Below are 57,671 nucleotides of genomic sequence, written 5' to 3' on the forward strand. Positions count from 1 at the left end.
CAAATTATGTAACTAGTTTACATGAAGGTCTATTTAATATCGCAGCGGCTGTTGGTGTTAATAGTCCGACTGAAATCACATCAGAACATATTATTTATAGAGAGCTTGATGGAGCTACTCAAAAAATTAAAGATTATAAACTTAAATTAATTTCATAACTAAAAAAAGAGTGCGAGATTCACGTCCCGCACTCTTCATCATCTAAAATAATTGTTCAATCAACTTCAACAATTATTCATCATTCATTTTGCTTTTCTCTTTCAAACCATTACGTTTCAATTGTTTAACTAATTTCTTCATACTTACATAATCTTTTTTCTTAGCTTTAGCAGACTCGAAACCTAAATTCTTTTTCAATTTATCTACGTCTACTTCTTTATAATCGACATCTATATGCTCGACAGCTTTTTGATCTTTGTAATCGACTTTATACGTTACACCTTTAACGCCTTTAAAAGCTTTCTCATCTTTTTTTAACATTTCTTTAGCTTGTGATTGATCAATTCCTAAATCATCATATTTAACCGTTCCAATGGTAGATTGCTTAAGTACTTCGTCATCCTTATATGTTAATGACGTAATGACATTCTTACCATTAACGTCTCCCTCATATGTCTTCGTTTGTTCCTTACTACACGCAGAAAGTGCAGCCACACTTAGAACTAACACTGCTATAAGAGAAATCACTTTTTTCATTGTTGTCGCCTTCTCTCGTCTTTTTTTCAAATAAATTATACCACCATCGATACAAATATGTTACTCATATTACTTTCCACTATTTGATTTTATTTCTTGAAAATGAACTCAAAAGCTACTGCCACATCATAAAGAATGTCACATGCATGTTATACTAAAATTGAAAACTTATTATTGGAGGAGATAGCTATGTCTGACTCAAAGGAACTACTTAAATCATTAACAGACGTTAACGGCATTGCTGGACATGAAAAAAATGTTAAATCACTAATGAAAGATTACTTAACTCCTGTAAGTGACGAGATCGTTGAAGATAATTTGGGAGGCATTTTCGGGAAAAAGCGTGCCCAAAATGGTTCAAAATCATTAATGATTTCAGGTCATCTTGATGAAATCGGATTTATCGTGACTCAAATCGATAAAGACGGCTATATTTATTTCACACCTATCGGGGGCTGGTGGAACCAAGTGATGTTATCTCAGAAAGTAACAATCACTACTGAAAATGGTAAAGAAATTAGAGGTATTATCGGTTCAAAACCTCCTCATGCGCTCTCACAGGAAGAACGTAAGAAACCAGTTGAAATTAAACATATGTATATTGATATAGGTGTAGCAAACAAAGAAGAAGCTGAAGCTGCGGGAGTAGAGCTTGGAAATATGATTACACCATATAGTGAATTTGAAACACTTGCAAATGATAAATATTTAACTGCGAAGGCGTTTGATAATCGGTATGGTTGCGCATTAGCTATTGATGTCCTCAACCGTTTAAAAGATGACAGTATTGATATCAACTTATTCGCTGGTGCCACAGTTCAAGAAGAAGTCGGTTTACGTGGTGCTAAAGTCGCAGCTAATCTTATCAAACCAGATCTTGCAATAGCAGTAGATGTCGGCGTGGCATATGATGTTCCAGGTATGAGTAGTGAGAAGAATCAAGGCAACTTAGGTGATGGCCCTCTTGTTATCATGATGGATGCAACAAGTATTGCACATGATGGTTTCCGTAAACATATTAAAGAGGTTGCAGAAGCTCATCATATTCCTGTTCAATGGGCTACAACTCCTGGAGGCGGTACTGATGCTGGTAGCATTCATGTAGCCAATGAAGGAATTCCGACAATCACTATTGGTGTAGCATTAAGATATATGCATTCTAATGTTTCAGTCATGCACACAGATGATTATGAAAATTCTGTTCAACTGATTACTGAGATCGTACGCTCGTTAAATGACGACAGCTATCAATCATTAATGTGGTAACAAAAAGACAAGGAGGCAAATCATGTTTTCTAAAAATGATGATAAAAAGACAACTATTTTTGGAGCAATGAAATGTTCTAATTGTGGCAAAGAAATCAATAAAGATGAAAATCTTACAATACAAGTTAAAGCGAAAGACTTAAAAGGTTATACCCATCTAGCAAATTGGGCTGATTCGCAATATAAATTATGTGAAAACTGCGCCCAACAATAGAATAAATGCCTAAATCTGAAACGCATATAACCCCCAGTTCCTCATTTATGGAAACTGGGGGTTTGTGATTATATCATATATGATATGGTCATCATTATTTCGTTGAATTCTTCCAACTATCGTCACTTAACATTTCACCAGGCCATGTATATGCCATCACACCACCATCGATACGAATCGTTTCACCTGTAATAAATGAACTATCATCAGAAGCAAGGAATGTCACTAGTTTACCTACTTCATCAGGCGTACCCAAACGACCTAAAGGTGTAACCCATTTTTGATTTTCACGGAATGTTTTACCCGCTTCATCTTCAGAGGTACCTGCTAAATTATCAACTAATGGTGTTTCGATTGTACCAGGTGCTATCGCGTTTGCGCGAATATTTTCACGACCATATTCAATGGCAATAGATTTTGTAAAGTTAATCACGCCACCTTTAGCAGCGTTGTAACCAGAACGATACAAGTCAGCTGCTTGACCTGAGAATGATGCCGTATTAATGATAGAGCCACCATGATCCATCATTAAAGGTAATAAGAACTTAGTTACTAAGAAAGTTCCTCTCATATCTACAGCCATAATTTTATCGAAGACCTCTACTGGATATTCATGAATACGACCCGCACCATGATCTACACCTGCATTATTAAATATCACGTCGATACGACCATATTTATCTTTAGCTTTCTCGGCAAATTGTTCTACTTGATGTTCATCGGAAATATCTACTTTATAGGCTGTAGCTTGACCACCAGCCTCATTAATTTCCTTCACTGTGTCATCTAACTTATCAGAAATGTCTAATGCTAAGACATGTGCACCTTCATTGGCTAAGACCTTTGCAGAACCTTGGCCTATACCTGTACTTGCGCCGGTTACTACTACAATTTTGTTTTCTAAACGTTTCATCGCTCGTCACTCTCCCGATTTTTTAATTCCTTCATAAAACTTTCTTCATTATTTACAATATATATCTTCCACTTTTAAATTCTTCTTAAACGCTGTTATATCAATGATATCGCTTTAGTTTATGATATTTATTTTCCGGAAAATGAACTTTAATATTATAGATAGCGTTTACATATATGTATTTATCATGTAAGCTTAGTTTTAAATTTCAGAAAATTCTTACCTAAAGATGGTATTGGTGGGTATAGATTCAATAATGAATCAAAGGGGGCAAATGACTAATGGGGGCAAATGCAAAGGAGAAAAAGTCTTTCGTAAGTAAATTTTTAAATGGAGTCGAATTTGTGGGGAATAAATTACCAGATCCTGCGGTACTCTTCTTCTTTATGTGTGTAGGACTCGCAATCATTACTTGGTTTGTATCATTATTCAACGTATCCGTAAAACATCCTGGTGATGGGAAAGTCATACATATTAAGAGCATATTAAGCCATGACGGCTTCGCTTATATCATGAATAACGCGATTAAGAACTTTTCAGAATTTCCCGCACTAGGTTTAGTATTAGGCGTGATGATTGGAATTGGCGCTGCTGAAAAGTCTGGCTACTTCGACAAATTAATGATTTCAGTCGTGAACAAAGCACCAAAAAAGTTAATTGTTCCAACGATTATATTAATTGGCATATTAGGAAGTACTGCTGGAGACGCGGCAACAATTATCTTACCACCACTTGCAGCAATGTTATTTATTAAGATTGGCTACCATCCTATCGCTGGTTTAGCCATGGCCTACGCTTCAGCAGTTGGAGGTTTTGCTGCAAATTTAGTAGTAGGTATGCAAGATGCACTCGTCTATTCTTTCACAGACCCAGCAGCACGTATTGTTTCTAAAGACATTAAGACAAACGTGGCTATGAACTGGTACTTTATCGCAGCAAGTGTTGTTGTCTTATTACCAACAATCCATTTGGTTACGACAAAACTCATTATTCCTAGATTAGGACGTTATGATGAAAGTCAGGCCCATGAAGACACAGAAGAAACATCTTCTCATATCACACCACAAGAGAATAAAGCACTCTTTTGGGCAAACATAAGCTTTGTAGTACTCATCGTTTTACTCATTATATGCGCAATACCAGAACATAGTTTCTTAAGAAATGCGAAGACTGGAAGTCTACTCGACGATGCACCGTTAATTAATGGTGTCGGATTAATTATTTTAGTTGTGTTCTTAGTACCAGGCACAATTTATGGAATATTAAGTGGAGAAATTAAAAATACTAAAGACTTAGGCAGTATGATCGCAGAATCATTAGGTTCTATGGGGTCATTTATTGTCATCGTATTCTTCGCATCACAATTACTTGCCTTTTTAGAATGGAGTAACTTAGGTGTCATTGCAGCCGTTAAAGGTGCTAAATTATTACAACATCAAAATGGAATAGTTTTAATTATAGGAATTATTTTACTAAGTGCTTTAGTCAATATGTTGGTCGGTAGCGCTTCTGCCAAATGGGGTATTCTAGCACCTATCTTTGTACCAATGCTCATCTTAGTTGGATTCCATCCAGCATTTACACAAGCAATTTATCGTGTAGGTGATTCAATTACAAACCCTATCACACCGATGATGCCATATCTACCGTTATTACTTTCATATGCACAAAAGTATGATAAAAATATGAAACTCGGTACACTACTATCAAGTTTGATGCCTTACTCTATCGCCCTCACTATTGTATGGATAGCCTTTACATTAATATGGTTCCTACTTGGTATACCAGTAGGCCCCGGAGGACCAATTAAGGTGTAAAAAAGGTGCGGAAGTGAGCGGTTAGGTTGCGAGCAATTACTAGCATCAAGCGAAAACTGTTCTTTAGTTTTTGCGCGATGCGTATAATTGTTGAGCAATCTGCTCACTGAAGCCCGTCTATCAAGGTGCGGAAGTGAGCGCTTAGGTCATGAGCAATAACTAGCAATGAGCTAAAATTGTTCCTCAAATTTTTGCGAGTTGTGTATTATTGTCGATTGACCTGCTCACTGAAGCCCGTCTATCATTCCTAGCATTTTAAACTCACTTACAATAAAAATAATCGCTAGTATATCTTCCCTCTAGATGTACTAGCTTTTTAAACTTTTAAATTCAAAATTTTATTACAGACATCCTTTTATCTGCGTAATTAAATACATATTGTCTAAAATATTATAGTTTTCCCAAATTACTATAAAACTTTAACAAAAAGTTTCTTAAAAATCTTTTCAATTTATCTATATCATGTAAAATAAAATTAAACAGGGGTAATTTCAAACTTCCCGTAAGAATCAGAGGAGGCAGAGATGGAAGAAAGAATAGGTTTAATAGACATTGGCTCAAATACGATTCGACTCGTTATTTTTGGTTTCACTACAGAAACAGGACTAAATGAAATCCTCAACATTAAGACACCTGCACGTCTTAGTCAATATTTAACAGAAGACACAAAAATGAACGATGAAGGTATTGAAGTGTTAAAAGAAGCGCTTCGTAGTTTCAAGAAAGTTGCTGACAAGTTTGATGTTCAAGAATTACATCCTATTGCGACAGCAGCAATACGTCAATCGCAAAATAGAGATGACATCATTAAGCAAATCAAAAAAGATTTGAATATTAAAATTCAAATTGTGCCTGAAGAAGATGAAGCTTTCTATGGATACTATGCCATTTCACATACGACAGATATTGAAAATGGTATTTCTGTAGATATTGGTGGCGGATCTACAGAAGTGACGCTCTTCAAAGACAAGAAACTTAAAGAGGCACATAGTTTTCCATTTGGAGTAGTAACATTAAAACGTCAATTCTTTGGCGACAAAGACCATAACGATAAACCAGCCATTAAAAGTATGGAAAAGTTTTTATCCGAACAGTTTAATCAACTTGATTGGTTAAAAGATCAAGAAATTGCACTCGTTGGTGTAGGTGGCTCTGCACGTAACGTTGCGCGAATACATCAATCAGAACATTCCTACCCTATTGGTGGCGTTCATAACTATACCATGTCACTTAAAGACATCGATGAAGTATATGATATCATCCGTAAAAGCTCACGAGATGATTTAACTAACCTTGATGGCCTAAGTCGAGATCGCGTAGATATTATCCTACCTGCCGTCTCAGTGTTTAAAACACTTTTCAAGAAAATTGATGCTACACAATTCACTTTCTCAAGAAACGGTATTCGTGAAGGCTATGTTATGAACTTGATACGTCAACGTCACCCTAATGAATTTAAAAGAGATAACGTACGTCAAGATGCATTAAGACATCTTGCGAATGAGTATAACATTGAAGAAGATAGTGCGAATCGTCGATTAAAATTAGCTCAATCTTTACTGGATCAACTATTAAAACACGGTAATTTGAAAGTTTCAGCTCAAGAAAAAGCTTTATTCGTCGAAGGTGCTTACATTTATTACCTTGGTAGCTTTATAGATTCAGATTCAAGTTCACCACATACTTATTACTTAATTGCGAATTCTATGATTAATGGATTTTCTCATAAAGACCGTGTGAAGCTAGCATTACTTGCAAGTTTTAAAAATAAATCATTACTTAAGTTCTATGTTAAAGAAACAGAATGGTTTAGTGGTAAGGAAGTTGATACCATTCAGGCTTTAGGTGGCATCATTAAATTTGTGAATGCGTTAAATATTTCACATACCAGCTTTGTAGAAGAAGTTAAACTTAAAGAGAAAAAGGACGATAAATATGAACTCTATGTTTACTACAAAGGAGAGCCTATTGCAGAAGAGTATCAAGCCAATAGACAGAAGAAACATATCGAAAAGATTTTAAAGGGGAAAGTTTCAATCATCTTTACAAAATCTTAAAATTCATATGATATTTTTAGACTACACAACTATAAAGACTAAATAATGAGGTGTATTGAGAGTTATGCAAACTCAATTGGGAGAAAAGGATATTAATTTACCACAGTACTATAATAACAGGGAGTTAAGTTGGTTAGATTTTAACTATAGAGTCTTACAGGAAGCTTATGATAAGAATAATCCATTACTCGAAATGCTTAATTTTGTATCTATTTTCAGTTCAAATTTAGATGAATTTTTCATGGTTCGTGTCGCTGGTTTAAAAGACCAAGTGAAAATGGGTTATGACAAACCTGAAAATAAAGCTCAAATGACGCCTCAAGAACAACTTGATGCGATTAAGATAAAGAATACAGAGTATGTACATATGCAATATCAACGCTACAACGAACTTATTGAAGAGTTACGTAATTATGATATTGAAATGGTTAAACCTGATTGTTTATCAGAAACGCTCATAGAGAAACTTGAAAAAGAATTCAAAATGCGTATTCTACCTACTCTGACGCCACTAGGTATTGACGCGTATCACCCATTTCCAAAATTAAATAACAAAAGTTTAAATATTTTTGTAGATATCGATACTGAAGATGCTATTAATTCTGCAATTGTACAAATTCCATCTTTAATTCCTCGCTTTTTAACACTTAACGAAGGTAATAAACAATATGTTGTAATGGTTGAAGATGTCATTACATACTTTATCAACTACCTATTTACAGGATATGAGGTTTTAAATACATTTACTTTTAGAATTACCAGAAATGCTGATTTAACGATTCATGAAGACGGTGCTGAAGACTTACTGATTGAAATTGAACGCTTTTTAAAAGAACGTAAAAGTGGTTCAGCCGTGCGTTTAGAAGTCGATGGACGTACAGCTCAAAGAGAGAATATCGAATGGCTTAATGAACAATTAGAAGTAGAAGAAAATGACGTATACTTCTTAAATGGTCCCTTAGATTTAACATTTTTATTCGGCTTAGTTGACCATCTTTCAAATAAACTTAAATATCTTACTTATGAGAAATACACGCCACAAGTACCTAGATCATTAGGGAACAATAATATTTATAAATTAGCTTTAGAAAGAGATATTTTCTTCCATCATCCTTATGAATCATTTGAGCCTATCGTCGATTTTATTCGTGAAGCAGCTGACGATCCAAATACCATTGCGATTAAACAGACGCTTTACCGTGTGAGTAAAGACTCGCCAATCATCAATAGTCTGAAAGAAGCCGCTGAAAATGGTAAGCAAGTTACAGTGCTTGTGGAACTAAAAGCTCGTTTCGATGAAGAGAATAACGTTCATTGGGCACGTATGCTTGAAGATGCAGGTTGTCACGTGATTTATGGTATGACACACCTTAAGACACACAGTAAAATCGCGCTAGTAGTTAAACGTATTGGTGGCGAATTAACATCATTTGTACACCTTGGTACAGGTAACTATAATGACAAAACAGCCAAACTTTATACAGATATGGGAATCATCACTACAAATCAAGAAATTGCAGAGGATGCGATTAACTTCTTTAATTATTTAAGTGGTTACTCTATCAAACCTGAATATAATAAACTGATTGTAGCGCCATTTGATATTCGTGATGTCTTTATCGATCGCATAGATAAAGAAATCAGTAATCACTTAGAATATGGAAACGGTAAGATTATGATGAAGATGAATTCTCTTACCGATAAAGCTATTATTGAAAAGCTCTTTGAAGCCTCTCAAGCTGGTGTTAAAATTCAGCTTATTATAAGAGGTATCTGTTGTCTCAAACCTGGTGTTCCTGGAATTAGCGAAAATATTGAAGTAGTAAGTATTGTTGGACGTTTACTTGAACACTCTCGTATTTACTACTTCCATAATAATGGCGACGAACGTATTTACTTATCTTCAGCAGATGTTATGACACGTAACATGATTAAACGTGTTGAAATCTTGTTCCCTGTTGAAAATAAAACCATTGGTAAGCGTTTAGTCGATTACATGAACTTACAACTTTCAGATAATGAAAAAGGACGTTACCAAGATGAAAATGGTGTATATCACTATGTTAAAAACAACTTGTCACCATTAAATTCACAAGTATACTTAATGCAAAAAGCAATCAAATATGGACAAGAGCTCAAGAAACAAACTGCACAACCAACAGGTCAACCCGTTCGTTCAAAACGCGGTGGTAGTTGGATGAGTAGATTGAAAGAATCGTTTAGAAGATAAAATCTTAAACTTTACTTATAGTAACAAGTCTTTCTGCTTGATATGAAGCAACCCCTCACTATACGAAATAGTGAGGGGTTTTTTTATCCACTTTAACCCTTACAATTTTGGATTTACTTCACATTCTATATTACTTCTCAGGGTGCTCATACCAATGTTTCAGAAACTCATATAACACTTCGCTATACTGCTCTAATTCACGTTTCTCAACCTTTTCATCAACACTATGTGCCTCTTCCAGACTACCTGGACCATATAATATAGTTGGAATATCGAAATGCGCAATCCAACCACCATCTGTTACGGTCGTACTCATGCCATGTCTTAACGCACTGCCATGCACATGTTGATGCGCATCTTCTAGTTGTTTAAATCCAGGATGTTCTATTGGCACTGTAAAACTTGGGAAGATTTCTCCCTTGTCTTCAATCATAGATGCTCCACCCCACTCAAACTCAAGTGGATTCTCTCTCATCCAAACATCCGCTTCAGCCACGCGATTTAAGTAATCTTCAATTTCTTCAACAACATCTTCATATCGCTCATTAGGTAAATAATGTACGGTAATCCATAATCGGCATTCATTTGCAATAAAAGCTGGATGACGACCGCCTTCTATCACTGCTGGATTAATGGTATTCGCACCTGGTGGCATGCCTGGACTCTTTTTCATCACTGCCCAATGAGATTCAAGTTCATTTAATGCTTGAATGACCTTTGTCATCTTTTCAATCGCACTTGCACCAAATAAACCACCGCCCGCATGAATCATCTGGCTACGGGCGCCATCATGTATCGTATTTTTACTTTTAACAATAATCCAACCTGTGATAACGCCACCTTGTCCTAAAGCTTGATTTTCACTCGTATCTAATACTAAGGCTAAATCCCCTCTAGGACCTATCTCACATGCACGTTTTGTACCTGCTTCTCCAACTTCTTCACCTACAACTGATTGTACGATAATGTCACCTTTAGGACGATGTCCTTCTTGATTTAACCTTTCCAAAACATAAAATAAGGATGACATGCCACCTTTCATATCACTGACACCTCGGCCGTATAACCATCCGTCCACTTCTGTTAACTTGAATGGAGGATATTGCCAATATTGATCATCATCTACAGACGCGACATCAACATGGCCATTTAATATTAACTTGGGTGCTTCAGGGTCTTCCCCCTTTAAAGTGGCCACAATGATACTATCATTGTCATAAAGGTGTTCTCGCTGAATAGAGAAACCTAAATCTCTTAATAATAATTCAATTTCATTTTGTAATGGGTCTGTATTTCTTCCTGGAGGACTCTCCGTGTTAAATTCAACAAGCATGTTTAAAATCTCGAATTGACGTTGATTCATTTGATATCCCTTCCTTTATGTAAATTAAAAGTATCAAATAGTTTACAATTCAAGTTTAACATTCTATAAGTGCTTGTCATCTTAATAATATGCTCTTTAATACTTCTATACAGGTCTGACTGTCACTTCATTAACATTTACATGGCTTGGTTGCGTTAACGCATATACAACTGCATCGGCGATGTCGCGTGTATCTAACTTTTTACGTCCGCCAAAGTCATTACCTTCAGTCATTGGTGTTTCAACCATGCCTGGTGATACACTTGTCACTTTTACACCGGTACGTGCGAGTTCTTTTTCAAGGGCTTGTGTAATAGTATGGATTGCTGTTTTAGTGGCGCTGTATACAGCATTTGTCTTCGTAACTTCAAATCCAGAAATAGAAGCAATATTTATAATATGCCCACATGATTGATTTAATAAATGTGGTAATGCTGCTTGTAATACATAAAGCGTCCCTTTTAAATTCACATCAATCATTGTGTCCCATTGTTCAACGTCATAATCTGTGATTTTAGATGATAAACTTTGTCCAGCACTATTAACAACGATGTCGACTTTACCATAGTGTCCTTTAACGACTTGTAGCATTTGGTCAACACTGTCTTTTTGAGTGACATCTGTAGGGATGACTTTTGTCTCAGTTTCAAGTTGTTGTGCCACGGTTTGTAGTTTTTCTTCATTTCTTCCAGCAAGCGCAATGTTAACCCCGTGTTGGCTTAGCGCTTTGGCTATAGCTTCTCCAATCCCACTACCTGCTCCTGTAATTACTGCTACTTTATTCTTTAACTCTGACATATCTTTAGTCTCCTTTTTGGAAAATGAATTTCAATATAAGTTATATCTATCTTAACGTTTTTCAATACTCTATAAAATTGTAGTGATTGCAAAAATTAAAAAATGTTATAATTTCAGTGTGGGTACTTAATAATTAATATAAAGTAGTGATATATAATTATGAGTATATACTAGAAGGAGGTAGTGAGAGAGATGTCTTATCATGATCGCGTTCTAAAGTTAAGAGAAGAAAAGCACCGTACTGCATTTGAATTTCCTTTCGAAGATTTATTTACTAAAGAAGAATGGTTAAATATGTCTATAAAAGAACGTCAAAAAGAGGAAAAAGCTTTTAGACATGAAGTTGAGAAGATGGAAGACGTGAGATTACCATTTGCCAGTAGAGATGCAGCAAAGAATAAGTTATTTAATATCACTTATGAATATAATGGTATTAAAAAGAACTTTAAACAAAATGATAAAAAAGAAAACCCAAGAGGTCGTATTACTCAATAGATTAGTCCAGAATAATTCATTAGAAGATGAATATAGTTTGGTCATCGCGCTTTCCTTGGAGACAGTCTCAACCTTGCTATGCAAGTTTTCAACTCGTCTTATCCCCACAGGAGTCGGATGACCTTATTTTTCGTTCACCCTTCAAAAAATATTAAATACTTAAAGTGTAATTTTCGGATTTTAATTTTTTATTTATTAAATAATTAATAAGTTGAATAAACATAGTGAAGACCACATCTTACTGGGGCGTAGGATGTGGTCTTCTAACACATTATTCTAGATTTTAGGGGTATATAGAGTGTTTGTTGCTCTCAATTACTCTTTGAGAGCAAGTTCATTTCATCATTTTCGGGAGTTATCAATAGCGTTATTGGTTTGGTTAACTTGTAACAAGGGATTTACGTTCTAGACTATAATAATATAATCTCTCGGCATCAATATAAGGGATTGAGTCAATTGTTAAATATCCATCTTTAAGATCACCTATAAGACCTTGATTTACGCCAGTGTGTACATAAATTTCGTAACTACTTACATCAGAGTTAATTAAATTCTCAATTACATTTCTCATAGTCAATCACTCCATAATTTATTACTTACTCCTTACAATTCATATACTACACCTTTTCATGTAAAATAAAAGTATTTTGTGATACTTTTCACAAAATCATCACTTCTTATTTTTTATGTAAATTCTCGATAATATTTAAGCATCAACATAATTTATAATAACCTTGTGATAGTTCTTTAAAAAGTTTTAGGTAATATATCTATTCTGTTTCTTGTAAAAACGCTATTCTTGTAGTATAACTATTTTATTATACAAAAATATAGTGAGTAATATTTTTGTTTTGGGGGAGTTTAAAATTAGTAAGTTAATTTCAATTGTTGTTCCTGTTTATAATAAGGAACCTTTTATTGAGAGATGTGTACAATCTTTAGTGGATTTAGAAATGGACCATTCATTAATTGAAGCTATATTTGTAGATGATGTTTCTTCGGATAGATCTTATGAAATTCTTCAGTACTATGATGATAAGTACGATTTTATAAAATGTATTCAATTAGAACAAAACTCTGGAAGTCCAGCTGAACCTCGTAATGTAGGTATCGAGGTGGCAAATGGTGAATACATTGCTTTATTGGATGCTGACGATTGGTTAGATAAAAAGGGCTTTCCGAAATTAGTATTTCAAATGTCTGAACATCATTCAGATATTGGCTTTGGACAAAGCTTTAGGCATAAAGATAAAAATGTTTCTAAAATGGCTCGTTTCGCTTCATATAAGGAAGCCAATGGTTTAATTCCATATGAAATCAATGAAATTTTTCGTGCTGTGGGTCCACCAGGTAAAATCTTTAAGCGTTCAACAGTAATAGATAATCAAATAAAATTTCAACATATGAAATTTGGTGAAGATAAATTATTCTTTGCGGAATTAATTAGTAAGTGTACAAGTGCATCAATGACAACTGAAGCTACCTATCACGTTAATCGCTTTACAGATAATGTCTCATTAGTTAAATCTACTGATGTTATTGAAAAATCAAAAATCAATTTAGAAGTTTTACGTCAAATTGTTAATTTAGATATTCCTAAAATAGCTATGGAAAGTATTTTGAGTCGTATAGTAGAAGTGGATTACATGCAACGCTTCTTAGTGACTAAAACATTTTTAAAATCTGATAATAAAGAATTCTTTTTCAATCAATTTTCTAAAGTAGAATCCATTATTAAAGAAACTGGATACAATGTGGAAGACTTACTTACTATAGATGAGTATAAAAATGTTTATAGTCTTTTTCACTCTGATAAAGAAGCTATGCAAGAATACATTTATTACAAAATTTTTGATTCTAACAAACAAAAGTTTATTAAAAATACAAGTGTTTATTTAAAATATCCTGATAAATATAACCATTTAATACCTCTACAAGAAGCGTGTATGCCTGTGTATAAAGGTACAGAGATGATAGATGATACATTTTATGAGGTAATTGAATTATTTACTAAACCAAGTGTAGAAATCAATAACGTAGAATTAATTAAAATTCGAGACGAAAGATTTTCTAAATCTGTGAATTATGAACATAAAGATAACTTCATATATATTAAAACTGATGATTTAATCTTTGATGAATTTGATTTTAATATTGCTATTAAATTTAATCTTTACAAAACAGCACTTGTATTCGCTACTTATCCTAATTTCAATGATGATGTTAGTCTAAACCGTCAAAACTTTAAGTTAGAATTTATAAATAAACAATTTAAAATTGAGGATGTCCCAACAAATAAACTAAATGATACTAAGTATTTAAGCGAAAAACCCAATTTTATAATTACTAAAAAAACTATTAAAAGTTATATTGATGCAGATTTTAAAGAAGAATTTAATACTATTAAAAAAGGTAGTTTAATTCCCATATCAGATATGAGTCAATCATCTAAGGGAACAATGAGATTAATTACTAAAGATAAGCGATTCATTACTGCTAATGTAAATTTTGTTAAACCTACTGAATTGAAAAAGAAAGATGGCTACGTTTCTACTATTCCTAAAAGAATTAGAGTATTGAAGAAGTGTAAACTTTACACTGACGTTACTTTCAAAAACGAACCAATTCAAACGATGCAACCTAAAGATGAATTAAATATTATCGATATCGATTATACAAATAATTTTACTCCAAGATTAAAAACCGTTGATGGTTATTACATTACTGCTAATGTTAAGTTTGTAGAGGTATTACATTAATACATTAAGAAGGCACACAGAAATAAAATTTCTGTGTGCCTTTTCATATTAATCAATATTAAGTTTTTTGATGAATTGCTTAAGTTCATCTTTCATACTTTCGTCTTTTAGTGCGTATTCGATAGTAGTTTTTACGAACCCTAACTTTTCACCAACATCGTAGCGGTTACCGATAAAGTCATATGCAAATACTTGATGTTCACTATTCATTCGTTCGATAGCATCAGTGAGTTGAATTTCATTACCTGCACCTTTTTTCTGTGTTTTTAAATAATCAAAGATCTCTGGAGTTAGGACATAACGTCCCATAATTGCTAAATTAGAAGGTGCTGTACCTTGTTCAGGTTTCTCAACAAACTTTTGAACTTCGTAACGACGTTCTTTTTTAGATAAAGGATCAATAATACCGTAGCGATGCGTTTCTGACTCTGGCACCTCTTGAACACCTATAACTGAATTACCAGTTTCTTCATATACTTCCATTAATTGTTTAATAGCTGGTGTATCTGATTCAACAATATCATCACCTAGAAGCACAGCAAACGGTTCATCACCTATAAATTGACGAGCAGAATAAATTGCATGTCCTAAACCTTTTTGCTCTTTTTGTCGTACATAGAAAATATTAGCTAATTCAGTAGAATATTGAACTTTTTCTAATAATTCAGTTTTACCTTTATCTTCTAACACCATTTCAAGTTCTTTTTGATTATCGAAATGATCTTCAATTGCTCGTTTGTGTTTTCCAGTAACGATAATAATATCTTCGATGCCTGCGCGTGAGGCTTCTTCTACTATGTATTGTATCGTTGGTTTATCCAATATTGGTAACATTTCTTTAGGCATAGCTTTTGTAGCTGGTAAGAATCTCGTACCTAAGCCAGCTGCAGGTATAATTGCTTTCTTAATTTGTCTCAATATGTAAACCCCTTTATTTATATTGTTTATCGTATTCATTTTAAAGTGTATCATTATTTAAAATGCTTTCATAGTAGAGTTAATCCCTTCACCAATTTACTTAGTGAAGGGACTGTTATTCATATCGATAATCATTCGGTTATATTTAATTAAACAAATAAACTGATAAATAGTATGAAAATAATTCCAGAAACAGAGATGATTGTCTCTAGTAATGACCACGTTAAGAATGTTTCTTTAATCGTGAGACCAAAGTATTCTCTGAACATCCAGAAACCTGCATCATTGACGTGGGATAGGATAACACTTCCTGCACCAATTGCGAGCACAACTAATGCTACGTTCGTATCTGAATGATGTAATAAAGGTATTACAATTCCTGTTGTTGAGACCGCAGCAACTGTAGCTGATCCAAGCGCGATACGTAATACAGCTGCGACAATCCATGCGAGCAATATAGGTGACATGTTGGAACCTTCAAACATTTTAGCGATGGTGTCTCCAACGCCTCCATCAATTAACACTTGTTTAAATGTACCGCCACCGCCAATGATGAGTAACATCATACCTATAGGATAAATTGCATTTGTAACGGATTCCATAATATTCTCCATCTTACGTTGCCTCATTACACCCATGGAGAAAATCGCAAAGATAACCGCAATTAACATTGCTGTACCAGCTGTTCCTATAAGATAAATGATTTGTTCAAACCAGTTTGTTGGATCTTCATGACCTGTCACTAATTGCACAATTGTAGAAATTAACATTAAAATAACCGGTAATGTTGCTGTAAGTAAGCTAATACCAAAACTTGGCATTTCTTCCTCTTTGAATTCTTTTTGAGTACCTAATGAAGTAATATCCCCTTCGCGTCTATAAGCACTAGGAATTATTTTTTGAGCCATATGATTAAAGAATGGGCCTGCGATAAGTGTCACTGGAATTGCAATGATGATACCGTATAATAATACTTCACCAATATTAGCTTTAAGCTCTTTTGCTATCACGACAGGCCCCGGATGTGGTGGTAAGAAACCATGAGTTACTGATAATGCTGTAACCATTGGTAGTCCTAATTTTAAGATTGAAACATTTGCACGCTTAGCTACTGTAAATACTAGTGGTATTAATAGTACTAAACCAACTTCAAAGAATAATGCAATACCTACGATGAAAGCAGCGATGAGCATAGCCCACTGAACATGTTTCTGACCAAATTTAGCGATGAGCGTATCTGCAATTCGAGTAGCACCTCCACCATCAGCTAGTAGTTTACCTAAAATTGCTCCTAATCCGAAGATGAGCGCAATATGACCTAAGGTACTACCCATTCCATTTTCAATCGTTTCCATAATTTTATTTAAAGGCATTCCTAGTAATAGTGCCGTAATGATTGAAGTAATGATTAATGAAATAAATGTATTTAATTTCAAGAATATAATTAAAGTAAGTAAGATAACAATCCCGAGTACAACACTTATGAGTGGCCAAATTTCTCCAAACATAACATTCCCCTTCTTTCTCTTTTAAATGTCTGAGTTGCAACTTTATAGTTAATACTCTTAGTGCTTAATTGCTTATATGTTTACGTTGGAAGTTTGCTATTTCACTATAGCTTTCAGTTATAGAGCGACTTATATTAATAAAGATTTTAACAAGCTCTTGATAAATTGCTACAGTATCTTCATTTGGTTGATGAGCGTTCGTTGTTCCTACCATTTTTTCAATAATAGAGAAGTCATCAATTTCCCCTATTGCTTTCAGTCCTAGTACACATGCACCTAAGCATGAACTCTCATAACTTTCTGGCACGATAAGATTAGTATCAAAAATATCTGCCATCATTTGTCTCCAAATCTCACTTTTAGCGAAACCACCTGTCGCTTTAATTGTATTTGGTGTCTCATTCATAACTTCTATTAACGCAAGATATACAGTGTATAAATTGTAAAGTACACCTTCTAATGCTGCACGTATCATATGTTCCTTTTTATGAGAGAGCGTTAAACCAAAGAATGAACCTCTAGCGTCTGCATTCCATAGTGGGGCACGTTCACCAGCAAGATATGGATGAAAGATAAGACCTTCTGCACCTGGTTTTACTCGACTAGCAATTTGCGTTAACACATCGTAGGGATCAACACCTAAACGCTTAGCAGTTTCTACTTCGCTTGCAAGAATCTCATCACGTAACCATCGTAGAATCACTCCACCATTATTCACTGGACCACCAATGACGTAGTGTTCATCATCTAAAACATAACAAAATATACGACCTTTATAATCTGTACGTGGTTTATTTATAACTGTTCTAATGGCACCGGATGTACCGATAGTCACTGCAACTTCACCTTTTTTATAGCTATTAACACCTAAATTCGAAAGTACACCATCACTTGCTCCCACAACCACTGGAGTATTTTCATCAATATCCATGAGCTCGGCAAAACGTTTCTTCATGCCAGTTAAGATATGGGTTGTTGGTACAAGCTCTGGTAATTGGTCTCTACTAATACCTAGTAGTTTTAGCGCTTTTTCATCCCAGTCTAATTGTCCTAAGTTGAACATCCCAGTTGCTGACGCCATTGAATAATCGATGACATACTTACCAAATAATTGATAGAAAATGTAAGTCTTAATATCAGCAAATTTAGCTGTTTGATTATATATGGCAGGTTGTTCATGTTTCATCCAGAAAATCTTAGATAGTGGTGACATTGGATGTAACGGTGTACCTGTTCGCTGATAAATTTCAAAGCCATTATATTCATTTTCAATTAAATCAGCATAGCGACTTGAGCGATTGTCAGCCCAAGTAATATTCTCAGTTAAACGTTTATTTTGAGCGTCCATTGCCACTAAGCTGTGCATTTGAGCACTAAATGAAATTAACTTAATATCTTTCTTCGAAATACCAGATTCTCGAACGATGTACTTCACCGTCATTAACACTGCATCAAATAATTCATCTGGATTTTCTTCTGATACGTCTACATTGGGTGTATGTAAGTCATAACCAATATTATGTTTCATTATAAATTGACCATTTTCATCGTAAAGTACAGATTTAGTACTTGTAGTTCCGATATCAACGCCAATCATATATTTCATTATAGGGTCCCTCTCTTCCAAATCTTTACCGTAACCAAAAACTTTCTATATTTTTTCCAACGTCATCAAAGTTTAAGTGAAACGCTTCTCTTAATTTCTCAGCATCATAATGTTCAATTGCTTCTATAAATACTTGGTGGTTGCGATGAATTCTTTCAAAATCTTGTTTGTCTGTAGCCATTCGATGTCTCATAGATAGTAATATGAGCGACTCCATTACTGGCTTCAAGTGATTCCAAAATGTTTTAAGATATTGATGATTCGCAGCATAAATGATGACTTCATGAAATTCGAAATCATGTTTTGTAAATGCCTCTGCATCCTCAAACTGAACCGCCACTTTCATCATTTCTAATTGTTTCTTCATTTCTTTAGCTATCGCTTGTGTGTCATGACCTTTTAATCTTGAAAATGCGAAAGATTCAAGCATGAGACGTAAATCATACATTTCTCTTTTCTTTTGATCTCCAAAAGATAAAACTTGAGCTCCCATACGTTCAAGATGTATTAATTGGTCAGTTTGTAACAATTTGAAAGCATCTCTAACTGGAGAGCGACTAACATTAAATTGCTTGGCTATTTGATTCTCTGTTAATAATGTGTCAGCTAAGATTTCTCCGCTTACGATTCCTAAACGTATTTCAGCTGCAATAGACTCTCCGGTTGTTAAACCTTCCATCCACTTTTTAGGATAGCCATAAGTCATTGTCTCCACCCTCCAAACTTGAACATCTTAACTTGTATACAAGTATGGTAATATACACGTTTTTATTTTGCAAGCGCTTTCTTTAGTTGTTATTATTTTTCAAAATAAAAAACCTTAACGTAATATTACGTCAAGGTTAGTATCTGTTTTCTATTTAAGTTTTGGAAACTTCGACACAGAAATGTGTTTAAGACGCCCTTCCGTCTTACTTTTTCATTTAATTCGAAATCCAATTTTTAATATGGTCTACTACGCCTATTTGATCTTTAGAAGTTGTTTCCAACACACTAGGAAAATCGATATGACCTATTCCTGGATATAATATTTCTTTTGTTTCACCACCCAGTTGTTTAAACTTTTCAAGTGTGGCTTGTGAATCTGTGTATGGAATAATTTGATCTTCTTTACCAGACATGAACATGATTTTAGGGAACTGCTTTATTTCATCTATATCGGGTAAGTAATCTGTCTTAATAGTATAGAGTATGTCGGTAATGATGGTTTTTATTGGAGCGACAAATTGTATTAAATCTAACGCATTCTCTTTATGAGCATAAATGGTTTTGTTCAAGATGTATTGAGGAAGATTTTTAACTGCTTTCACTTCGTCCTTCAAAATATCCCTCTTACTATTATTTGTAAATAGACGCGCGAGCATACTAGCATCTGGGGTAATTTTAGCTGCGCTATGTAAATAAATAAGATGAGTAATGGGGAGAGTATTGTATTTAAGTAGACGCGTTGCAATCATACCTCCCATTGAATAACCGACGATACTTAATTCGTGAATTTGTTGTTCCTCAACCACTTGCGTTAAGACATCATAAATACGTTCAGAGTAATCATCAAGCGTGTGTGTATCCCTGTCTAAATCAGAACTCTTTCCTCTACTAGGACAATTCACAAAGATCATTTTATATTCTCTAAAATAGGGTTCGAACATTGTCATTATTTTATAAGTTAATAATGCTCCGTGGATAAAGACAATTACATTATTAGAATTCATATCTCCTGCGTATGCGACTTCGCTATATTCATCTTTAAATCGTTTCAGTGGATAAACCTTAGTTGTAAAATTCTGCTTAATCATAAATAACCTCGTATTTCTAATATATCAATTAAAATAATAATAACATATAAATAATTTTTATATAAATATAGCCAAAATAAAGTGGTTATTGAATTTAACATAATTAAAACCATCTGTGTGACCAGATGGTTAATAAAATTCATTCTATAATACACTTTAATTACTCGATATCTCTGAATGGATTTGTTGCATCTTACTTTCAACATTTGTAATATCAGTCGCACATTGTTCAAGTAATCCTTTATACTTTTCAGTGTCTGCGTCATTCTTATATCGAATCTTATGTTCTAAACTTGCCCACATATCCATACCAATTGTACGAATTTGAATTTCTACTGGCGTCACTTCTACAGCATCAGCTAAAAAGACAGGAATGGATACCACAATATGCAAACTACGATAGCCATTTTCTTTGGGATGTTCAATATAATCTTTTCGCTTCAACAATTTAACGTCTTCTTGTTTGAGTAGCATTTGTTCAATCACATAAATATCATCTAAATAATTACAAACCACTCGAATACCTGCAATATCCATGATATTCTCTTTGGCGCTTTGTGCACTCACTTCAAGCCCTTTACGACTTAGTTTCTTAACTAAGCTGTGCATTTCTTTAACTCGTCTTTCCATATGATGTATGGGATTATGTTTAAATTGATAATTAAAATTTTCATCTAAAATACTTAACTTCGTACTAATTTCTTTAAGTGCGGAAGAATACACATGGTCTAGTTCAACAAAGCTTAATAGTGTATCAAATGCTGCCTCACTATCCTGAAAGTTATTTAAACTATTTTTGAATTCATTTCTTAAGTCTTCGACATATAATGAAGGCTTTCTTTCTACGTACATATATCTCGACCTCCGTTTTCTATACACCTCCATTATATCGGAATTGAAATCGATAGAGAAACGTTAGCCCATCATACTTTCGCCTCATTTAAGTAAGCAAACTAAAACCGCATAAGTATGAGCACTTACGCAGTTCAATTTAATCTATTCATCTTTTTTATGTTCGATGACTTTAGTTCCTTTATTGTCAGCAATCTCGTTCGCACGTTTCACGGCGTCTTGCTTTTGATCGAATGTATCTGAAGCTTGTTTAGCATCTTCAGTTTTAACTTTCCATTCATTGTCTTCGTAATAAACATGTATATTTTCGTCATTTAATTTTGGATTAGCTGACTGATCTTTCTGGTGTTGTGTGATATGTTTATTCTTTAATTCATCTAATGCTTCCTTAGACGCATCTTTATACCATTTTTCAGCTTGTTGTGTAGCAATAGGAATCACGTCGCCTTCTTTATAGCCATCTTTTAGCATAGCATTTCCGATGTCTATTGCCTTCTTACGTTCAAGTTCATCGAAATTTTTCCAACTTTGTGGGTAATCGTCCATTGTCCAAGGCATAACTTTACCTCCCAATAAAATAACTTTTAATAGTATTTACCACTATCATGAGTTATTAAACGAAAGGTTCACTTACTAACCTTTTGATTGAGAGTCATTTGAAGTATGATGTTCTTCCTCATTTTCTGTGATATCTTTACGTGCGTGAACACTGTTACGCTGAATATTAATTAATGCTGATCGAATATAATTATATTGAGGTAAATGACTTAACTCTCTTTCCTCTAAACTGCCTTGTAGTTGGAAATGCTTGGCAATATTTTCAAACGCTAAGAGATACTCGCCCATTTGCTCATCATCGATAGTTATACGATGTTTGTTATTCATCGCTCTTTCTAACATAAAACTAATTTCCTCTAACGCAAAGATACTTGGATAATAATATCGCACAACCTCTTTATTACTGAACAATTCTCCGTTGGCAGAATTATACATTTGAGTGACGTTGCTGATTTTTACGTTTAAATTTAAACGTTCTCCCTTATCTACTTCATTCGTTTCGTATTTATTTTTAGAAAATAAATAATGAAATAGCGTGGCTTCTTTACGAACTAGTTCTGCAATCGCTCCTGGTAACATTGAGGAGGCCGTATTTCTGGCAACTAAGAATATCCCTATAACAGTTATGACAATACCTAATATAACGTCGATAATACGTGTATAAGCAATTTCTATACTTAAGTTATGCGAAGCTAGACCATTCAGCATAATTACTTGAGTAGTAATGAAAATAACAGCAAATGCATAGTTTGCCGCAACAAACGCTTCAGTCATCACTGCTGAAACACCCATGATTAATATTGCAATTAACGGATTAATGTTTAAGGCTAATATGCCTGACAAAATAAGGGCGCCAATAATTGTACCTATTCCTCTTGCTAATGCACGGTCAAGTGAACGGATTGTCGTCATATTTGAGAGTAATACAGTATGTGCTGAAAGTGGTACCCAATAAGCCTTTTGAATATTAAATCCTAGCGCAATAAATATTGCTATAGCCATAATAACCGTATATTGTAGCGCATTTCTGAAGACGATTGAATCAAAAGTTAAATTTTGATAAATACGTTTACTATAGAGTGGTTTGCGAATATCGGCTTCATGTTCAATTTGATTGTCGTTCGCATGTACCATTTCATCGATTTTCAATATATGATTCAATAAATTTTCAAATTCTGAAGGTACGTCCACAGGCTTTGTCCATGGTCTTGAAGTTCGAGGTTGTTGTATTCCATTATAAATATGATCCATCATTTCAATAAGATCTTGTGGAATAGGACGAACATTTTTCTCATTTAATTCGAGTAACTCTGAATAGATACCTTGTGCTGCAGTATGTAGGAGTATTAACTTTTGGAAACGTGAACTTAACTTTCCATTACCACCTGATGTAGAAGTGATAAGGAGCTTTTCCGATGTTCTAAATTCAGTTACAGCATTTCTCGCGTATGTTTTAAACGCTTCAGGGTCATTATAATGATGTAACAAGTTATGAATTGTAGCAAAATCCGCGTTAATCGCTCTATCTTCTGCTTTAACTTTGGTAAATAAGATGGTTAACATTACAGTTATTGTCGCTAATATACCACCAATAAGAATGCCTAAGCCACGTAGTAATGCTTCTTCTGGCGCATGAGGTAAATTAATAGGCAAACAATATGTTACTAAGAAGAAGGTAGAAGACGGTCCAGCTACTTTGAGTGCATTAAAAATATAATACGGTACCGCAACGACAACAAGTAAGATAAGACCAAATACTATCGGCTGTATAATCGTTAACGTACCTAACATCATACAAAGTGAGAACGACAGTGAGCAGATAATAACTGTTCTTAACATAGATTGCGTTGAGCCTTTAAACACATAGACATGTGCAAGTGTACCTGTTGATATTAATAAGCCAAAATTGAAAAATCCAAAAAAATAGCCTATTAAAGCAGGTATAATAAGTAATAATCCTTGTCTTAACCCTTTATAATAATCAATTTTAGATTTATCAACACGGGTCAGTGAATTAAGTACGTGATTCACTTTAATCTTCCTTTCTAATTTACATCCCCAAATAAGAACATAAGAAAGAACGAGACAATTTAATTTTATGAGTTGAATAACATTGTCTCGTTCATTTTTTATAATCTATGATGTTCATAAGTGTTGCATTTACTTACCAATTATAACACTGATTATTCATTTATGTTGAACGTGCGAATTGAATTATTTTTCTACTGTTCGACTTACATCTATCTTAGGTTCCTCAGTAATAAATTTACTAATATTTTGGCTAAATGTTTGGAAGTGTTCAGATTGATTGTGTTCTTCAACAGCATTTTCATCTTTATAATTTTCAACCACCACAAATGTATTCGCTTCGCTTACATCTTCATAGTGATGATAGAATAAATTTCCTTTTTCTTGTCTAGAATGTTCCACTAAGTCAGCCATTAATTGTAAGTAATCTTCGCGTTTATTTTCATCAACTTTAATCTTAGCATTAATGATAATCATTTGAATAATCTCCTCAGCTTCTTAACAGTTTAATACATAGATAACCTGAAACATCATGCTTTAAACTCTTGTAAATTCAGAAGTAAATAAAAAAAATACTAAGATGAGTGGTTTGGGAATCTTAGTATGTTCAAGATAAAAATATTAATTTGATTGTTCTTCATCTACAACAAGTGGTTGATCTGGTTTAACGAAGAACCATAGAATAGCAGCAATAACTGCAGGAACAATTAATAATTGTAATGTCATTGACCAACCTAGTTGATCTACTACTATACCGGCAAGTAATGGGCTAATTAATGCGCCGATGTTCCCCCATAAGTTCATCCAACCAGACACTGTGCCTGAGAAGTTACGACCAAGGTCAGTCGCTGCTGCCCAGCTCATACCCATTGAAATACCTACGCCACCTAAACATAAGGATAACCAAACAATTGTCATGTATAAGTTATCAGTATGAACTGCTAAAAAGATTGATACAGAGAACACTACAAATCCAGCGATAGCAATCGCACCACGCGCTACAAATCGTGACTGCCCAGAATTTAAAATTTTGTCTGAGATTGCTCCAGCTGAGAGTATTAGGAAGAACATAAACAACCATGGTAATGAACTGATTGCCATATCTTTGAAATCCACATGATATTGCTCAGCCAAATATGTTGGTAACCAAATTAAGAATAATGCGATAACGAATTGTACTACAAAATATTGTAGTGCAATTGCATAGAAACTAAAGTGACTTAAGAAACGTTTCCAGGGTGGTAAAGACTTTTCAGTTGCAACAATATCACGATGCTCAGTGATATATTTCTTCTCCGCTTCACTTACCATTTTGTGATGCTCAGGTAAATCTTTAGCAATGATTGCCCATAAGATAGCCATAACAATACCAACTGCACCAAAGATATAAAATACTGCTTGCCAGTTAAAGGCATTAACAATTGCAATTGTGATAATCGGTGCTAGTACTGGTCCAAAATAAGACCCAGCTAGAAGAGCACTCGAAGCTCTTCCTTTTTCGTTTTTAGCAAACCAAAATGAGTTAAATACGGCATTCGATGGGTACATTGGGGCTTCGCCGACACCGAATAAAAATCTTACAAAATATAATAAACCGTGATGTTTAATCATACCTGTCAAAATTGTGAATGCACTCCACCATACGAGAGCTATAGTAATCATTTTACGAGGACCAAATTTCTCAGCTAACACTCCAGAAGGCACTTGCATAAATGCATAACCTAGTGAGAAAAATGAGGCTAATAAACCAAATTGTGTTTTTGTCATACCTAAATCTTTCATCATTGGAGCTGCAATATATGAAATATTAGACCTATCCATATATGCAATTACGCCGATGAGAAAGAACCCAATTGCAAAATACCAGCGTACATTACTGCGTTTTTCATTCATATTTGTTTCCTACTTCCATTTAAATTATGTTGTTTCTATATAAGATGTCGTTAAGTTTCAGAAATTCCCTGCGATGACTGTTAAAACTACCCTTTTTAGAACAACTTTTTTAAGTTGTAGCGCTACAATTTTTATATAATATAGCACGTTGTGAAAACGGTTACAATAGTTTAGACGAAATTTCTTTAAAAAATGTATATTTTTCGTATATTTTACTGGAATCTCCAGTTTTAAGCATGTGATTTAGATTCACTTATATAATGGTGTCTAAAACCATATTTTTTATAAAATTGAGTAGCTTAAAACATTAAATTAATTATTTTTTATTCATTATATGAAGCATATATGTAATTTTATGCATAAATTGAATATGATTAATAAAAGCTAAAGAAGTTTGAAGAATATTCCTAAAAATAGTAAACTGAATTCAAAGAAAACGTTTGAAATTTTTTTGATACAATTTCATATAAATCCACTGGAAGTGCCTTTGTTTAGGGCTGAGAGTAAAGAAGTGACTTTATAATTCCTAGAACCTGATCCAGTTCATACTGGCGTAGGGAAGTGGCGACAAGAGAGTTTTAGGACTTATATAGATGATTTAAGCGCTATTTCCCATTCAGGGAGGTAGCGTTTTTTTATTTATAAATTTGAGGTGATGCACATATTTATCGCAATAACTTACGATAAGACACTTACAACACAAGACTTAGAACACTTCTTAAATATCGAGGAAGGCATTGATGCCCTATTATTTCGAACGTCTATGCCAAAAAATGAATTAAAGAAGATTTTGATTCAACTCATTAACCAAGGTTTTCCTAAGGATAAAATGATTATTCATAGTGACACGGCATTATTAGAAGAATTAAACCTTAGTCGTATTCATTTTAAAGAAAATGTTAAAACAGCTTTTGCATATAAAAAATTACATCCAGAAATCCAAGTGGGTATGTCCACACATAGCATAGATACTATTTATACATGTATAGATGAAGGACTTGATTATGTTTTTTACGGTCATATTTTCCCTACTCCCTCACATCCGCATGACACGCCACGTTCACATGATGAAATCGTAGAAGCATTAAATCTACCTATACCTATTTATGCTATCGGAGGAATTTCTGAACATACGATTTCAAAGTTGGAATATGGATTTGATGGTATTTGTGCTATTTCATTTTTCATGAATGCGTCTTTAAATGAAATTAAGGAATTAAGAAGGAAGTGGTCACAACATGCATGATGTACTTATTATTGGCTCTGGTGTCATAGGTATGTCAATTGCTAGACAGTTAAGCGCAACAAATTATGACATCGCGATCATCGACCGAGATGTTCCAGGTAAACATGCTTCATATAAAGCTGGAGGCATGTTAGGAGCACAAAATGAATTTACTGAAGATAACGATTTATATAAATTAGCCATTGAATCGCGTGGGATGTTTCCTAAATTAAGCGAATCTTTATTAAATGAGACTGGAATCGACATACAGTTCAAAGATTCAGGACTTATTAAGATTGCTAACCAAGAAGATGACCTCGAATCACTCACACGTCAATATGAGTTCCATAGACAAATGGATTCTAGTGTCAAGCTACTATCCAATGATGAACTTATACAGCTTACCAATGCGAATGTTGAACCAGCTTATGGCGCAATTCATATACCTAGTGATGGTCAAATCAATGCTAATAAATACACGAAAGCTTTGTTTAAATCTCTACAACAACATTACATCACACGATATTATCACCAAGAGGTTCAATCGATTGATAGAAGAAATGGCTACTACGCTGTGTGTACTGACCAAATGTCACCTATTGAAGCACATAAAGTGATCGTTGCAAGTGGTGCTTGGTCCTCTCAACTATTAAAAAACTACTCTCTTCCTAGAGAAGTCATTGGAGTTAAAGGCGAAGTTCTATTACTGGAACATGATGAACTAGATCTTAAAGAGACATTATTTATGACTAATGGATGTTATATCGTTCCAAAACAACCCAATCGTTTCTTAATAGGAGCAACAAGTGAATTTAACAATTACTCTGTAGGCACATCAGAAGGCGGTTTAAATTGGCTTTTAGATCATGCAAGCGCTCGTGTTCCAGAACTTAAGAATAGTCGTGTACTTAAAGAATGGTCAGGTGTTCGTCCTTACACGAATAATGAAATGCCAATGATGGATCAAATTGATGATGGCTTGTTCGTTATTACAGGACACTATCGTAATGGGATTTTATTATCTCCCGTAATTGGACGCGATATAGCAAATTGGTTAATTTCTGGCATTAAACCACCTCGTTACTCAAGCTTTAGTGTGAAAAGGAGGAGCAATTATGAAGTGTATTATTAACGGAGACTCATTCAGCTTTGACCAAGAACAATCAATTTATGATGTTTTAACAGCACTAGAATTAGATCCTAAGCGCGTTATCGTTGAATTCAATAAAGAATTAATTAAACAAGATAAGTATCATGAACATACTGTTAGAGAATATGATCGATTAGAATTATTAGAAATTGTTGGAGGCGGATAAAATGTTTAAAATTGGAAATTTAGAATTACAATCTCGTTTATTATTAGGTACTGGTAAATTTGACAATGAAGATATTCAATCACAAGCGATTGCAGCTTCAGAAACCAATGTTTTAACCTTTGCTGTTCGTCGTATGAATTTATATGATCGTGATTTACCTAATCCTTTAGCTAACGTTAACTTAAAAGACTTTATTACTTTCCCGAATACAGCAGGTGCTAAAACAGCTGAAGAAGCAATTAGAATTGCTGAAATTGCTAACCATGCAGGTGTATGTGACATGATAAAGGTTGAAGTTATTGGCGATGACGAAACGTTACTTCCTGATCCATTTGAAACATATGAAGCTTGTAAAGTACTTTTAGAAAAAGGATATATCGTATGTCCATATATCTCAAATGACCTCGTCTTGGCGAAACGTTTGGAAGAACTAGGTGTACATGCAGTCATGCCACTTGCGTCCCCTATTGGAACTGGTCGTGGTATTAATAATCCGCTTAATTTAAGTTATATTATTGAAAATGCTAATGTACCGGTTATTGTTGATGCAGGTATCGGTTCACCGAAAGATGCATGTCATGCAATGGAGCTAGGCGCTGACGGTATATTACTCAACACAGCGATTTCTGCAGCTAAAGATCCTGTGAAAATGGCTGAAGCAATGAAGCTTGGAATTAATGCGGGTAGACTTTCATACGAAGCTGGACGAATACCAGTAAAATATACTGCACAAGCATCAAGCCCTACTGAAGGTTTAGGTTTTCTATAATGTCACGCTACGATAGACAAACGAGATTTCACCCTTTTGGCGAAGACGGACAACATCAACTCTCTACATCACAAATACTTGTCTTTGGTGCTGGAGCTTTAGGGAGCCATATCATAGACCAGCTTGCTCGCATGGGTGCTAATCATCTTACAGTTATAGACATGGACATCGTTGAAACATCAAATTTACATCGTCAGACGCTTTATGACGAAGAAGATGCCTATCATCTTGTTTCTAAAGTTGAAGCTGTAAAAAATAAGGTGAGTCAAATCAACTCAGAAGTCACTCTTACTGCTTATGATGTTGAAGTCACTTCTTCAAATATTGAGGATATAGTAAGTGAGATTAATCCAGACATCATTATTGATGGAATGGATAATTTTAAAGTGAGATTTCTCATAAATGAAGTGTGTCATAAGTATGAAATACCGTGGGTCTATGGAGCAGCTGTTGGTAGTAAAGGAACTGTTTACGGCATTGATTACCAAGGTCCTTGTTTAAAATGTCTCATGCAAACCATACCTGAGACTGGAGAAAGTTGTGCTATTAATGGTGTTCTCCCACCTATTGTCTCAATTGTAGCAAGTTATGAAGTGGCTGAAGTGATTCGCTACTTAAGTGGAAAAGGATTTTCAAAGCAAATGATTACCATCGATGCGTTTGATCTTAGTTATAAAGCGATGAACGTAGATATATTGAAAAATAATGAATGCCCAGTGTGTGAAAACCATCAATATGACTTATTAGAAACAAAACAAGAAAATACTATTGAGCAAATGTGTGGTCATACGTACCTATTTAGAATGCCTAAACATGCATTTGATTACTCAAATCATTTCCCTGGAAATATTGTAAAAGCTACTTCATTCGCTACACTTATCAAATATGAAAATTATGAATTTACTCTATTTAAAGATGGACGCATGAATGCTTACGGGGTTCATAGTGATGAAGAAGCTAGTGGTTTATATCATACTTTAATCAAATCTATTCGATAATTTCGTACAAATCAGGTTTGCCTTTATTATCAATTTTAAGCAATTATTGTTATTATCTATTATAATTAACATACAATGTATTAACATTGCTTAATTTAAAGGAGAAACGAGTTATTAATGGAACAGATTATTACAGAGTTTATTAGTAAGTGGGGCTATACCGCTATATTTATTTTAATCTTATTAGAGAACGTCTTACCTGTAGTTCCTTCAGAGATTATTCTTACCTTTGCTGGTTTACTATCAGTGAAATCCCACTTATCTATATGGACACTATTAATTATTGCTACTATAGCTTCGTTTATTGGTCTACTCATTTTGTACTATATTTGTAGACTTATATCTGAGGAAAAATTATATCGATTTGTGGACCGTCATGGTAAATGGATGAAATTAAAAAGCAAAGATTTAAAACGCGCCAATGATTGGTTTAAAAAATATGGCGCATGGGCTGTCTTCTTATGTCGTTTCGTACCAGTATTACGTGTGCTGATTACTATACCAGCTGGCATTAACCGTATGAATGTAGTTCAATTTACTATCCTTTCCTTATTAGGAACAACAATTTGGAATTTCGCACTTATTTTACTTGGACGCTTATTAAGTGATAGTTTCGGTGCTCTTATGATTGGCATTCATACATACTCACGTATCATGTATGTCATCATCATTATCGCTATTATTTACTTCGTTATCCGTTACTTCATGAAAAGACGCAAAAATGTTAAATAAGTTTAGCTGAGTAATCCTTTTTTAGGGTTTACTCAGCTTTTTTCATACAAATTAAAATTTTTAGTACGCTATCATTGAAAAAACACTACATTTTAAAGATAATTTATGTAAGCGCATTACTTTTTTAAAATAATGCATATGTGATGGAAATATTTAACAGAGGTGACTAAGCATGACTCCTATTACTGAAAGTGAAATGAAACAAAAATATTTAGATTTACTCTCTCAAAAATTTGATAGTGCTGAGAAATTAGCAACAGAGATCATTAATTTAGAATCTATCTTAGAATTACCTAAAGGCACAGAACACTTTGTGAGTGATTTACATGGTGAATATGAATCTTTCCAACACGTTTTACGTAATGGTTCAGGAAACGTTCGCGCAAAAATCAATGATATATTCGAAAATAAATTATCTCAACAAGAGATTGATGACTTAGCAGCCTTAGTGTATTATCCAGAAGAAAAATTAAAATTAGTAAAAAATAATTTTGATTCCATAGGTAAACTCAACGTATGGTATATCACTACTATCGAACGTCTGATAGAACTTATTACATATTGTTCATCAAAATATACAAGATCTAAACTACGTAAAGCTTTGCCTGAACAATTTGTTTATATTATTGAAGAGTTACTATATAAAAGTAATGAATTTCATAATAAGAAGCCCTATTATGAAACTTTAGTTAATCAAATTATTGAATTAGAGCAATCTGATGATCTTATTATCGGTTTATCATATACCGTCCAACGTCTTGTAGTCGATCATCTTCACGTAGTTGGTGATATTTATGACCGTGGACCGAAACCAGACAAGATTATGGATACGCTCATTAACTATCATTCAGTTGATATTCAATGGGGTAACCATGATGTGTTGTGGATAGGCGCTTATGCAGGCTCTAAAGTATGTTTAGCTAACTTACTTCGTATCTGTGCACGCTATGATAACTTAGATATTATTGAAGATGCTTATGGCATTAACTTACGTCCTTTACTTACTTTAGCTGAAAAGTATTACGACGCTGAGAACCCTGCTTTCAAGCCTAAGAAACGTCCTGATAAAGATGCAAGTTTAACCAAACGTGAAGAAAGCCAAATCACTAAAATACATCAAGCGATTGCTATGATTCAATTTAAACTCGAAATGCCTATTATTAAGCGTCGCCCTTCTTTCGAAATGGAAGAACGTTTAGTATTAGAAAAAATTGATTATGACAACAATGAAATTACAGTTTATGGCAAAACTTATCCCCTTAAAGATACTTGTTTCCAAACTGTAGACCGAAACGATCCGGCGAAATTACTGCCTGAAGAAGAGGAAGTTGTAGATAAATTACTTCTTTCATTCCAACAATCTGAGAAATTACGTCGTCATATGTCATTCTTGATGCGCGAAGGTAAACTTTATCTTCCATACAACGGCAATCTTCTGATTCATGGATGTATCCCAGTTGATGAAAATGGAGAAATGGAATCTTTCGAAATCGAGGGCGAGCAGTTAAGTGGACGTGAATTATTAGATGTCTTTGAATATCATGTACGCAAAGCTTTCGACCATAAAGAAATCACTGATGATATATCTACTGACTTAGTATGGTATTTATGGACTGGTAAGTATTCATCTCTATTTGGTAAGCGTGCAATGACAACATTTGAACGCTACTTTATAGAGGACAAAGCTTCTCATAAAGAGGAGAAGAATCCATATTATCACTTACGTGAAGATGTTGATATGATTCGCAAAATGTTGAAAGACTTTGGACTAAATCCAGATGAAGGTCGTATTATTAATGGTCACACACCTGTTAAAGAAATCGACGGTGAAGATCCAATCAAAGCTGATGGTAAGATGCTCGTTATCGATGGCGGCTTCTCTAAAGCCTATCAATCCACGACGGGTATTGCTGGATATACACTGCTTTATAACTCATTCGGTATGCAATTGGTGGCTCATCAAGAGTTCAATACTAAAGAAAAGGTATTATCAGATGGTTCTGATGAGCTATCAGTGAAGCGTGTTGTAGATGAAGAATTGCAACGTAAAAAAATAAAAGATACCAATGTTGGTAAAGAGTTACAAGACCAAATTGATATCTTAAAAATTCTAATGCATGATAGATATTTAAAATAAATAGAAATACTAAGCATAAAATCCTTAGTTTCTTGTCATAAATAAAGTGAATTCTGTTTAAAAGTCATCTTGCTTTCCGTGGGGACGGTCTCAATCTTGCTCAGCAAGTTTTCAACTCGCCCTATTCCCACAGGAGCCGGATGACCTTTTTTATATCTTAGTCATTTCAAAATGTAAAATTCTTTTGACATTTTATGTCAGTACGTTATCATAATAATGTCAAAAACTTTTTACATTACGGAGTGGAATTAATGAAAATTATTCTTTTATTAGTAGTATTCTTAGTCTTTGGAGTATTATGGAATATAATCATAAACAAATATTTGCCAACTATTTTAACCGATGTGAAAAATAAAAAATATGACGAAAGACAATCTCAAATGGTCGTTGAAATATTCGCCAAAACATTATTATGGACGGTATTTAGTTTGATTGTTGCTATACTATTAAAAGTCTGTGATTTTACTGACTCACAAAAAAATGTTTTCACCAGATTTTTTAGCAATTATCCAGAGTTACATTATTTAATTTTAATATCAGGATTTTTAATAATATTCTATTATCATACTAAGAAAAAATATTCAACTTGAAGGTAATAAAGTGAAAAATAATATTTTGTACTATCGTAAAAAGATGAAAATATCTCAAGAAACATTAAGTAAGAATCTTGGGGTTTCTAGACAAACTATCAATGCTATTGAAAATAACAAATATGACCCATCATTAGTATTAGCGTTTAAATTAGCTAAACAGTTCTCAGTTACAGTTGATGAGTTGTTTACTTATTAATGGGTCATTATGCCCTAACCATATCAATGAATCACAAATAAACCCGTAGATGACTCAACTTCATCTACGGGTTATTAGTTTACATTAAAATGACCTCAGTTATTATCATGCATGGGCATCTCTTAAAATACCATAAACCCCTGTGTCATTTTCTGGTAATTCTCTATTACTACGTTTGAATGTGACTTCTTTATCTTCACTAATGTAGTAAATCAACATGTCTTTATCTGTAAGTTCATGGTACTCTTCTGCTGGCACTTCTACTATATTGTGTTGTGTAATGTAATTATTAAACCAGCGTGGGCTGTGATTTTCATCAAATAAAATATGATTACGAATCGGACCACTCAAGTTATTTCTCGCCTGTTCATCATTGAAAGAAACAGGCATCATATCAACATTATTTAAACCGAATTCTGGTACTAATTCATTAAATGCCAGACTATTGAAAATAAATGACTGTGTCATTAAGATACATTTATTATATCGAAGTAAGTCGGAATAAATACGATCATTACTTGATAATAAATTACCTTTGAAGACTTCAAATCCCGCTTCATGTGCTTTCTCAGATGTATTTTCAAATAAATTGAACATCATAACTGGAATCCCATGATCTCGTAAATTCACGCCTAGGTGGAATGAGAACTCACTCTCACCTACTATAATTACACCTGGTGGTTCATTACTAGCGACACCGAATAATTTACTTAATGGTGTAAAGCTAAAGCCATAAATGACCACGGTAATAAATACTAAGCCGAATGTCACGGGCGTGATATATTTCGCCATAGCTACTTTGTCATCCATAAATAATCCTGAGAAGAATTGGGCCACTGTTAATACGACTATCCCTCTTGGCGCCATCATAGCGACAATCGCTCGTTCTTTCTTAGAAATTTCAGTTTTAAATGTTGAGAAAAGCACTGAAATAGGTCGAACTAAGACAATCATGACAATACAGAAAATAAAGAGTTGCCATGATACTACATTAAGTAATACATCTTTCGTAAGTGATGACGTGATTAAAATAAAGACTGTACTTACTAATATAGAAGATGCATTATCGATGAAATGATCTGATTCTTTAAAGATTAAATCATGACGTTTTTTACGTGCCATTATTAAACCAAAAATTGTCACCGCTAATAATCCAGATTCCGATAATATTGCATCACAAACACTAAATGTTAAGAGAATAAAAACGAATTGGATAGGTGGCATTAAATTTTGTGGAATCATATCTTGGCGTATGAACCAATTAAATAAATATGACGCACCAAAGCCGATTACGACAACGGCTAATATTTTCAGTACGAATATGAGAATAACAATGAAACTTATACCTTGTTCAATAATTTGGAAGATATAAAATGCTGTCAATGCAAGCATCGGACCAATTGGGTCGAGAATAATACTTTCCCATCTTAATATAGAGTCAACATTCCTCTTTACTTTCGCTTGTTTTAATAATGGTTGAATCACAGTTGGACCTGTAATTAAAAAGAGTCCTCCCATGACAAAGGATACGGAGATTGGAAAGTTTAGGATTGTATGTAAGGCTATCGCACCTAAAATCCATGCAATAACTGCGCCGACTGTTATGATTCGAATAACCGCTTTAGAAATTCCTTTAAGTTCCCTAAAATCTAAATTACTGCTACCTTCAAATAAAATAATTGCAACAGCTAAGGAAACGATTGGACTAAACACTTCAGATCCTAACGCTTCTTTAGGATTAGTGATACCTAATATCGGGCCAACGAGTAAACCAACAATCGCCATAACTACTATAGATGGCCATTTAATTCTATCTGCTAACCATTGACTAAAAATCCCTAATGCTAGAAATAGAACTATCATCAGCATAATGGGTAAGTCCAATGACATATGAACACCTTCTTAATATATTTACTTGCCTAATATATTCAATATTGCCTAATACTATCAAAAATGATGTATAAATGCATTATTATTTGCTTAAAACTTTTGTAAATGTATAAAAATAATTAAATTGATTAAAATTAAACTTACAATTACTGAGCACCTTAAGTTTATGATACATATTAATTATACACTAAAGTCAAATTATCGTACGTCACATTTATACAATAGTACATATGTGATGAACTTTACTGTTTATTTTTTCGTCTATATCATCTACAATAGATAGATGTGATTTTTCAATTTTTTAAAATAAATGAATACATACAACATCTTTAAAATATATAAATTTGAAGGGATATGCATGTTAAATGAATACTGTTAAAGAATCCATCATCGTTGCCTTCGCTTTCGTTGGCGTGGTCGTTGGCGCTGGATTTGCGACAGGTCAGGAAATATTTCAATTTTTCACAAGTAATGGTATCTATAGTATCGCTGGAATTATCATTACTGGTCTTATCGTTACTTTAGGTGGAATATTTGTTTTAAACACTGGCTTCCGTCTTAAATCTCAAAATCATTCTGAATCAATCAATTTCTATTTACATCCTTTGATTGCAAAAGTTTTCGATATCATACTGACTATATTTTTATTTTCACTTGCTATTATTATGACGGCAGGTGGTGCATCAACAATTAACGAGAGCTTTGGCATACCTTTTTGGCTAAGTTCTTTAATCTTAGTAGTGCTAATATTACTCACGTTGTTTTTACAGTTTGATCGATTAATTGCTGTACTTGGTGGGGTTACACCTTTCCTAGTCGCTGTAGTAGTAATGATTGCTGTGTATTATTTTGTTACTGGTCACATTGATTTTACTGCCGCGAATCAATATTCTAATAACAATAAATCAATTTCTCCAGGTTGGTGGTTCGATGCAATCAACTACGCCAGTCTACAAATTGCAGCTGCTTTCAGTTTTCTAACAGTTATGGGTGGTAAGTTGAAGTTTCAGAAATCGACTGTTTATGGTGGCTTAATTGGTGGTCTCATCATTACTTTCCTATTGCTAATGATTAATCTAGGATTAATTACTGAGTTCGATAAAATAAAACATGTGGCATTACCATCGCTACTCTTAGCAAAACAGATTTCACCTTCTATCGGCACAATTATGTCTGTGATCATGGTGTTAGTAATATATAATACTGTTGTAGGTCTAATGTATGCATTTGCTACACGTTTTAGCCAACCCTTTACAAAACGTTATTTTAGTTTAATTATTATGATGGCTATCATTACTTTCATTTGTACATTTATTGGATTTATCTCACTGATTGGTAAGGTATTCCCAATTATGGGACTATTTGGTTTTATTTTGCTTATCCCTGTCATATATAAAGGTTTTCTTAGACACTAAATATGAGTCAGGCGAGCTGTTAATGCTCGTCTGGCTTTTTTGTTGAATGTATCTTACTTCCCTTTCACATTTCTCAAAGATTATTACTCTCCATATGTTTTTCATTTTCAAAATTAGGATAAAAAATTTCGGGAATATAAATTGTGGAGGTGTCTTAAATGACAAATCAACTATTTATTAATAATGAATTTATCGAGAGTCAATCGAATGAAACGATGGATGTGATTAATCCTGCTACAGGGGAAAAATTCGATACAATTACATTTGCGACTAAAGAAGAAGTCAATAACGCAATTGAAAAATCTAAACATGCTCAACGTGAATGGGAACGCGTTCCTCAACCTACACGTGCCGAACATGTAAAATTACTCATTCCATTATTAGAACAAAATCGCGATGAAATAGCACAATTATATGTGAAAGAGCAAGGAAAAACGTTAGCTGAAGCTTATGGTGAAATTGATAAGTCTATCGCATTTATTGATTATATGACTAGTTTAAGTATGAGTAATAAGGGCGAAGTACTTCAAAATAGCGTAGAAAACGAAATTATCCAAATTACGAAGAAACCTATTGGTGTCACAGCGGGCATCGTCCCTTGGAATGCCCCTATTATGGTTTTAATGCGAAAAGTTATTCCCGCTGTTGTTACGGGATGCTCAGTCGTTATTAAACCAAGTGAAGAAACGACACTTTTAACATTAAAATTAGCTGAACTATTCCGTGCTTCAACAATACCAGCTGGATTAATTCAAATTGTTCCAGGCACTGGCGAAACGGTTGGAACACAACTTGCAACGCATGAAGATATTCAACTCATCTCACTTACAGGTAGTATGCGTGCTGGTAAATCAGTATATGAACATGCAGCACAAACAGTTAAGAAGGTAAACCTTGAGTTAGGTGGTAACGCACCTGTTATCGTTACACCTCATGCGGATATCGACAAAGCTGTAGACTATATTGTCACAGCTCGTATTAATAACGCTGGTCAAGTGTGCACATGCCCTGAACGTATCTTTGTTCACGAAGATGTTCATGACGAATTTATTGAAAAGGTTTCTAACAAAATGAGTCAATTAACTGTAGGAGACCCACTCGATGAGAATTCAGATTACGGAGCTATTATTAACCAAACTCAACTCAATAGTATTCATGAAAAAGTCGAAACTGCAGTGACAAACGGTGCCAAATTAGTATTGGGCGGACAAAAATTACAACGTGATGGTTTCTTCTACGAACCAACTGTATTAGATCATGTAAATCCTGAAGATAGTGTATTTAAAGAAGAAATATTCGGACCAGTCCTAGCGGTTACAACGTATAACGACTTCGATCAAGTGATTGATGACGCTAATGATACAAATGCTGGTTTATCTTCATATATTTTCTCTGAAAACTTTAAAGAAGTAATGACCGCTTCAGAACGTTTAAAATTTGGTGAAGTTTACGCCAATTGTGAAGCAGAAGAAGTAGTGAACGGTTATCACGCAGGATGGCGCGAATCTGGTTTAGGAGGCGCTGATGGTATTCACGGCTTTGAAGAGTACTATAACACTACAGTAAGTTATTTAAGATATTAGTAGTATATGAAAAGACCCTTTTAGAGTGAACATGTCATTCTAAAAGGGTTTTTAATTATTGATTTAAAGCTTTGTCTAACGATTCAATATCTTTTTTCATTAGTGATTGATAAGTGATTGACTGATTGTCTTTTTCTTTTTTAGTAAGTACTGCTAAATTATGGAAACTTAAAGGTTGGGTATCTGTTTCTTTTTTTATCACATCTGTAATTTTAGAAGTAATATTTTGTTCATATAATACATAAGGAGACTTGGAATTTTTGATGTTCTTCACGATACTCAATATCTTCTTCTGACTTGGTTCTTCATCATTCATTCCATTAACGCCTTCTTGTTTAAAATGATAACGATGAGTAAGATAGCCTAGAGAATCGTGAGAAATAATAATTTTTTCACGTTTAGGGCTTTTAGTGATTTTTTGCATCTTTTTATCGATATTTGCGACATCTTTATCTAACTTTTTATAGTTTTTTTCATAGTATGACTTATGTTTAGGATCTTTTTGAATAAGCTTATCTTTGATTTTCTCAGCGAAAATGCGATCTAATACTGGGTCTAGCCAAACATGTGGGTCGTTTTCAGTTTCAGCATGATTATGACCTTCATCTTCATCGTGATCATCGGAATGGATTAATTCTTTTTGATTTAAATCGCTTGCAAGGGCTAATTTCATATTTTTATTTTCCATTGATTGAGTTATTTTAGCTGAAACTGGGTCTAAGCCATCGCTAGAGTAGATGAATAAATCACTTTTCGCAATATTAATCATATCTTTTTGCGTAGGCTCATAAGAATGTAAATCAGCACCTGGAGGATAAATAGATTCTACATCTACGTATTTACCGCCAATTTGTTCTATAAAACTTTGAAATGCAAAGACGGTTGTATATATTTTCATTTTGTTGTGACTATTGACATTGTCTTTTTTGCTAGAATTTATACTCTTACTACATCCACTTAATATTAAAATTAATGATAACGTAATAAAGATAATTGCCTTTCTTTTCAAAATGAGCCCTCCACAAAGCGTAATTATTTCGTTTATCACTATATCTATAACCTTCTAAAAAAGCAATAGCTAAGCCTTTAAAAAATTAATCATGTTTTAGAATTTAAAAAGAGTGATAAATATATGTATAAACATTTTAAAGGAGTGAACGTTAATGGCTGAAGAAATTAAACAAGGCGATCATAAATTTTATGTGGGAGAAGATGAGAATAATCCACAAGCAGTAATTACTTTCAAAGAAGTAGATAACAATGAAATCGATATTGACCATACTGGTGTATCTGATGAACTAGGTGGTCAAGGTTTAGGGAAAAAATTAGTGAATAGCGTTGTTGAATATGCGCGTAATAATAATTTAAAAATCATTGCTTCTTGCCCATTTGCTAAAGATGTTTTAGAAAAAGACGACCACGCGCAAGATGTATATTTAGGCTAATACATTGATATTTAATCATTCCAAGGAGATATTATTCTTCTTGGAATTTTTTTGATTCAAACTTGCTCTTTTCACCTCCTAGTAGTATATTTATTATACTTAGTATAAATATTAAATGAAGATGACTTTTTCATCTGAGGAGGACTACACTTTGCATACCTTTCACTCATCAGAAGCAACGCAAGTTACAAATATCACTCTGAACGTTAAAGATTTAAATACAATGACTGACTTTTACTCTAATGTTTTAGGTTTTACAATCAATAAACAAACTGAGCAACAAACCATTTTTTATATCGGTAAACATGGACATACATTAACTTTGAATAGATTGATTGATGGTCGTCAACCTGGATTTAGAGAAGCTGGATTATTCCATATCGCCTACCTTCTCCCTTCGCGTGTTGACTTAGCAAACTTCCTTTATCATACTAGCCAACTCAATATCGCGGTTGGTGGTGGCGATCATCTTGTAAGTGAGGCTTTATATTTTAATGATCCAGAAGGTAACGGCATTGAGGTCTATCAAGACCGTCCTGATGAAGGATGGCAATGGAGTGATGGATTTGTCAAAATGGATACACTACAAGTTGATGCCAATGATTTAATTGCTCAACGTTCTAAAGAAGGATGGCAAGGTTGGCCAGAAGATGGGATAATTGGGCATTTACATCTTAAAACACATGATCTAGGACAAGCACGCGCATTTTATATTGATGATCTAGGGTTAGAACAAATTTCTAATTTCCCCCAAGCACTCTTCATGTCCACGCAGAAATATCATCACCACATTGCGGTGAATACTTGGCAGTCAAATATAGCAAGAACACATAATCAACTATCATATGGATTAACTCATGTAGATATATATCAACCTAATGCAGAGATTAAACATTTAACATCACCAGAAGGCTTTGACATTAAGATTCATGGTGATAAAAATTTAGTGTTAAACACATAAAAAAAGAGGGCTTTCGCCCTCTTTTAATTTTTTATTTATATTAATACATACCATTTGGTTGGTTACTTGTATCAATAAAGATATTTTTAACTTGTTGATAGTTTTTAATTGCGTCTTTATAAACTTCACGACCAATACCAGATTTCTTATAGCCGCCGAATGGTGCGCCTGCTGGAATTTGGTTATACGTATTAATCCAAATACGACCAGTTCTCATTGCTTTAGAAACATTTAATGCACGGTTGATATTAGTTGTGAAAATACCACCAGCTAAACCATATTCTGAGTCATTCGCGATATCAATCGCTTGTTGTTCATCATCAAATTTTTCAACTACTAAAACTGGACCAAAGATTTCCTCTTGAGCTAATTTGTGTTTATTATCTTTTAACTCAATAATAGTCGGCTCGAAATAATAACCTTTATCTAATCCATTGTCTGTAATACGATGACCACCAGTTAAGATATTAGCTTTATCATCATCTTCTGCAATTTTTACGTAACTTTGAATTTTTTCTAATTGATCTGGACCAGTTTGCGCACTCATTTTTACATTTTCATCAAATGGATCACCAACTGTGATATTTTCAAAAGCTTCTTTTAGTTTAGGTAATAATTCGTCATAAATTGAAGATTGTATTAGCAATCTTGAACCTGCACTACAAACCTCACCTTGGTTAAATAGAATTCCTAACTGAACGCCTTCAACAACTTGTTCTAAATTCGCGTCATCAAAGATGATGTTGGCACTCTTACCACCAAGTTCTAATGTTGTAGGTACAATGCGTTCAGCTCCTGCTTTTGCTACGCCGTAACCTACATCTGTTGAACCAGTGAATGATAACTTATCTACACCTTCATGGTTAAAGATAGCGTCACCTGATTCAGAACCTTTACCAGTTAAAACGTTCACTACACCTTTAGGTAAAACTTCTTGGAAAATTTTAGCAAGTTCAATTAATGATAAAGGCGTTGAAGAAGATGGTTGAATAACCACTGTGTTACCTGCAGCTAATGCTGGTCCTAATTTCCATGAAGCTAATAAAATTGGGAAGTTCCATGCAACCACTGCACCTACAACACCTACAGGTTCATTGACAACTAAACTCATAGTGTTTTCGTCAATTTCATTGACTGTACCTTCATCAGTAGTTAAAACACTTGCGAAATATTTAAACTGATTTGCTGCTTGAGGTACATCAATTGTAGAAGTTTCACGATATGGTTTACCATTTTGTAATGATTCAACTGTAGCTAAATGTTCAGCCTTTTCATGAATGCGACGACTAATTTCTAATAAGTAATCAGCGCGTTCAGCTTTTGAAATTTTACTCCAGCTATCAAAAGCATCATGTGCAGCTTGCACTGCTTTATCGACATCTTCTTTGCCAGCTCTTGCAACTTTAGCTAAGTCTTCGCCATTAGCTGGGTTAGTTACTGTTAATGTTTCTCCACTACCACTTGATTGGAATTCGTTATTGATAAATAAGCCATAACTTTCGTCGATATAATCTCTTACGTTAATATTTGCCATTTTAACCCATCCTTTATAGTGATATTTGAATTGTTGAAACTACCTTGCTTAACTTAAATATATTTAAAAATGTAAACGTTTACTTTTGTAGTTTTTATTTTACCTTCTTTTCTATATGATTCAAAACAATGTGTTTATGAGCATACTCAAAAAGAAGTCCTAGTCTTGAATTACCCGCATATATAAAGACTTATTCACTTCTGAAAAATTTAAAAATTTTCAAAAAAACAGACTCTACAATCTAAAATTATAGAATCTGTTCTTGAATATTTTAAATTATTATACCCAGCTAATAACGTCATCTTTGTTTTGACGAACTTTACCATGAGCAGGTTCTTCAGCTCTATAACCGAAACCAACCATTACTGAAATACCGAAATGTTCAGTATCTAGGATACCTTCATCAGCTAATATCTCAGTCACTTTATCTAAGTCAAATCCTTCCATTGGGCATGAATCAACGCCTAAGAGTGCTGCAGTCGTCATCATATTACCTAATGCAATATAAGTTTGTTTGCTAGCCCAATCATACAATGTACGTTCATTATCATTAATGTGGAAATTGGTTTGGAAATTATCAAACTTTTCATTAACTGCTGGAATTGTGCTTTCTTCGTACTGTTTAACACCACGAATTAAGTTTTGGACGTATTCAGATTGAGAAGTTACATTTTTACGTGCAAATATCAATACAAAGTGACTCGCTGTATCTAACTGCTTCTGAGCACCCCAACTGTATGGTTTAAGTTTATCTCTTAATGTTTCACTTTGGACTACAACAAAATGCCACGGTTCCAAACCTAGAGAACTCGGAGATAATCTCCCTGCCTCTAAAATTGTTTCAAAATCTTCATCACTCACTTTTTTAGACGGATCAAATTGTTTTGTAGCGTGTCTAAATTTAAACGCATCAATGATTGTTTGATTCATATTACTCATACCAGTGTTTCATCCTTCCTAAAATACATTGTTAACAATATCAATTTTCATTACATCAAAAGTATAAATGACTTTTGTACACGATAAAAGTAAATGAATTTCATAAAAAAAGAGGATGTTTATTTTTAAAATGAGAGATTTTTCACATTTTTCTTTTCCAAAGGTCATTTCGCACTTGATTTGTGAAAACTTTCACAATATAATGAGCTTGTAAGTTTTAGTCTTACTTATTTATTTTTATTCTTATAACTTATTATTTAGTACGATTTTTTATATTTTAGAAATGGGGTTATTTTTTAATGACAAGAATTATGTTTTTCGGTACACGCGAATATGAGAAAGAAATGGCATTAAACTGGGGTAAAAAGAATAACATTGAAGTAACTACTTCTACTGAACTTTTAAGTAAAGATACTGTCGACCAACTTAAGGATTATGATGGTGTAACTACCATGCAATTCGGTAAATTAGAAGTTGAAGTTTACCCTAAACTCGAAGCATACGGCATCAAACAAATCGCTCAACGTACTGCGGGATTCGATATGTACGATTTAGATCTTGCTAAAAAACATGGTATTGTTATTTCTAACATTCCTAGTTATTCACCTGAGACTATCGCAGAATATTCTGTTTCTATCGCATTACAACTTGTACGTAGATTCCCTGCAATCGAAAGACGCGTACAAGATCACAACTTTACTTGGGCGGCACCGATTATGTCACGTCCAGTTAAGAATATGACAGTCGCTATCATTGGTACAGGACGTATTGGAGCTGCCACTGCTAAAATTTACGCAGGATTTGGCGCAAAGGTTGTTGGTTACGATGCTTATCCTAATCATTCTTTAGACTTCTTAGAGTATAAGGATTCTGTTGAAGAAGCTATTAAAGATGCAGACATCATTTCATTACACGTACCTGCAAACAAAGAAAGCTTCCACTTATTTGATAAAGAAATGTTTGCGAAAGTTAAGAAAGGTGCTATTTTAGTTAACGCTGCTCGTGGGGCTGTTATTAACACACCTGATCTTATTGATGCAGTTAACGATGGCACATTATATGGTGCTGCAATCGATACTTATGAAAATGAAGCCGACTACTTTACATTTGATTGGACTAACAAAACAATCGAAGATCAAACGCTTTTAGAGCTTATTAGACACGAAAAGATTTTAGTCACACCTCACATTGCTTTCTTCTCAGATGAAGCAGTACAAAACTTAGTTGAAGGCGGCTTAAATGCAGCGTTATCAGTTATTCAAACTGGAACTTGTGAAACACGTCTAAACTAATATATTTAAAAGGGTGAGAAAAGTTGGTATATCCACTTCTTCTCACCTTTATTTATGCTCATATGTTACTTAGAACTACTTCTTCAATAGTAGTTAATACACCTTGTTTATCATTAGATGGTGCTACACCACTCGCTAATTCAAATAATGATGCGTCGTTACTATTTTCCATAACATAACTAAATTGTGCGAGTTCTAGCATATCTTTATCATTATTAGCATCTCCAAATGCCATTAATTCAGTAGACGACATCCCCCATTCAGTAAGTAATCGTCTTAATGCTTGACCCTTTGTCATATTAGGCATAATGACATCTATACTATCGTGCCCACTTGAGACTAGCTTAATTGTATCTTTAAAAGCTCTCTCTAACTCATCATCCAAGTGAGGATGAGTATCTCGATTGATATTGAAAGCAATTTTAACATAATCGTCTTCAGGTAAATGTTGAAGTGAATCAATTTCTTCTAATTGATGATAATAAAAATGCGCGTCCTCTTTAAAAGTTGCTTGGGTACTTTTTAAAATATACGCACTTTTCACACCACATATGATGAGTTCATCCATCTTGTGGTCACTGCTTAAATAATCAACAACGTCTTGAAAATCTTGTCTATTGAAACTTCGGTAGTTGTACAACTTATTCCCATTATATATGACTGCCCCATTTTCAGAAATAAAGAACATATCTCTAACGCCAAAGATAGACTTCAATTTCGCATATTGATTTCCACTTGCAGCTATAAATTGTATGTTATGCTTCTTTAATTTTTTAAAAATTGTTTCAAACCGTGCCTCATCAAATTGCTTATTTGAATCTAAAAAAGTGCCATCCATATCTACTGCAATTGCGCGTATCATTTTAATATCCCCTTTAATTGACCAACTTTAATCTCATTATATCTGTGTGTGTGAATGGAATGAAGTTAAAGATAAGTCTATGAAACTATATTCACATTTAGAAATTGATTTCATCACTTAAAAATACTTAACTCATGTGAATGTTTGTTAAATGTCTATTAAACTTTATGATTTATTACTATAGTAAAAGGTAGAAGTATCTTGTATATACTCCTACCTGATTGTTCTTAATTCACTTGTGTTGCGATGAATATTTTTCGTTTCTCCCAGACACCTGTTTTCTCATTATAATCATCACAAGTAATCAACGTTAATTGATTTTTTTTACCTTTTTGTTCATCTAAAACTTCAACATCTGATGGATTAACGTCATGAATTTTTGTCATTTTATACTTACGTGTTTGATTACCTACTTTAAAATATACTTTACTTCCTTTTTTAGCTGCTTTTAGGTTAGTAAATTGATAGTGCGGACGGTCAGTAAATGTGTGACCAGCGATAGAAATATTTTGTTGATCTAATGATTCATCACCTTCAGCGAAACTCACACCTCTATTAAGTTGCTCTAGTGTCGCAGGTCCTGGATAAACCGGCTCCTTAATTTCAGCATCTGGTACTTCAATATAACCAGCCATTTTGGATTTATCCTTTGGAATTGTAGGTGTCTTTTGTTTCGTCGAGGTATCCTTTTTTTCATCGTTGTCATATTTCTCAATCTTATTGTCGTTATCTTTTTCATGAAGATAATTATCAATATGTGGCTTTGCAAATAAATATATTGCTAATAATATTAATAAGACACCAATGAACGTCGTTAATCGACTCGTCCATTTTTTCATTACTGTAACTCCTTTAAATGTTTTTAAAGATTTATCGTAGTTTGAGATAAGTATAGCATTATTTTGACACGACAACACTAATATAAAAGGAGCTTATAAAATCTTTTATAAATATCGCATGTGAAATTACTTAACAAATAATTGATTTATTAGAAATAAAGGTATTTAATGGAATGTAAAAAGAGGGGTGCCAAATGATTAGACATGCTAGAAAAGAAGACCTGCCAGATATTCTTAAAATTTATAATGACGCCATAATTAATACTACTGCAGTATATACATATGATCCCAAGGAATTAGAAGAACGACTACAGTGGTTTGAAACAAAATCAATAGCCGAAGAACCTATATGGGTATATGTTAAAGACCATCATGTTATAGGTTATGCAACATATGGCTCTTTTAGAGATTGGCCAGCCTATCTTTATTCTATTGAACATTCGATTTATGTTGATCCCGACTATCGTGGTCAAGGTATAGCTTCAAAGTTATTAGAAATACTCATTCAAGACGCAAAGGCCAAAAATTATCGAACAATTGTAGCGGGGATAGATGCTTCTAATGTAGGAAGTATTGAGCTACATAAAAAATTTAATTTCACTCACGCTGGAACAATTAAAAATGTAGGATATAAATTTGAAAGATGGCTCGATTTAGCATTTTATCAGCTTGATTTACATCAATAAAAAAGAATGAAATTTAACTAAGGAATGTCTTTGGTTAAATTTCATTCTTTGTTTTTATTTTCAATAACAAAACGAATATAGTAGAACATAAAAACGAGAATCATACTTAATGATAATGATTTAAATAATAAGTTGACCCATGTCCCCTCTGTAGTCCATAAATAAGTTATCGTTGTGTTAATGATGAATGCTAGAAAGATAAGGAATAATCTTAGCATTGCATCAACCCCTTTTAAGCTATTTTAGATTGGGGACCCACATTTTGCAATACTAAAGAAGCACTTATGATGGTAATAATTCTTTAGTGCTTCTTACATAATAGTTTCTTGACTATTGTGTTCATCTAATATGCGAATTCTAATTTCGACGGTGTTCTTAATGCAATAGACCATAGTCTATTGTAATCCTTTTTAATCATTCAACTATGTACTTACTAAAACAGTTAATCTTTATAACCTTAGAAAAAAGCACTTTAGTCTTGCTATACACAAAACTAAAGTGCTTAATCATTATATTTATAAGTTATTTATTATTTACCATATTTTCAGCTTCACCGAAAATTTTACGTTTAATTTCTTCACCAGTTGGTGTACCAGCTAGACCACCTAAACCTGTTTCACGAAGAGATGCAGGTAAATTACGACCAACTCTGTCCATCGCACCGATAACTTCATCAACTGGAATACGACTTTCAACGCCAGCTAATGCAAGGTCTGCTGAAATTAATGCGTTACCTGAACCAATAGCATTTCTCATTACACAAGGAATTTCAACGAGTCCTGCTACAGGATCACAAACTAAACCTAATAAGTTACTTATCGCAAGTGCCATCGCATGACCAGATTGCTCTGGCGTACCGTTAAAGATAGCTACAGAAGCTGCCGCAGCCATTGCTGACGCAGAACCAACTTCTGCTTGGCAACCGCCTGTAGCACCAGCAACACTTGCGTTGTTTGCAACTACACGTCCAAATAATGCTGAAGTAAATAGGAAATCTATCATTTGATCTTCAGTTAAATCATGCGTTTTCTCTAATTTGAAAAGAACTCCGGGTATAGTTCCCGAGGAACCAGCTGTAGGTGTAGCACAGATGATACCCATTGCTGCATTCACTTCGTTTGTTGCAACTGCACCTTTAACGGCTTCAATCATTTCTTTCCCTGATAAAGCATGATTGTTTTCGTTGTAATCACGAAGTTTTGCCGCATCATGGCCTGTATAACCTGTAACACTTTCTACACCGTCTCCAGTAGTACCTTTTTCTACTGCATCACGCATCACTTCAAGATTTTGTTTCATGCGTTCACGTACTTCGTCGCGTGATATACCTTCTCTTTCCATTTCTTCGTTGATCAAGATATCAGCGAAGGAAATGTCATGTTCAACAGAATAATCTATTGTCTCTCTAATTGAATCAAACATTTATAATCCCCCTCTAATTGATATAGGAAACGTTTAAGTCACTGTATTTTTCTCTAATTTTGTTTAATGTTGATTCTGAGATTGCTTTATTTAAAGGTAATACAACTAGACCATTATTGTCGCTCGTCTTGACAGTTTCATCACCAAAATCAATTTCCATATCTGTCATGTCGTTGATTAAGTGATTCACCTGAGCTTTATCCATTTCGCCGTCTATTTCTAACATTGGAAGTCCATTGTTAATTTCAACTTCTAAGCCATTGACGTTAATGCCTTTAAGTTTAATTGTACCGCCACCAATTGAAATACCAATGACTTCAATGTGACGTCCACTTTCAGAGTTCGCCTTAATATAAGCACAGTTAGGATGTTGACCGATACTTTCTCCATCTTCTTCGATGATATCAACATCAATATTTTCATCCTTAGCTATATCTAATGCTGATTTAATTCGGCTATCGAAGGTGCTATAGCCCATAGCACCACCAACTACAGCTACGTCTGTACCATGTCCTTGGTGCGTCTTAGCAAAAGATTCATAATAATGAATCTCTAAAGTTTTAGGCATGTCTCCTAAAACAGCACGTGCTGAGTTACCTATTTTAACTGCACCAGCAGTATGAGAACTTGATGGTCCCATCATAACTGGTCCAATAATGTCAAAAGCACTTTGGTAATCATAGCTTTTAGCCATTATTAAACACTCTCCTTAACTCGATTCTTTTTCCCTGGTAATTTGAAACTAATATTCATTAAGTTAAACTTCTTGATAATTGAACTCATAACGAATGCTAGTACTACACTTACTATACCCACTGTGATGATAGTTATGATAGAAGTCACTGCATTATTAAATCCAAATAATACAATCGCACCTGCGATCGGTGTAGCCATACCTTTTACATTGATTACTAGTCCACTGAATGTAACGATACAAGCATTTACAACACCGATGATGGCATTCGTACCATAAAGTTGTAGTGGATATTTTGCAATTAAATCTATTTGTGTCAATGGTTCGATAAATACTGCGAACGCATTGGTTTTCTTACCAATATGCAGTCTACTGAATAGTACTGCGTTAACGAATGAAGCACCAGTACATGTTAATGCACCGATTGCCATTGGTATACCTGTAAGCCCTAATAAGCTTGTTAAGACCATTGAACTTAAAGGCGTCATGCCTGTTACAGGTATAACTAGTCCTAATATAACTGCTAAAGCATAAGGATTATCATTACCTACAGATGAGATAGCTGAACCAATTTGTTTAAGTACAGCGATAACCCCTGGTGAAATTAAATTTGCTAAACCAAATGTAATTGCTGGAGCCAATAAAATTACAACAATTAAATCTAGTCCTTCTGGAACTTTTTTCTCTATCAATTTAATCCCAAAAGCAATAATATATGCTGCTATAAATGCTGGCAATAATTTTGAATCATGTAAAACTAAACCAACGATAACAGCAAAAACTGGAGATACACCCAAGTTTAAACATGTTAAAATACCAACTGCAATTCCGCTTAAACTCCCTGCTAAGTCACCAATTTCTTGAAAAAATTTAATGTGGAACACGCCACCGATAGCATAACTTAAGAATGCTTGTGGTAAGTATGTGGCACAAGCTGCCCCTGATAAAGCTTGTAAACCTTGTTTACCATATGGCGCAAAGTTTAAGAACAGCGTCATGATGATAAGTACAATTACTAGTGTCCCTACTCCTAAGATTATATTCATTTCCCCATAACCTTCTTTCTGTTTTTTTAGGCCATAGCTATCGTACACCCTTAAGAAAGCGATTTCAATAATTTACAACAAATAAATTAGTAGATATTGTGAAATAATTCACTAAGTTATATTTTTATTGTTGCAAAAAGTACAAAAGAGAAATTATTTTGTTATTTGATTTTATTCGAAACATTTTACACCTAACCCTGACGAATGTAAACGCTATCATAAACATTAATTTACCCTTACCTCAAAATCGTCTTCATATGATGTACAGATAACTAGTACATATCATTTAGGCGACTTATATATTCTAACGCTTATTATCTCAAAATGTAACAAATTGCTCACAATTTTTAAGGGCTTATTGCAAATTTCTAGTGCAACCAGCCCTTAAATATGAATGTTTAATTTAAAATTGTATTTTTACCCTTAAACCTATTTTCAGATTCACGGGTGAATTTTATCATTTTCTACTCTTACCTATATCATTTTAATTAATTAGGCGGACTTCTACCTCTATATCTTTTCAATAAGTAAAAGTTACCCTTTAATGAAAAATAATTTTTCGGCTAAGTCATAATTCTTTTGACTCAATGAAAATTCTTGTCTTGTAAGTCTTTCTGGTAATTCAAGTATAAGTAAGAAAAGTTTGTCTACATTTGTTAACACTTCTTTAGATGTAGACATAGATATTGATTCCATTTGCTCAATAAATGGTGCGTATCTACAGTAAGCACTAACAAATATTTGTAGAGGATAGATGCTTTGATTGTTTTTATATAAATTAATGAAGACTTTAACAATATGACTGGGATAGATGATTTCTATAATATTATCTTGAATAGAGAATTTTAAATTGCATTTTTTGAGTTCTGAAAGTAGTTTTTGAAGCATATATAGGAGTAAAGGAATGTCGCGATTTTCATGAGCAGGTGGAAGGTTGAGTTTATCAGTTAATGTATCTGGATCTAATGGGAATGATAATTTAAGTGGTTTAACAGTTGTTTTGATTTTTAATTGGGTCATTCTAGAGTATGCACTCAACATTTCACTGTGCTGGTTGACAGGATAGAATTGTAAAAAACGTAACTTTTCATCATTAATATCACTTTCAGCTTCATCTCTTAGATTGATAAACTGATTATTTACTTGATGCGAAGGTGGTTGATATTGAGGGAATTGAATTGACCTTTGAAGTTGGTATGTAGTGGGTAGTGTAATATCTTGGTGTTCAAGTTCAAGTAATAAATTAGGATAGTCGAGTTCATTCATATACGCAAACGTTCGTGGCGACATACGGCTTAGAAACTCACACAATTCTTGTTTCAAAATTAACATATTATCATCCTCTCGGTGTCTTATTTTTTAATTGTGCTCATATATTAATTGTTAAAATATAATTTTATTAAACGTTCTATTTAGTGTAATGTCAATATTCATTTCCTTGAAAATAATTTTTCTTTTTTGTCGCTCAAACTAAAAATCAATTATTGTTTCCCATCTTTTCAATAATTCACTTTTTTCAATAAATTTCTATATAAAGTCTAGGTTTTGCATTTAGAGTTATCAAGATAAAAAAACTCTCGCACAAGAATTGTCCGAGAGTTGGTACTTTACTTTGTAATCGCTAGCAGTTCCTTTGTTAGTTCTTTCGTTTGCTTATAGACTCGTTGATAAACATTATGGAATTGTTCGTATCGTTTATGATTTTCGGCATTAGGTTTAAAAACTTCTTCAACTTTAATAAATGTCTCAACACAATCAGCTACACTTTCAAACCAACCTAGTCCGTATGCTGCAAGCATAGCTGCTCCCATACTTGGACCTTCTTCATGTTTTAATTTTTTCACTTTCATATTAAAAACATCTGCTTGAAGTTGAAGCCAGAACTTACTTTTAGCCCCTCCACCAATTGAGGTAATTGAATTGATTTCGTGTCCTGCTTCTCGCATTATTTTGATTGAATCATATAAAGAATAAGTAATACCTTCTATAACTGCACGTGCAAAATCTGCTTTTTTGTGTTGTCCACTAATACCAATAAAACTACCTCTAATGTAGGCATCCCCATGTGGCGTGCGTTCACCAGCTAAGTAAGGAGCAAATAATAAGCCATTTGCTCCTAGTTTGGCACTTTCAGCAGAATCTAAAATTTGGGCGAAGGAGTCATTTTCAAAGAATGTGGTCTTCAACCAATTCAAACTATAACCTGCAGCTAATGTAACTCCCATCGCATAATACGTATTAGGAATACTGTGATTGAAGAAATGTAAATTCTGATCATACTCTGTAACATGATTATGTTCAACATTTAATACAACGCCAGATGTTCCTATACTACATAATGCCTCTTTATCATTAATCACGCCAGCTCCTATAGCTCCACAGGCATTATCCCCACCTCCGGCAAATACAGCAACCTGATGCTTTAAACCTAGTTCATCTGCCAGTAATTCGCTAACGTACCCAACACATTCATGTGAATTGACTAATGATGGATAAATATCAGGGATATTGAAAATTGAGCCCACATCTTTTGTCCACAAATTTGTTTTAGGATTTAATAATAATGTGCTAGCCGCATCACTGTATTCCATATTAATTTGATTCGTTAAACAATATCGTAAATAATCTTTAGGTAACATAAATACATTCACTTGTTCCCAAATTTCAGGCTCATGTTGTTGAACCCATAACATTTTAGGTAATGTAAATCCTTCTAATATTGGGTTATAGTTGAGTCTCTCACCATACACTTCTTTAATTTGACGACACTGTTCCGAATTTCTAGTATCATTCCAGAGTATTGCATTGCGTAAGGGCTGTCCTTCTTTATTTAAGACGACTAGACCGTGCATCTGTCCTGAGAACGAAAGACCTTTCACAGCTTTATTCTTTAAAGCATTTGAAGAGATAATGCGCTTAACGCCACGCTTAGTAGCTTGAAACCATTCATTAGGGTCTTGTTCACTATATCCAGGTTGCTCTTGAAATAATTTCAATGGTTCACTTACAGTCTCCAATACTTCGCCTTGGCGATTGACTGCGATAATTTTAATTGCGCTCGTTCCTAAATCAATACCTAAAACAACTTCTTCCATCTTTTGATCACCCTTCGTTTATGTCAAATATGTATTAAGTTATCTCTGTATATTTATATCATATATGCTTACATACTATATGAAAACTTAAAGTTTGGAGTTAATAGTATTTTAGAAAAAATAATAGCTCTAAGATGATTGTTTTAACACAACTTCTTAGAGCATTTTTTTAATTATGAATACGTAATGAAATACCTTTCACTTATAAGACCAGCTAATTATTTATAGACATTGATTACTTCATCTCTAGTAGGAATAGCTGCTTGAGCTCCTTGTCGTTGAACAGTTAAAGATGATGCTTGATTAGCGAATTGGATAGCTTGTTCCAAATTACTCAAATCTTTGTTTAATTGGCTCACAAAAGCTCCAATAAATGTATCACCTGCAGCAGTAGTATCAATAGCTTCTACTTTATAAGCTGGAACAATGTTGGATTCATTCTCAGTGGCATAATATGTACCTTGTTCCCCAAGCGTAATAAGTATTGTTGAAATTCCTAATTTGAAGAAATATTCTACGGTTTCTTTCATGTTATCTTGATTAGTGATAGAGATACCTGATAGTAGTTCAGCTTCAGTTTCATTAGGAATAATAATATCTGTTAATGCTAATAAAGATTTAGGTAAATCAATCGCAGGGGCAGGATTGAGTACAGTTGTTACACCATTTGCTTTAGCAATTTTAAAGGCTTGTTCTATAGCTTCAATTGGTATTTCTAATTGTGCCACAACAAAGTCCGCTTCAGTAATTGGTTGTTCTGCTGCCATGACATCTTTAGCACTTAAAGTCATATTTGCTCCACCATATACTAAAATTGTATTCTGACCGTCTTCTGATACTGTTATGAAAGCTTGTCCTGTTTCTTCATTATCAGCGGTTAAAATATATTCCGTATTAATAGACGCCTCTTTGAAATCTTCAATGATAAAATCGGCATTCCCTTCTTTACCTACTTTAGTAACAAAAGTTGTTTCAGCTTCTAGACGACCAGCTGCAATCGCTTGATTAGCACCCTTTCCTCCACCAAATTCTCGTTGCGCTTGATCAATGTGTAATGTCTCTCCTGGTTTAGGAAAACGCGTCACGTTAATAAATTTATCAACATTGGTTGAACCTACTATAACTACCTTGTTTCTACTCATTGAAATAGCCCCCTTTTTAGATATATAATTCTTCAATCGTGCTTTCTATCAAAAAGTGACATTAGATTCTAATACGATATTAGAGAATGGTGTGGTCTCTCCTGTTCTAATGTTCCCTTTATTATGTGGTGATTGAAGCATCTCTTTCATTTTACTATGAGAAATAAATTCAATCTCTACATGTTCCTCGATTAAGTGTTTAATTGCTTTAAGCTGAGTTGAATTATTTGTTTTTATCTCTTCTGCTAAGTAAATTTTTTGAATCTCCACTTCTGTTAAAACATTTTCAAGTACATCTATAAAACTTGGTAAGCCTTTAGTTACTGCTAAATCAATACGTCTTTCATCATTAGGTATAGGCATTCCTGCGTCGTTGATGGTAATTAAATCATAATGTCCTAAAGTTGAGATAGCTTGTGAAACATGACTATTTAATACTGCTGTCTTTTTCATAAATATCAATCCCTCACTAAGTTATTTAATAAATACAGTTACGGAAGCAGCAATAAGAATTAAAACCAATCCGACAATAGTAATCATTAATTCTTTTGGTGTTTTCTTCTGATTTAAAAAGAAAATACCTGTTAAAGTTGCTAAAACGACTGAAGTTTGGGAAAGAACGAAACCAGTAGCTAGTCCATTCATATTGGGTTGGGCTGAAATTAAATATGTTAACGCGGCAAAGGCGAAGAAGAAACCAGAAATAATTTGTTTCCAACTGACTGCTTCTTTAAAGGCATTCCCTTTGTTCATATTCATTAGAGCATAGATGACTGCTACAATTACCATACCAATAGCATGTGGTAAAAATGCTTTTAATCCACCTATATCTGTAGCTTGTGGTGCAGCTGAATAAACCCAATATCCAATTTCACCAATAAGTAATAAAACCACTGCTTTTCTAAGATTTTGACTATACTCTTGTTCACTTTTCTCTGACCAAACTGTCATGCGTGCGCCAACTAAAATTACTATGAGTGCTACGAATCCAATCATTTTGTTTGCTATACCAGGCCAGTTACCTAAAGCGAATACGCCCCATAACGAAGCACCTAATAATTGAAAAGCTGTTGTAATAGGCATAGCTCTAGATGATCCTACTAACCCAAACGCTTTAAATGTAATAATTTGACCAAATGCCCATCCGGCACCTGAAATAATTGAAAATATGAGTGCCATACCTCCGGGTATTCCAATACCTTTTACCACGGCTAATATAATTGCAAAGATTAATGTCCCGACTGTTGCACCAAAGATTTGGTTCACAGGTCGTCCACCAAATTTAGATGCAATCGTTGGGAACAATCCCCAACCTAATAACGGTCCTAATCCTATTAATAAAGCTATAATATCCATAAGCCACCTCGAAGTCTTAAATAATATGTAAAACTTTTACTCAATCATCATACTATTTATGAATTTACCTGTATACGCTTACACCCAATGTCATAAAACTGTCGGATATGCATAAATTTTTTTACGGTGAGGGAAAATTAATATTGCAATCATAAATCAGTCATTTTAAAATTAAATGTTTTAATCACATGATTCCACTAAATACATAAAAACACCTTCAAAGTGATATGATTTCAACTTTGAAGGTGTACTATTATTTGTATTTAATTTTTAACGGTTACCAACATCTGAACCGACGTCTACTGATTTTTTATTTTTATCATACACGGCACCTTGAACACTACCGAAGTTAGGGTCATTACGTTTTTCTTGAACGCCATAACCTAAACTTTTGAAGATGTTAATATCTTCATCGCTTGTAGCATTTTCATAATAAACTGTACCACCATCATTATAAAAACGTGGTTTATCAACAGATTCTTGCAACGTACCGTTACCATTTAAATAATCTACGATAACCTCATCTAAGATAGTAGGAATTTTGTTACCTCCAGGAGTACCAATACCCATGTAGAAGTTAGGACCTACCACTACTGATGGTGAAATGAATGATCTTGGTGCTTTATGAGGTTCCCCATAGTTAGGACTCGTTGATTCTTTAGAGAAGTCTCCTAATGAGTTGTTCATATAGAATCCTTCTTTCATGAAATCACCAGATCCAAAGTAACTTGAAAGTGTATTAGTCGTGCTTGCTAATTTACCATCTTTATCAATAACTACAAAGTGCGTTGTACTTGTATTATCAGTTCTTATTTGGTTAAAGTCACTACCATTTTCTGTGTTGCTTCCAACATTAACTTTATTTAATTGACCAAGTAAGTAATCATCCGATAATTGTTGGTCGTTACTTGCTTCTGAACCATTAACGATATCACGGTTTTGGTACATTAAATCACGTGATTTAATCATCGCAGTAATAAAGCTAGTACGGTCAGCATTATTTTGGTTTTCTTGTTCATCAACTTTTAAACCTTGTAAAGTTAGCGTACCACCTAATGGGTTAGAAGCTGAATAAATTTTGTTATTTTTATAAGTTGTGCTTACTGGTTCTTTTGATTCAGTTTTGAAGGTTGTGAAGTCCTTTTCAGTCAATTTATTTTTTAACTGTTTAGAAATACTTTTGCCTACGTCTTTGTAGAAGTAATCTGGGCCTTTATCACGGATTTTCTTTAACGTGTCAGCAAGTTTACTTTGCTTAACAACGTCACCTTCACGTACTGTTTTACTTCCTTTGAAGAAAGGTGAATTACGGTCAATCTTAGAGCCGTAAATTTTCAAACTACGTTCAAGTTCTGAATCTACTTCGAAGCCATCTTCTGCTAAAGGAATGACGTAGTTAAAGATTTTCTTCTCATCCATTTTACCTTCTTTTTCATGCATATCATGCATACCTCTAACGAAGCCAGGTACACCGATTTTGTCGCCTTGTTTATAATTGTATGAAGACATTGTCTTATATTCATACATTTTAGGGACTTCTCCATCTTTACCATTATAGGTTAGCGTTGCGCCCCCACCGCCTAAACCAGACGAATGAGGTTCAGTTACAGCTAGAGCATAAGCAACACCTTCAGCTGCATCTGTTGCATTACCGCCATCTTCAATTATTTTATTACCTACTTTAGTTGCAATTGCATTATTAGAGGCAACACCATAATTTTTTTGGTTACCAGATTG

Annotated in this window: 54 protein-coding genes and 1 riboswitch (2 of these 55 running past the window's edge); of the genes, 23 read left to right on the forward strand and 31 right to left on the reverse strand. The window is 33.9% G+C overall.

Features of this window, described 5'->3' with window-relative positions; all coding sequences use genetic code 11:
• Positions 1-158 carry the end of an FMN-binding glutamate synthase family protein gene (locus HMPREF2642_RS03790; RefSeq protein ID WP_023351166.1) on the forward strand. Its footprint begins 1,420 nt before the window's first position, so only the last 158 of its 1,578 coding nucleotides appear in the window; its start codon lies beyond the left edge, outside the window; its stop codon occupies positions 156-158.
• A gap of 73 nt (positions 159-231) precedes the next feature.
• On the opposite strand, the gene HMPREF2642_RS03795 is transcribed toward HMPREF2642_RS03790, so the two are convergent.
• Positions 232-696: a YehR family lipoprotein gene (locus HMPREF2642_RS03795; RefSeq protein ID WP_037550370.1), complete on the reverse strand. Its 465-nt coding sequence runs from the start codon at positions 694-696 to the stop codon at positions 232-234.
• A 189-nt stretch (positions 697-885) separates the two neighbouring features.
• On the opposite strand from HMPREF2642_RS03795, the gene HMPREF2642_RS03800 reads away from it, so the two are divergent.
• The gene (locus HMPREF2642_RS03800; RefSeq protein ID WP_023351164.1) at positions 886-1,962 is read left to right on the forward strand and encodes a M42 family metallopeptidase; all 1,077 of its coding nucleotides are present in this window, start codon (positions 886-888) and stop codon (positions 1,960-1,962) included.
• Between the two features lie 22 nt (positions 1,963-1,984).
• A complete protein-coding gene (locus HMPREF2642_RS03805; protein WP_037550375.1) occupies positions 1,985-2,176 on the forward strand; it encodes a hypothetical protein in 192 nt (63 codons plus the stop codon).
• Positions 2,177-2,270: 94 nt separating this feature from the next.
• Here HMPREF2642_RS03805 and HMPREF2642_RS03810 read toward each other — a convergent pair whose 3' ends face one another.
• Positions 2,271-3,089 carry an SDR family oxidoreductase gene (locus tag HMPREF2642_RS03810; RefSeq protein WP_049428460.1) on the reverse strand — a complete coding sequence of 273 codons (819 nt, stop codon included), beginning with the start codon at positions 3,087-3,089 and terminating at the stop codon, positions 2,271-2,273.
• A gap of 281 nt (positions 3,090-3,370) precedes the next feature.
• On the opposite strand from HMPREF2642_RS03810, the gene HMPREF2642_RS03815 reads away from it, so the two are divergent.
• From HMPREF2642_RS03815 to HMPREF2642_RS03825, 3 genes are all read left to right on the forward strand, one after another.
• Entirely contained in the window at positions 3,371-4,906 is a 1,536-nt protein-coding gene (locus tag HMPREF2642_RS03815) for an AbgT family transporter (protein WP_049428462.1), read from the forward strand.
• 524 nt (positions 4,907-5,430) lie between these two features.
• Positions 5,431-6,963, forward strand: coding sequence for an exopolyphosphatase (gene ppx / locus HMPREF2642_RS03820; protein ID WP_070597678.1), 1,533 nt, complete (start codon positions 5,431-5,433; stop codon positions 6,961-6,963).
• A 64-nt stretch (positions 6,964-7,027) separates the two neighbouring features.
• Positions 7,028-9,193, forward strand: a complete 2,166-nt coding sequence (locus HMPREF2642_RS03825; RefSeq protein WP_049427925.1) for an RNA degradosome polyphosphate kinase — start codon at positions 7,028-7,030, stop codon at positions 9,191-9,193.
• A gap of 130 nt (positions 9,194-9,323) precedes the next feature.
• Here HMPREF2642_RS03825 and HMPREF2642_RS03830 read toward each other — a convergent pair whose 3' ends face one another.
• Both HMPREF2642_RS03830 and HMPREF2642_RS03835 read right to left on the reverse strand, forming a co-directional pair.
• Positions 9,324-10,556: an acetylornithine deacetylase gene (locus HMPREF2642_RS03830; RefSeq protein WP_049427923.1), complete on the reverse strand. Its 1,233-nt coding sequence runs from the start codon at positions 10,554-10,556 to the stop codon at positions 9,324-9,326.
• A gap of 105 nt (positions 10,557-10,661) precedes the next feature.
• The gene (locus HMPREF2642_RS03835; protein WP_049427921.1) at positions 10,662-11,354 is read right to left on the reverse strand and encodes an SDR family oxidoreductase; all 693 of its coding nucleotides are present in this window, start codon (positions 11,352-11,354) and stop codon (positions 10,662-10,664) included.
• Between the two features lie 192 nt (positions 11,355-11,546).
• On the opposite strand from HMPREF2642_RS03835, the gene HMPREF2642_RS03840 reads away from it, so the two are divergent.
• Positions 11,547-11,849 carry a DUF1413 domain-containing protein gene (locus HMPREF2642_RS03840; RefSeq protein ID WP_049427919.1) on the forward strand — a complete coding sequence of 101 codons (303 nt, stop codon included), beginning with the start codon at positions 11,547-11,549 and terminating at the stop codon, positions 11,847-11,849.
• A gap of 379 nt (positions 11,850-12,228) precedes the next feature.
• Here HMPREF2642_RS03840 and HMPREF2642_RS03845 read toward each other — a convergent pair whose 3' ends face one another.
• Positions 12,229-12,420 carry a hypothetical protein gene (locus HMPREF2642_RS03845; RefSeq protein ID WP_002432938.1) on the reverse strand — a complete coding sequence of 64 codons (192 nt, stop codon included), beginning with the start codon at positions 12,418-12,420 and terminating at the stop codon, positions 12,229-12,231.
• A gap of 280 nt (positions 12,421-12,700) precedes the next feature.
• Here HMPREF2642_RS03845 and HMPREF2642_RS03850 point away from each other — a divergent pair, with 280 nt between their 5' ends.
• A complete protein-coding gene (locus HMPREF2642_RS03850; RefSeq protein ID WP_227489902.1) occupies positions 12,701-14,608 on the forward strand; it encodes a glycosyltransferase family 2 protein in 1,908 nt (635 codons plus the stop codon).
• A 48-nt stretch (positions 14,609-14,656) separates the two neighbouring features.
• On the opposite strand, the gene galU is transcribed toward HMPREF2642_RS03850, so the two are convergent.
• The 10 genes from galU to HMPREF2642_RS03900 all read right to left on the reverse strand — a co-directional run bounded on the left by galU (position 14,657) and on the right by HMPREF2642_RS03900 (position 25,767).
• On the reverse strand, positions 14,657-15,526 hold the full coding sequence (galU, locus tag HMPREF2642_RS03855; RefSeq protein ID WP_002469897.1) for a UTP--glucose-1-phosphate uridylyltransferase GalU: 870 nt from the start codon (positions 15,524-15,526) through the stop codon (positions 14,657-14,659).
• Between the two features lie 149 nt (positions 15,527-15,675).
• Positions 15,676-17,034 carry a gluconate:H+ symporter gene (locus HMPREF2642_RS03860; protein ID WP_029625751.1) on the reverse strand — a complete coding sequence of 453 codons (1,359 nt, stop codon included), beginning with the start codon at positions 17,032-17,034 and terminating at the stop codon, positions 15,676-15,678.
• Between the two features lie 64 nt (positions 17,035-17,098).
• Positions 17,099-18,640, reverse strand: a complete 1,542-nt coding sequence (gntK, locus tag HMPREF2642_RS03865) for a gluconokinase (protein WP_049427912.1) — start codon at positions 18,638-18,640, stop codon at positions 17,099-17,101.
• A gap of 25 nt (positions 18,641-18,665) precedes the next feature.
• Positions 18,666-19,346, reverse strand: a complete 681-nt coding sequence (locus HMPREF2642_RS03870; RefSeq protein WP_049427910.1) for a GntR family transcriptional regulator — start codon at positions 19,344-19,346, stop codon at positions 18,666-18,668.
• 217 nt (positions 19,347-19,563) lie between these two features.
• A complete protein-coding gene (locus HMPREF2642_RS03875) occupies positions 19,564-20,436 on the reverse strand; it encodes an alpha/beta fold hydrolase (protein ID WP_023351151.1) in 873 nt (290 codons plus the stop codon).
• Positions 20,437-20,592: 156 nt separating this feature from the next.
• The gene (locus HMPREF2642_RS03880) at positions 20,593-21,288 is read right to left on the reverse strand and encodes a GTP pyrophosphokinase (RefSeq protein WP_070597679.1); all 696 of its coding nucleotides are present in this window, start codon (positions 21,286-21,288) and stop codon (positions 20,593-20,595) included.
• 144 nt (positions 21,289-21,432) lie between these two features.
• Positions 21,433-21,846, reverse strand: a complete 414-nt coding sequence (locus HMPREF2642_RS03885; RefSeq protein ID WP_049427906.1) for a DUF2188 domain-containing protein — start codon at positions 21,844-21,846, stop codon at positions 21,433-21,435.
• Positions 21,847-21,921: 75 nt separating this feature from the next.
• Positions 21,922-23,877, reverse strand: coding sequence for an FUSC family protein (locus HMPREF2642_RS03890; RefSeq protein ID WP_070597680.1), 1,956 nt, complete (start codon positions 23,875-23,877; stop codon positions 21,922-21,924).
• 183 nt (positions 23,878-24,060) lie between these two features.
• Positions 24,061-24,351, reverse strand: a complete 291-nt coding sequence (locus HMPREF2642_RS03895) for a putative quinol monooxygenase (RefSeq protein WP_002432496.1) — start codon at positions 24,349-24,351, stop codon at positions 24,061-24,063.
• 144 nt (positions 24,352-24,495) lie between these two features.
• Positions 24,496-25,767, reverse strand: a complete 1,272-nt coding sequence (locus HMPREF2642_RS03900) for a pyruvate MFS transporter (RefSeq protein WP_070597681.1) — start codon at positions 25,765-25,767, stop codon at positions 24,496-24,498.
• Positions 25,768-26,234: 467 nt separating this feature from the next.
• Positions 26,235-26,344: riboswitch (TPP riboswitch) on the forward strand.
• A 78-nt stretch (positions 26,345-26,422) separates the two neighbouring features.
• Here HMPREF2642_RS03900 and HMPREF2642_RS03905 point away from each other — a divergent pair.
• The 9 genes from HMPREF2642_RS03905 to HMPREF2642_RS03945 all read left to right on the forward strand — a co-directional run bounded on the left by HMPREF2642_RS03905 (position 26,423) and on the right by HMPREF2642_RS03945 (position 33,733).
• Entirely contained in the window at positions 26,423-27,013 is a 591-nt protein-coding gene (locus HMPREF2642_RS03905; RefSeq protein WP_070597682.1) for a thiamine phosphate synthase, read from the forward strand.
• Positions 27,006-28,124 (forward strand): glycine oxidase ThiO, encoded by a 1,119-nt coding sequence (thiO, locus tag HMPREF2642_RS03910; protein WP_049427899.1) that lies wholly within the window; start codon positions 27,006-27,008, stop codon positions 28,122-28,124. Before HMPREF2642_RS03905 ends, thiO begins: the two co-directional genes overlap by 8 nt.
• Entirely contained in the window at positions 28,108-28,308 is a 201-nt protein-coding gene (thiS, locus tag HMPREF2642_RS03915; RefSeq protein ID WP_049427897.1) for a sulfur carrier protein ThiS, read from the forward strand. The genes thiO and thiS overlap by 17 nt, the downstream gene beginning before the upstream one ends.
• A gap of 1 nt (position 28,309) precedes the next feature.
• Positions 28,310-29,077, forward strand: coding sequence for a thiazole synthase (locus HMPREF2642_RS03920; RefSeq protein WP_002469896.1), 768 nt, complete (start codon positions 28,310-28,312; stop codon positions 29,075-29,077).
• Positions 29,077-30,075, forward strand: a complete 999-nt coding sequence (locus tag HMPREF2642_RS03925) for a HesA/MoeB/ThiF family protein (protein WP_070597683.1) — start codon at positions 29,077-29,079, stop codon at positions 30,073-30,075. The genes HMPREF2642_RS03920 and HMPREF2642_RS03925 overlap by 1 nt, the downstream gene beginning before the upstream one ends.
• Before the next feature lie 117 nt (positions 30,076-30,192).
• Positions 30,193-30,807, forward strand: a complete 615-nt coding sequence (locus HMPREF2642_RS03930) for an undecaprenyl phosphate transporter UptA (protein WP_070597684.1) — start codon at positions 30,193-30,195, stop codon at positions 30,805-30,807.
• Between the two features lie 172 nt (positions 30,808-30,979).
• Positions 30,980-32,944 (forward strand): fructose-bisphosphatase class III, encoded by a 1,965-nt coding sequence (locus tag HMPREF2642_RS03935; RefSeq protein ID WP_049427892.1) that lies wholly within the window; start codon positions 30,980-30,982, stop codon positions 32,942-32,944.
• Between the two features lie 251 nt (positions 32,945-33,195).
• Complete coding sequence (locus HMPREF2642_RS03940) at positions 33,196-33,534, forward strand: hypothetical protein (protein ID WP_070597685.1); 339 nt, start codon at positions 33,196-33,198, stop codon at positions 33,532-33,534.
• A 10-nt stretch (positions 33,535-33,544) separates the two neighbouring features.
• Positions 33,545-33,733, forward strand: a complete 189-nt coding sequence (locus HMPREF2642_RS03945) for a helix-turn-helix transcriptional regulator (protein ID WP_002432924.1) — start codon at positions 33,545-33,547, stop codon at positions 33,731-33,733.
• 105 nt (positions 33,734-33,838) lie between these two features.
• On the opposite strand, the gene HMPREF2642_RS03950 is transcribed toward HMPREF2642_RS03945, so the two are convergent.
• The gene (locus tag HMPREF2642_RS03950) at positions 33,839-35,623 is read right to left on the reverse strand and encodes a cation:proton antiporter (protein WP_023351141.1); all 1,785 of its coding nucleotides are present in this window, start codon (positions 35,621-35,623) and stop codon (positions 33,839-33,841) included.
• Positions 35,624-35,988: 365 nt separating this feature from the next.
• Between HMPREF2642_RS03950 and HMPREF2642_RS03955 the strand changes: the two genes are divergently transcribed.
• Together HMPREF2642_RS03955 and aldA are read left to right on the forward strand one after the other, a co-directional pair.
• Entirely contained in the window at positions 35,989-37,038 is a 1,050-nt protein-coding gene (locus HMPREF2642_RS03955) for a YkvI family membrane protein (RefSeq protein WP_047796702.1), read from the forward strand.
• Positions 37,039-37,196: 158 nt separating this feature from the next.
• Positions 37,197-38,621: an aldehyde dehydrogenase gene (aldA, locus tag HMPREF2642_RS03960; RefSeq protein WP_023351138.1), complete on the forward strand. Its 1,425-nt coding sequence runs from the start codon at positions 37,197-37,199 to the stop codon at positions 38,619-38,621.
• A 55-nt stretch (positions 38,622-38,676) separates the two neighbouring features.
• Here aldA and HMPREF2642_RS03965 read toward each other — a convergent pair whose 3' ends face one another.
• Complete coding sequence (locus HMPREF2642_RS03965) at positions 38,677-39,630, reverse strand: metal ABC transporter solute-binding protein, Zn/Mn family (protein WP_030058804.1); 954 nt, start codon at positions 39,628-39,630, stop codon at positions 38,677-38,679.
• A gap of 154 nt (positions 39,631-39,784) precedes the next feature.
• Here HMPREF2642_RS03965 and HMPREF2642_RS03970 point away from each other — a divergent pair, with 154 nt between their 5' ends.
• Both HMPREF2642_RS03970 and HMPREF2642_RS03975 read left to right on the forward strand, forming a co-directional pair.
• Positions 39,785-40,066 carry a GNAT family N-acetyltransferase gene (locus tag HMPREF2642_RS03970; RefSeq protein WP_002432606.1) on the forward strand — a complete coding sequence of 94 codons (282 nt, stop codon included), beginning with the start codon at positions 39,785-39,787 and terminating at the stop codon, positions 40,064-40,066.
• 151 nt (positions 40,067-40,217) lie between these two features.
• Positions 40,218-41,027, forward strand: coding sequence for a VOC family protein (locus HMPREF2642_RS03975; protein WP_030058802.1), 810 nt, complete (start codon positions 40,218-40,220; stop codon positions 41,025-41,027).
• A 40-nt stretch (positions 41,028-41,067) separates the two neighbouring features.
• Here the strand turns inward: HMPREF2642_RS03975 and HMPREF2642_RS03980 are convergent, their stop codons facing one another.
• Positions 41,068-42,561, reverse strand: a complete 1,494-nt coding sequence (locus HMPREF2642_RS03980; protein ID WP_030058800.1) for an aldehyde dehydrogenase family protein — start codon at positions 42,559-42,561, stop codon at positions 41,068-41,070.
• Positions 42,562-42,840: 279 nt separating this feature from the next.
• Positions 42,841-43,500: an NAD(P)H-dependent oxidoreductase gene (locus HMPREF2642_RS03985; RefSeq protein ID WP_030058798.1), complete on the reverse strand. Its 660-nt coding sequence runs from the start codon at positions 43,498-43,500 to the stop codon at positions 42,841-42,843.
• A 299-nt stretch (positions 43,501-43,799) separates the two neighbouring features.
• On the opposite strand from HMPREF2642_RS03985, the gene HMPREF2642_RS03990 reads away from it, so the two are divergent.
• Positions 43,800-44,792, forward strand: coding sequence for a D-lactate dehydrogenase (locus tag HMPREF2642_RS03990; RefSeq protein WP_030058796.1), 993 nt, complete (start codon positions 43,800-43,802; stop codon positions 44,790-44,792).
• A gap of 58 nt (positions 44,793-44,850) precedes the next feature.
• Here HMPREF2642_RS03990 and HMPREF2642_RS03995 read toward each other — a convergent pair whose 3' ends face one another.
• Together HMPREF2642_RS03995 and srtA are read right to left on the reverse strand one after the other, a co-directional pair.
• Entirely contained in the window at positions 44,851-45,654 is an 804-nt protein-coding gene (locus HMPREF2642_RS03995) for a Cof-type HAD-IIB family hydrolase (RefSeq protein ID WP_049427884.1), read from the reverse strand.
• A 227-nt stretch (positions 45,655-45,881) separates the two neighbouring features.
• Entirely contained in the window at positions 45,882-46,493 is a 612-nt protein-coding gene (gene srtA / locus HMPREF2642_RS04000) for a class A sortase SrtA (RefSeq protein ID WP_002432701.1), read from the reverse strand.
• 194 nt (positions 46,494-46,687) lie between these two features.
• On the opposite strand from srtA, the gene HMPREF2642_RS04005 reads away from it, so the two are divergent.
• Positions 46,688-47,179, forward strand: coding sequence for a GNAT family N-acetyltransferase (locus HMPREF2642_RS04005; protein ID WP_030058792.1), 492 nt, complete (start codon positions 46,688-46,690; stop codon positions 47,177-47,179).
• A gap of 41 nt (positions 47,180-47,220) precedes the next feature.
• Here HMPREF2642_RS04005 and HMPREF2642_RS11545 read toward each other — a convergent pair whose 3' ends face one another.
• The 10 genes from HMPREF2642_RS11545 to HMPREF2642_RS04050 form a co-directional block, all read right to left on the reverse strand.
• A complete protein-coding gene (locus HMPREF2642_RS11545; RefSeq protein ID WP_016898584.1) occupies positions 47,221-47,397 on the reverse strand; it encodes a hypothetical protein in 177 nt (58 codons plus the stop codon).
• 304 nt (positions 47,398-47,701) lie between these two features.
• Complete coding sequence (gene sdaAA, locus HMPREF2642_RS04010; protein ID WP_002432338.1) at positions 47,702-48,601, reverse strand: L-serine ammonia-lyase, iron-sulfur-dependent, subunit alpha; 900 nt, start codon at positions 48,599-48,601, stop codon at positions 47,702-47,704.
• Between the two features lie 13 nt (positions 48,602-48,614).
• Entirely contained in the window at positions 48,615-49,295 is a 681-nt protein-coding gene (gene sdaAB, locus HMPREF2642_RS04015; RefSeq protein WP_002432599.1) for an L-serine ammonia-lyase, iron-sulfur-dependent subunit beta, read from the reverse strand.
• Positions 49,296-49,297: 2 nt separating this feature from the next.
• The gene (locus tag HMPREF2642_RS04020) at positions 49,298-50,341 is read right to left on the reverse strand and encodes a PTS sugar transporter subunit IIC (protein ID WP_002432706.1); all 1,044 of its coding nucleotides are present in this window, start codon (positions 50,339-50,341) and stop codon (positions 49,298-49,300) included.
• Positions 50,342-50,875: 534 nt separating this feature from the next.
• Entirely contained in the window at positions 50,876-51,673 is a 798-nt protein-coding gene (locus HMPREF2642_RS04025) for a hypothetical protein (protein WP_030058789.1), read from the reverse strand.
• A gap of 275 nt (positions 51,674-51,948) precedes the next feature.
• Positions 51,949-53,436: a xylulokinase gene (gene xylB / locus HMPREF2642_RS04030; RefSeq protein ID WP_023351129.1), complete on the reverse strand. Its 1,488-nt coding sequence runs from the start codon at positions 53,434-53,436 to the stop codon at positions 51,949-51,951.
• Between the two features lie 218 nt (positions 53,437-53,654).
• Positions 53,655-54,578: a ribokinase gene (gene rbsK / locus HMPREF2642_RS04035; protein WP_049427879.1), complete on the reverse strand. Its 924-nt coding sequence runs from the start codon at positions 54,576-54,578 to the stop codon at positions 53,655-53,657.
• Between the two features lie 48 nt (positions 54,579-54,626).
• Entirely contained in the window at positions 54,627-55,031 is a 405-nt protein-coding gene (gene rbsD, locus HMPREF2642_RS04040) for a D-ribose pyranase (RefSeq protein WP_030058786.1), read from the reverse strand.
• A 21-nt stretch (positions 55,032-55,052) separates the two neighbouring features.
• Positions 55,053-55,934, reverse strand: coding sequence for a ribose/proton symporter RbsU (rbsU, locus tag HMPREF2642_RS04045; protein WP_030058784.1), 882 nt, complete (start codon positions 55,932-55,934; stop codon positions 55,053-55,055).
• Positions 55,935-56,204: 270 nt separating this feature from the next.
• Positions 56,205-57,671, reverse strand: the 3' portion of a protein-coding gene (locus HMPREF2642_RS04050; protein WP_002432872.1) for a gamma-glutamyltransferase. It continues 138 nt past the right edge of the window; the window shows 1,467 of its 1,605 coding nt (coding positions 139-1,605); its start codon lies beyond the right edge, outside the window; it ends in the stop codon at positions 56,205-56,207.

It is taken from the genome of Staphylococcus sp. HMSC055A09, from assembly GCF_001809655.1.
GTDB classification, from domain to species: Bacteria; Bacillota; Bacilli; order Staphylococcales; family Staphylococcaceae; genus Staphylococcus; species Staphylococcus capitis.

Excerpts from the sequence above, each read along its gene's own strand:
- HMPREF2642_RS04005 (WP_030058792.1), top strand. The coding sequence starts at position 46,688 with ATGATTAGACATGCTAGAAAAGAAGACCTGCCAGATATTCTTAAAATT.
- HMPREF2642_RS03880 (WP_070597679.1), bottom strand. The coding sequence starts at position 21,288 with ATGTACGTAGAAAGAAAGCCTTCATTATATGTCGAAGACTTAAGAAAT.
- rbsK (WP_049427879.1), bottom strand. The coding sequence starts at position 54,578 with ATGAGTAGAAACAAGGTAGTTATAGTAGGTTCAACCAATGTTGATAAA.
- HMPREF2642_RS03810 (WP_049428460.1), bottom strand. The coding sequence starts at position 3,089 with ATGAAACGTTTAGAAAACAAAATTGTAGTAGTAACCGGCGCAAGTACA.
- HMPREF2642_RS03930 (WP_070597684.1), top strand. The coding sequence starts at position 30,193 with ATGGAACAGATTATTACAGAGTTTATTAGTAAGTGGGGCTATACCGCT.
- HMPREF2642_RS03860 (WP_029625751.1), bottom strand. The coding sequence starts at position 17,034 with ATGTTTGGAGAAATTTGGCCACTCATAAGTGTTGTACTCGGGATTGTT.
- HMPREF2642_RS03905 (WP_070597682.1), top strand. The coding sequence starts at position 26,423 with ATGCACATATTTATCGCAATAACTTACGATAAGACACTTACAACACAA.
- HMPREF2642_RS03935 (WP_049427892.1), top strand. The coding sequence starts at position 30,980 with ATGACTCCTATTACTGAAAGTGAAATGAAACAAAAATATTTAGATTTA.
- rbsU (WP_030058784.1), bottom strand. The coding sequence starts at position 55,934 with ATGGATATTATAGCTTTATTAATAGGATTAGGACCGTTATTAGGTTGG.
- HMPREF2642_RS03870 (WP_049427910.1), bottom strand. The coding sequence starts at position 19,346 with ATGACTTATGGCTATCCTAAAAAGTGGATGGAAGGTTTAACAACCGGA.
- srtA (WP_002432701.1), bottom strand. The coding sequence starts at position 46,493 with ATGAAAAAATGGACGAGTCGATTAACGACGTTCATTGGTGTCTTATTA.
- HMPREF2642_RS03825 (WP_049427925.1), top strand. The coding sequence starts at position 7,028 with ATGCAAACTCAATTGGGAGAAAAGGATATTAATTTACCACAGTACTAT.
- ppx (WP_070597678.1), top strand. The coding sequence starts at position 5,431 with ATGGAAGAAAGAATAGGTTTAATAGACATTGGCTCAAATACGATTCGA.
- sdaAA (WP_002432338.1), bottom strand. The coding sequence starts at position 48,601 with ATGTTTGATTCAATTAGAGAGACAATAGATTATTCTGTTGAACATGAC.
- HMPREF2642_RS03995 (WP_049427884.1), bottom strand. The coding sequence starts at position 45,654 with ATGATACGCGCAATTGCAGTAGATATGGATGGCACTTTTTTAGATTCA.
- HMPREF2642_RS03845 (WP_002432938.1), bottom strand. The coding sequence starts at position 12,420 with ATGAGAAATGTAATTGAGAATTTAATTAACTCTGATGTAAGTAGTTAC.
- gntK (WP_049427912.1), bottom strand. The coding sequence starts at position 18,640 with ATGAAATATATGATTGGCGTTGATATCGGAACTACAAGTACTAAATCT.
- sdaAB (WP_002432599.1), bottom strand. The coding sequence starts at position 49,295 with ATGGCTAAAAGCTATGATTACCAAAGTGCTTTTGACATTATTGGACCA.
- HMPREF2642_RS03980 (WP_030058800.1), bottom strand. The coding sequence starts at position 42,561 with ATGGCAAATATTAACGTAAGAGATTATATCGACGAAAGTTATGGCTTA.
- HMPREF2642_RS03815 (WP_049428462.1), top strand. The coding sequence starts at position 3,371 with ATGGGGGCAAATGCAAAGGAGAAAAAGTCTTTCGTAAGTAAATTTTTA.
- HMPREF2642_RS03990 (WP_030058796.1), top strand. The coding sequence starts at position 43,800 with ATGACAAGAATTATGTTTTTCGGTACACGCGAATATGAGAAAGAAATG.
- HMPREF2642_RS03840 (WP_049427919.1), top strand. The coding sequence starts at position 11,547 with ATGTCTTATCATGATCGCGTTCTAAAGTTAAGAGAAGAAAAGCACCGT.
- HMPREF2642_RS04025 (WP_030058789.1), bottom strand. The coding sequence starts at position 51,673 with ATGTTAATTTTGAAACAAGAATTGTGTGAGTTTCTAAGCCGTATGTCG.
- HMPREF2642_RS03835 (WP_049427921.1), bottom strand. The coding sequence starts at position 11,354 with ATGTCAGAGTTAAAGAATAAAGTAGCAGTAATTACAGGAGCAGGTAGT.
- HMPREF2642_RS03925 (WP_070597683.1), top strand. The coding sequence starts at position 29,077 with ATGTCACGCTACGATAGACAAACGAGATTTCACCCTTTTGGCGAAGAC.
- HMPREF2642_RS03875 (WP_023351151.1), bottom strand. The coding sequence starts at position 20,436 with ATGATTAAGCAGAATTTTACAACTAAGGTTTATCCACTGAAACGATTT.
- HMPREF2642_RS04020 (WP_002432706.1), bottom strand. The coding sequence starts at position 50,341 with ATGAATATAATCTTAGGAGTAGGGACACTAGTAATTGTACTTATCATC.
- thiO (WP_049427899.1), top strand. The coding sequence starts at position 27,006 with ATGCATGATGTACTTATTATTGGCTCTGGTGTCATAGGTATGTCAATT.
- HMPREF2642_RS03795 (WP_037550370.1), bottom strand. The coding sequence starts at position 696 with ATGAAAAAAGTGATTTCTCTTATAGCAGTGTTAGTTCTAAGTGTGGCT.
- HMPREF2642_RS03900 (WP_070597681.1), bottom strand. The coding sequence starts at position 25,767 with ATGAATGAAAAACGCAGTAATGTACGCTGGTATTTTGCAATTGGGTTC.
- HMPREF2642_RS03895 (WP_002432496.1), bottom strand. The coding sequence starts at position 24,351 with ATGATTATCATTAATGCTAAGATTAAAGTTGATGAAAATAAACGCGAA.
- HMPREF2642_RS03985 (WP_030058798.1), bottom strand. The coding sequence starts at position 43,500 with ATGAGTAATATGAATCAAACAATCATTGATGCGTTTAAATTTAGACAC.
- xylB (WP_023351129.1), bottom strand. The coding sequence starts at position 53,436 with ATGGAAGAAGTTGTTTTAGGTATTGATTTAGGAACGAGCGCAATTAAA.
- thiS (WP_049427897.1), top strand. The coding sequence starts at position 28,108 with ATGAAGTGTATTATTAACGGAGACTCATTCAGCTTTGACCAAGAACAA.
- HMPREF2642_RS03970 (WP_002432606.1), top strand. The coding sequence starts at position 39,785 with ATGGCTGAAGAAATTAAACAAGGCGATCATAAATTTTATGTGGGAGAA.
- HMPREF2642_RS03805 (WP_037550375.1), top strand. The coding sequence starts at position 1,985 with ATGTTTTCTAAAAATGATGATAAAAAGACAACTATTTTTGGAGCAATG.
- HMPREF2642_RS03955 (WP_047796702.1), top strand. The coding sequence starts at position 35,989 with ATGAATACTGTTAAAGAATCCATCATCGTTGCCTTCGCTTTCGTTGGC.
- rbsD (WP_030058786.1), bottom strand. The coding sequence starts at position 55,031 with ATGAAAAAGACAGCAGTATTAAATAGTCATGTTTCACAAGCTATCTCA.
- HMPREF2642_RS03885 (WP_049427906.1), bottom strand. The coding sequence starts at position 21,846 with ATGCCTTGGACAATGGACGATTACCCACAAAGTTGGAAAAATTTCGAT.
- aldA (WP_023351138.1), top strand. The coding sequence starts at position 37,197 with ATGACAAATCAACTATTTATTAATAATGAATTTATCGAGAGTCAATCG.
- HMPREF2642_RS11545 (WP_016898584.1), bottom strand. The coding sequence starts at position 47,397 with ATGCTAAGATTATTCCTTATCTTTCTAGCATTCATCATTAACACAACG.
- HMPREF2642_RS03940 (WP_070597685.1), top strand. The coding sequence starts at position 33,196 with ATGAAAATTATTCTTTTATTAGTAGTATTCTTAGTCTTTGGAGTATTA.
- HMPREF2642_RS03800 (WP_023351164.1), top strand. The coding sequence starts at position 886 with ATGTCTGACTCAAAGGAACTACTTAAATCATTAACAGACGTTAACGGC.
- HMPREF2642_RS03950 (WP_023351141.1), bottom strand. The coding sequence starts at position 35,623 with ATGTCATTGGACTTACCCATTATGCTGATGATAGTTCTATTTCTAGCA.
- HMPREF2642_RS03920 (WP_002469896.1), top strand. The coding sequence starts at position 28,310 with ATGTTTAAAATTGGAAATTTAGAATTACAATCTCGTTTATTATTAGGT.
- HMPREF2642_RS03830 (WP_049427923.1), bottom strand. The coding sequence starts at position 10,556 with ATGAATCAACGTCAATTCGAGATTTTAAACATGCTTGTTGAATTTAAC.